This window comes from Nostoc sp. DedQUE05, from assembly GCF_034530955.1.
Classification (GTDB): Bacteria; Cyanobacteriota; Cyanobacteriia; order Cyanobacteriales; family Nostocaceae; genus Nostoc.
Genome location: NZ_JAVRCB010000009.1, coordinates 115,344 through 173,014, shown reverse-complemented (window position 1 = coordinate 173,014; position 57,671 = coordinate 115,344). Strand labels below are relative to the sequence as shown.

The window sequence follows — 57,671 nt, the reverse complement described above, 5'->3', positions numbered from 1 at the left end:
TTTGCCATTTGGATCGAGTACCTGAACGCGGTTGTTATACTGGTCAGCTAGAAAGATATTTCCACTGACTGGGGAAATTCTTATACCTGCTACACCTTGAGTTTCTCCTAGTGCAGTGCCTAAAGTGCCACCAATGACACCAATTTGCTTTCCGTCAGGTGTGAATTTGAGGATTCTTTCGCCGTTAAAATCACCTACGTAAACGTTGCCAGTCTTGTCAAAAGTCACACCAGATGGCCCAAAGAAAATCCGATCGTTTACACGAGGGGTAAAATCTCCGTTTGCAAAGGATCTAATAAAGTTACCCTGAGGATCGAATTGATTAATGCGGTTGTTGTAAACATCACCTGCATACAAATCCCCTGTTACGGGATTAAAGTCTACAGTTGTTGGCTCGTCAAACTGTCCGGGCCCTGTGCCGCCGGAACCAATTGCTCCAATATACTGACCGGTGGGACTAAATTTTTCAATTTTGTTACCGAGGTTGTAGTTAGGAGTACCATCTGGGTTAACACCGCGTCCGTTAGCTATGAGGGTATTCCCCGAATCATCTACCGTTATCCCTTGGGGAACAAAAAGCTGCCCTGGCCCGAAGCCAGGACTGCCGATACTTCTGTCGTAAGTTAATGTTACAGCTTTGGCTTGGGCTGCTGTTGCCAACACCATCAATCCAGTACCGAGAATGCCAATTGACAAATTTTTGACTAATCCCATGAGTTTTAAGTCCTGGTTGTATAAGGTATACTCTTTCCTAGACTAATTTTGTTCCCCGTCCTAGTTTGGGAACTCTGAAATTTGGGCTGCTGCCTCTTGTTGGAAATGCAACTTTCTCTTTTGGGCAGCAGCCTATTCTGTAAGCTTTACCTGGTGTCAGGTAAAGAGGGATTTAGACAGTCTCTGCTTCGGTTAGCAACTCTTCACCCAATTTGTGTTGGCGTTTGCGCTTGGCGTAAGCAGCAGTTGCGCCTACACTAGCAAGTGCTAGTAAGCCGACTACTGAACCAGGTTCGGGGACTTTTTCAACAACGACACCATCCACCCGAACAACTTCCCCGCGTTCTGGGCCGACACCGCGATTGGTAATATAAATCTTGCCATCAGGGCCAATATCAATTCCATCAGCCGAATCTAGCCCTTGACCTGCTGCAACAAGCGTTGTACGAGTGCCGTCAGGAGCAACTTGGATGAGAGATCCAGGTAGATTTGTGATGTCACCCCCCAACTGGGACTTGTCGCTGAACTGTAAAACCAGCAAATCACCTTTCTCATCAAAGGTTAGGTCGGTGATGTGCGTAAAGCCATCGAGAAAAACTTCTGGTTTTTGATCTTCGCCAATGCGGAAGATCCGCGATTTACCATCTGGATAAGGAAAACCCGTATATTCACCAACATATAAAGCTCCATCGGGGCCAATTGCGCCACCTGTGGGTACTGATTGAATTGCTATTTTTCCTCCTGGAAGTTCCTCTAATAGCCCAGGAGGTAATTGTAATCCTGGTGGCAAATCTGACTTACTAATAATATTTTTAGGAATTGCGATCGCTTGTGACTTACTTCCGTCAAGCTTGATTTTGTAAGCAGTGTTCCCGCCCCCATCAACGACATAAGCATTATCGCCACTAATAGCCAGATCGTAGGGATTGGTAACTACATCCCCCTTGTCTGGATTTTGGGTGATTTCATTTTTAGCAAAGTCAAAAATACTATTGAGAGATCCGGTGTTCAAGTCAACTTGGTACAGTTGTGCTAGAAGCGGCGTATTCAAAACTTTATCGGGTGTTGATGGCGGGAAAGTAGCAAGTTGCTGTGGTGGGAGTGGGGATTTAGAACCAAGGTTAAGTGTTGCTAGATCGCGGTTTCCTGGATAACCGGCAAACCCTGTCAGCAGATAAGCATTCCCTTTAGAATCGAATTGTATGTCTTCAATACCAGCGCCTTGGTTGCCGGTGGGTTGCTCTGCTAAAGACTGAAAGTTATTAAGTAGACGCTGTTTTGTGCCGTTTGGTGAAACTTTGACCAGTGAACTAGTATTACCAGCACAGATAGGCTGAAACAACGTACTCGGAGATGGTTGGCAATTTCCGTTTCCGCCGATACCTGGCTCTGCTACGTAAAGACTGCCGTCAGGGCCAAAGCTAACACCCCGTGCATTACTAACTCCATCGACAACTGTCGTTAGCGTTGCAGCTTGTGCAGATAGTGTTCCACAAATAGCAGTAAAACAAAATGTAACAGATGTAAGAGCAAATGACTTGAGTTTCATACCTTTGGAGATTGAGAGTTAAATAATTTGTTTGGGGAAACTTTTATGGTTTTAAAGACAACGAATTGCAGTCTTTGAGGAACGCAAGATTGGTTTGAAACTCTTTATTCGAGCGCCACGACTCTATTTATGGGAGGTTTGGTAGCTCTTTCTTCTTGTGCAACCAACCAACGCCCAAGGCAGCGATCGCTAACACACCTAAAGCAGAATCAGGTTCAGGAATAGACTTGGTATTTTCAATTTTGAGAACTTGTCCAAGTCCTGGGCGATCGCCTCGGTTGGTAACGTATACTGCACCATCAGCACCAATAGTCAGGGCACTAGGCGACTCTAATCCATTGCCACTCAGAAGAGTTGTACGTGTGCCATCGGGAGCTATTTTGATCACAGAACCATCAAAATCACCCTTCCAAGCTGACTGATTGGCGTACTGCAAAGCATACAAATTGCCCGCAGGATCGAATTGCAAGTCTGTAAGTTGGGTAAAACCATCGGCGAAGACTGATGATTTCCCATCAGCACCGACTCGATAGATTTTTGCGCCGCCTTCTGGGAAAGGGAAACCAGTAAATTGGCTGATGTAATAAGCACCATCAGGCCCTTTTGCTACACCCGAAGGTACTGGTTGAGTGGCAAACTGCGATGGGCCTCGCACCGCTTCCCCTTGAGATGGAACCTGTGCCGGTTCATTGGATGGGGTATCAGAAGGTGGAAAGACGGGATTAGTTAATATGTCTTGGGGAAAGGTAGTAAGAGCTTGCAAGTTACTACCACTAGTATTAACACTGAGTAAGTCGTTTGCACCTGCATCAGCTACAACTAACTTATTGCCATCTATTACAAAACCCAAGGGATTGCTACCGACATCACCACCATCGGGATTATTGGCGAGTTCATAGTTAGCTAAATCAGCAACACTCGTCCAGGAATTGGTCTTAAAGTCGGGAGCAATGATTTTACCGAGGTCAGTGTCACCTAAATTGCGATCGCGAAAGGTTGGATTCGCCCCATACCCAATCAGAACATAAGGTTTACCTGTAGCATCAAATTGGATGTTACGAGGGCCACCGGCTCCAGTACCATCTGGTAATGCTATAGAAGGAAGTCCTGTAAGTATGCGCTCGGTTTTACCATTCTCAATTTTGGTAACTGCCCCACTTGTGCCATAGCATAGAGAATCGCCTTGACCGCTTGCTGGTGGCACACAACCGCCACTTCCCCCGATGCCCGCCTCTGTAACATAGAGATCGCCATCAGGGCCAAAGCTTAGTCCTCCGGCATTATATAGACCGTCGGCGATTACTGAAAAGGATGCAGCTGAGGCAGCTTTCATTCCCGAAAAAGCGGTAACACAAAAAGTTAGGAAGGTAATAGTAAGTTGTTTCTGTTTCATATTTCGTCATTTGTCATTTGTCATTTGTCCTTTGTTCTTTGTCCTTTGTCCTTTTTTCTGTTAGTTGACCAATGACCAATGACCAATGACTAATGACTATTAACTAGTGGCTCTGGAGCTTTTGGTAGATAGCTCATTCCTCGATCAAATGATTTGAGGTTGCCAGCTTTGGCTTCGAGTAAACGTTTGATGTTCATGCTCTCAGCGCCATAGTCTTCAATTTGAAGTTTGCCGTGGGTTACAGTTCCATCTGTTTTCCAAAATGTGATTCGATGCAGGATAAAACCAGAGGCTTCTGGGTCAGCGAAAGCGTAAGCGGTTGGAATGAGTAACGCTACAGAACGCTGATAATATTCGTAATCTGGATAATAATATTCTTGCTCAAGCAAGTAGTATTTACTCAGACTATGAACGCGCACAGAAACTTTTACCTTCTGGTCATATTCATCTTTGAATTCACCTGAATCAGAAGTAATATCGCCATTCGGTCGCAGTAGATGTGCCCACTCATCTATGTTTTGTAAATCCTTTAAGTATTCAATACCAATTTCAACTGGGGCATCAACATAAATGGTGTCTGTATCAATAAAGTGGCTTCCTTTAGCTGCTGAGGTCAGACCAGCTTTACGTTCCAAATTCCCTTTGAGAGAGCGACATTCAGAAGTATGTACTGTGTGAATTCCTTGCATGATCATCTGAGTCTGCCGTTTGGGATCGACAAAGCTCAACCAGTGAAAGTACACACCTTTTTCATCTGTTCCCGGCTCGATATAATCAGTGGGAAATAGCAAAACAGGGTAAACCTGAAAATATTTCTGATACTCTAATCCACAGTGCCACTCAATGCCGTAGAAAAGTGGATTTTCTAATTTTTTAACATGATAATAGAGATTTTTGTGATAACCAGACGCAGTTCCCAGCCAGGTATCTTCGTCAATTTGCTCTTTCATCCGGCTATAAAGCGTCCATTCATCTAAGTTTTTTAAACTACAAAGATACTCAAAAGCGCTTTCTGGGGAAGTAGCAATATATGCTGATGTAGCAAAGGTATTTTTTTCCATTTTTCACTCCTGAAGATAATAATAATTAAGCTGCGATCGCTGTAGTTTTACTTCGCTTAATCTTGTCGATCCGGTCTTCTGCTAATCGTCTGGCAGCATCGTTGGTAGTAACTCCTTGCTCTTTAGCAATCTCAAAAATTGCTAATAGCGTGTCATAAATGTTATGCACTTGCTTGAAAGCTTTTTCTTCGTCATAACCAATCATTTCGTTATAAACATTAATTAATCCTCCAGCATTAATTACATAATCGGGACTGTAAAGTATCCCTTTTTTGGCAAGCATTTGACTATGTAATTGCTCATTATCCAATTGATTATTAGCTGCACCAGCAATAATCGAAGCTTGCAGAAAAGGAATTGTATGACTATTAAGAATTCCTCCTAAAGCACAAGGAGAAAAGATATCTACATCAAGTGAGTAAATTTCAGATGGTTCTACAATAGTTGCGCCAAAAAGCCGTTTCACTTCTTCTGCTTTGACTGGATCTACATCGCTAACAAAAAGCTGGACATCATGCTCATGTAAGTGACGACAGAGATTTTTACCAACATTTCCTAAGCCTTGAACTGCAACTTTCATCCCATCAAGTCTTTTGCTCTGCCAACGAGATTCTACAGCAGCTTTAATTCCCAGAAAAACTCCTAGTGAAGTTATGGGAGCAGGCCCGCCAGATTTTTCTGATACCCCAACAACATATTTCGTTTCTTGACTAATTGTCCGCACATCATCAGGAGTAATATTGACATCTTGTCCGGTAATAAAACGTCCATTCAGGCTATCAACAAAACGTCCATAAGCTCTTAACAAATCATCTGTTTTATTTTCAGGATTAGCTATAATAACTGCTTTTCCCCCACCCGCCGGAATGTTGGCACAGGCAGCTTTATATGTCATTCCACGACTCAGACGAAGTGCGTCTTTTAAAGCAGCTTCTTCGTTGACATAAGGCAAGATTCTTGTAGCTCCCATCGCTGGGCCCAAGGTTGTGTCATGGATGGCAATAATTGCCTTAATTTCTGGATTTTTACCATGACAAAACAGAACTTGTTCGTGACCCATTTCTCTAACAGTTTCAAATAGCAGCATCTTGTCCTCTCGATATTGGTTGGAATTGTTTAGAGAAAGTAATGAACATTACAAAATATAAAGATATAGACATAAAAACACTCTTGAATATTAAGATTAGATGAAGTTAAGAAAAGACTTAGGGTTTAAAAAAGAAGTTTTAGATTCCAGCTTTTTGAGTGGAGTTTCTGACTAAAAGAAAACTTTTGTCGCTTCTAAACTCATCCTTTCTCTTTTACTGAATTAACTAATCAAAACTGCGTTGTAAATTCAGCTTGATTGCAGTGTTTTAGTGTCTATAACAATTGAATGAGATTGCAAACTTTTAAAATCAAACCATTGGAAATGAAACCTGCTTGGCTGGATTTTTAGCGGCATTTGATTTAATTCCTTGTGCTGCCAAACTCTTATTACGTCCGCCAGAAGGTGCTGGGCGGTCGGCATCAATCACTACATCAATGAGAAAAGGGACATTTGATGCGATCGCTTGTTGTAATGCAGCTTCAATATCCGACTCTCTGACGACAACGATCGCTTCTGCTCCCATCCCACGAGCAATCATCGCAAAGTTTGTTGGTGGCATTGTTGCATCTGCGCCCTTTAATCCCAAGATTTTCATTCCTTGATGGCACATGTTGTAACGCGCATCGTTGAGTACAATCCAGATTGCCGGAATTTTGTATTTCACGGCTGTGCTGATTTCGTTATTCATCAGCATTGCTCCATCGCCGACAATCCCTACAGCCTTGCTTTTGCTCGCCAGTGCTGCACCCAATACTCCGGTGACGGCGTGACCCATTGCTCCGACTCCGGTACTGACTCGGTAACGATTGGCTTCGGAAAATTGGAGTAGATGCGTTGACCAAGTAAACGAGTTACCACACTCCGCCATGACTACGGCATCGCTATCTTCAACAATTATCTTTTGAATTGCTGCCATCAATACTTCTGGCCGCACTGGATAATCTACCTCTGTAGCAGGTTCAATTTCTTTGTGTTCTGGACGAGGCAGCGACATTGTAGAATCAGGAGCATCCGGCAATTGCTGCAACAACTCTTTCACAAAAGCTTTGATATCAGAGCGAACTGGGAAAGTTTCAACGTGGGGATAGGCTACACCTGGCACTTCTGGGTCAATATCAACATGGACAAAACCTCCTTTTGGAACTAGCGCCGAACTCCAGAAAGAAGTCGGTTCGCCAAGACGGGTTCCTAATACGAGTGTGCGTAGTGGAGGTTGCTGTTCCATATAAGTTAAGACGGAAGCATGACCGCCTAAACCTGTAACACCCACAAATTGGGGATGATCTTCAGGGAAAATACCTTTAGCACGGGGCGAACACATAACGGCGGCTCCGGTTTTTTCAGCCAGTTCCAGAATTTCCTCTGCTGCGTCACGCGCACCGAAACCAACCCAGATAGCAAAGGGGCCAGATGATAATAACTCTACAGATTTAGCGATCGCTTCTTTGGAAGCAGTCATCGGAAACGGAGAAATATCTAGCTGGGGTAAAGCTATATTCTCAACTAAACTTGTTTGCACACTGGTGGGAATGCTCAAATGGGCAACAAATCCGCCTGGTTGCGCCATCGCTAATGCAAGTTTACGGAAAATCTGCGGTAGTTGAGCCGCAGATTCAATCGTGACTGCATAGTTGAATAACGCTCCTGGGGTAAAAATTCCTCCACTGGGCAATGTGTAAGTGCTGGTTTCTTGAATAGCCCAACGTCCACGCTGCGGTGCTGAGGTACAAGCCGACAACAAAATCACCTTTGCACCTTCACCACGAGCCGCAAATAACCCGGTGAGGGCGTTAGTGATCCCCGGCCCTGCTGTGGTAAAAACTACAGTCGGGCGATTATTCGCAAAGTAAGCCTCGGTGGCTGCAAATGCTGCTCCTGCTTCATGGCGGAAGTTCAATACCTCTATGCTGCTATTGGATAGCGCACCCCAAAGGCTGGCCATCGCACCACCTGCGACACCAAAAGCGTAGCTTACTCCCAAATTTTCCAACATTTGAGCGATCGCATCGGCAACTGAGAGCGTTGGGGCTGTTTCATCGTTTAAAAAAGCCTGAATTCCCCCATTATTCTCCGATTCATCAAGCTGACGGGAGTCAGACACAGATTCTACATATCTGTTTGCGGGAAGTTCCTTGTATGGCTCAGTGGTGATGAGAGGATTTGAACCAGTATAGTTTTGACTCATTGGTTTCACGTAATTTCAGAAAGTTATACAAAGGCTTTTTAGTTTACAATCACAGCGCTAGAAATATTTATTACAAACAACTCTGTTGTTTCTTGCAGCGATGACCTAGCTTGGTCAAGAGTAGAAATGGCGAATCGCTGCTGATTGATGCTTGTGAGCGCAGTACCAAAAAATTTTTACCAAAAGCATACAACAGTTGAGGCTGTGCTTCTTGCCACCAGAATAAAGGAGATGAAGACTGTTGTACAATCAAAAATCTTTTGATAAGGATGTCAAATTTTTCGCTTCTATGTGATGACTACAGTATTTAAGTAGATCGGCGGTAGTTCGGTGGGAAAAAACTAAGATTGTGTAAAGGTGTAGAAACTGGTAATTAACCGAAGTTAAGCGTGTCTCAGAATGTTTACAAAACTTAATATAGTTAGCTTTAATAGCACCGATCTAATTAAGAAACGCTTGGTAAGTTTCTTGACCGCTACAATAAAAACCTAATTTACAATGAAAAATCTTTTGATGTATGTGTCAATTTTTTTGCTTTTTTCGTGATTGTCACATTTGCAACTTAGCCACCTGAAAGATTGATATTCTGCAATCGCAGAACCGACACATTACCAAATTTGCAATAGGAAATCTTTTGATCTGGGTGTCAATTCTTTTGCTTTAGAACTTACACAATTTTTTATCCGAATTTAAGCATGAGGCGATTTAGCGGTCTTTATATTGCCACCAAAAACTCTTTGAGTCAATTATTTGTAACGATAAATACATCATTTTTTAACTTTCTATAGTTCCTTTGAGAGATGACAAAACATTCAGGGCATGAATATCTTTAAAAAAGTGTTTTTGATAATGCATAAATCAACAGTATATACCTAATATACGAATACGGACTTCGTTTCTGAAAGAAAACATACAATAAAACACATAATTTTTACGTATATCAGTAATACAAATGTACTTCTTACGACAGATGACTAAGCATATTCTTCTATAGTTAAATTCCTGAGAAGGTAGGTTAAGATAAATTAAGAAAATAAGTTGATAAGTTGAAGTTTATTCATTTAAGCCAGACCCACTACCGCAAATTCATTTATGTTGAAAATCAAAGGACTCTACACAACTAGTTTGCCAAAATTCTTGCTAAGGAAAAGGCTAAAGGAGAAAAATTTTTATTCTTTAACCTTTCCCCAGTGGAAATCCCAGGAATTTTAGATTGGTGAACTCTTATAAAGAGGTAGCACTGCTACATCTTTACAAGGGTTATTGCTAATGCGTAGTTAATTTCTAAAGATGTCTATTAGTTAGTTGTCATACAGGGCTAGGTTAAATTTAAAATATTTTTTTTACTTATAGATTAAGAGCGTTGAACTTTTATCTAACAGGGCTGATTGACCGCTCTAAATTTTGTATATAAAAACTTGTTTAAGTCAATAATTAAAAAAATATTTACTTTAGTTTTTTAGAAAAATTTGGTTTAATAATTCACCTTTTCCTGGTATGATAAGTTTTATTAAGAATAATTAGTAATATTTTTTAATATACTAATTATTTTGACTATTTTTATTTTTTAACAGCCAAACAGTACACCAAAGATTTTGGGAATTTATGACTATTAACTCTTTAATGGGAATGGTGCTGATTGATTACCAGGAGGAAGTATGAACATGAATTCTGGCGAATATACACTAGCTAGATCGAACAATCAATGGGCACTGCAACCAGAAATAGAGATGAAGTTTGCTCACTTCCTAATAAATCACGCTGTAGATGCTGCCTTTTGTTTAGGAGCAAACGGGCAGTTTCTTTACGTCAACGATGCCACTTGCCTGATGACTGAGTATTCCCGTGAGGAATTACTTTCTATGAGGCTGCATGATATAGATGTAGATTTTTCGCAGCATAATTGGTCAGATATTAGCTCACAGGGTTCCCTTACCTTTAAATCTCGCTATCGGGCAAAAGGAGGTCGGATATTTCTGGTAGAAATATCGATGAACTATGTAAAACACCAAGATATGGAATTTGGCTGTGCCTTTGCTCGTGAGAAAACGGATGAAATAGTAGAATTGAGCGTCCAAAAGTGGACCGATGAATTAAAAGATGCCAAAGACAATTTGCAACAAGAATTTTCTCAACTCAAGGACAAAGAAGTAGAACTAGAAACATCTCTTTCTTTACTTCGCTCTACTCTTGAGTCTACTGCTATTGGTATTGTTGCAGTTAACTTTGAGGGAGATATTCTGAGCTTGAATCAGAAATTTGTGGATATGTGGCAGATCCCAGAGTCCCTAATACTATCTAAGAAATGTCCTCGATGCAAATCCTTTTTTGAGAGCCAACTAAAAGATCCACAAGCCTTTAGTCGGCTGATTTGGGAAGTATCTAGCCAATCTGATTTCGAGAGTTACGACATTCTAGAGTTGAAAGATGGGAGAGTTTTCGCGCACTATTCTAAACCTCAATTGCTTGAGGGTAAAATTATTGGGAGAGTGTGGAGTATTTGGGACATTACTGAATCGAAACAGACTGAAGAAGCATTACGACTGAACGCAACTAGATTTCGGACTTTAGCAGAAACGACAGATGCCGGTACTTTTCTGATTCAAGGTACGCGGCTTTGCTACATAAATCCGGCAGTAGAGCAACTCACTGGCTACACAAAAGAGGAACTACTAACAGGTTTCGATCTTCGCCGACTGATTAAGAGCAAAAAACGCAGGCAAGTACGTAAGCAGGATGAAGCCGCTGATTTTGAATACCAGGAGATGAATATTTTAACAAAAAACGGTACGGAGCGCTGGCTAGCTTGTGCAGTTGCCAAGCTTGACGGAGTGCTGGATTTTGGGGGAAACCCAGTCGAATTAATTGCAGGTATCGATATTACCGATTACAAATATGCAGAATTAGGTCTTAACCAAGCTTTAGAACAAGCCAAACAACTTAGCGAACTTAGAGCGCGTTTTCTTGCTATGGTTTGCCATCAATTCCGAACTCCACTGAATATTGTTTCATTTTCTAATAGTTTACTTAAAGAAGAAGTAGACAAACGTACACAGAAGAAAATCCAACCATTACTCGATCACATTCAAAAAGCCACCGAACAATTGAGCCTGATGTTGGATGATATTTTGTTCTTCTCGAAAGCAGAATCAGCAAAATTAAACTTTGAACCCAAACCGCTTGAGTTAGTTCAGTTTTGTGAGGATTTAGTTGCACAAATGCAGATGATTGTTAGCCAAAAAACAATCAATTTTGTCAGTCAAGATAAAACTCTAACAGCATATATAGATAAAAAATTGCTAGAGCCGATTTTGAAGAATTTGCTTGATAACGCAATTAAGTATTCTATCTCGAATCTGGCAATTAATTTAGAACTATCTTGCCAAAATGAAAAAATAATTTTCCAAGTGAAAGATAGGGGGATCGGTATTTCAGTAGTAGACCAACAACGAATATTTGAGCCATTTTACCGTGGTAGTAATATCGATCATATACCTGGCACTGGACTAGGACTATCGATTCTTAAAACCCTTGTGGATTTACATCACGGTCAAGTTTCTGTAGAAAGTGAAGTTGATGTCGGCTCTACGTTTACTGTAATGCTGCCATTAATCAAATCAGAGTTGACCTGTTTCGAGTTATGAGTGTTGAAATGAAGATAGTTATTAACTAAAAATTTAACAATCATAACTCTCGGAACGAGTCTATTTAGATATTCAGCAAATAGTCTAGTAATTAGCTTCTGCAAAAAGAAAATTATGTCCGAATCGTCAAAGAAAATTCTCGTTATTGAAGATGATAACGTTACTCGCAATCTTTATTTAAAGGGTCTTGAGGGTAAAGGTTTTGATACAATAGGTGCTGACAACGGTCTTGCTGGCATCCACCAAGCACAAAAGCGTATACCCGACTTAGTGATTTGCGATATCACGATGCCCGATATGGATGGTTATAACGTTTTAACTACACTACGCCAAGATCCTCAGACAGCAATTATTCCTTTCATTTTTCTGACTGGCAGTAGTACTAGAGCAGATGTTCGCAAAGCTATGGAATTGGGAGCAGATGACTATCTTAGCAAACCCTCGACACTAGACGAATTGCTCAGAGCGATCGCTACTCGCTTGGAAAAACAAGCTAATCTTCAATACTGGTGTTCTAGGAAATTAGAGAAAGCTCCAAAATCATCAGCATTTACAGATGATACTACAGCGATCGCTGTCGGTGTTGCCATCGCCTCTGAGAAAGAAGCAAACATTCCTCCTAAGTCAATCTTTCCCAACATTCCGCAATTAAAAGAAGTTTTCGACTTTATCGAGGCCCATTATCATGAAGGAATTACTTTGTGTGATGTGGCTGTTGCTGTTGGTTACTCATCGGCTTACTTAACTAACCGAGTAAAGGAGACAAGTGGAGAGACTGTAAACTGCTGGATTGTCAAACGCCGGATGGCGGAAGCTTGTTTTTTACTCCAAAATAATAATCACACAGTCGAGAAGATAGCGAAAGCATTAGGCTATCAGGATGTGTCTCATTTCTCCCGTCAGTTTCGCCAACATCACGGTTTACCTCCCCAAGCTTGGCGCAAAGAGCATCAGCTTGTATCGCAAAAACAGGTAAAATTGTGGTGAAAGTAGATTTTATACAAATAGTTGTGTAAATTCATATATTAAATCCACCCTACCTTTACGTAACATGGCTGGATCTAATCTTTCAGTAGTATTACAAGTCATCAAGACAACTAACCGTTGCTGCATCTGAATACCAGAATCATCAATTACACTCTGATACAAAGTGCCATCTAGCAAACTTAGAATGTGTTCGGTTTTGTTATTGTATTGCGCTACCTCCGAAGCACGATTTTGCGCTAGATTATCAGCTTCGTTAATAACAATACAAATACGTTCTATGTAAGTTGGTGGGACAAAATTAGCGATCGCATCATGATCTAAAATAAAAATTACATACCCTAAAGGTACAAGAATTTCTTTTGCTACTGCCTGTGTCCAGACTGTTTTACCAGTACCTGGTTGTCCATGTACAACAACCGCTAACTGGTTTTGATTTAAAATCGCTTGCTGTACAGAATCAGTAAAGTTTTGGATATCTGCGGGAAATGTCCGAATGTTAAATTGACTATGAACTTTGCCTACACGACTTTGATATCCACTCAGCATCACTGCTAAGTCGTAAGTTGCTTTGTTAATTAGTGGCGCGAGATTTTTCGCCATTAAAGTATATTGTCGTCGGCCGCGATCGTAAGGATCGATTTGCAACCAAATGTCATACTTAGACCAGTAAGCGTAAACAGTATTAATAACGTCTAAGCGTTCCCAGCTAACAAATTTATCTATCGGAAAGTAAAAATCTCTTTCTGAGTGATACTGAGTAATAATATCAGGATTACCCAATACACCTAAAACTCGCAGTACAGTAATTTCTTGCAGTCGATTCAGAACATAATCAATAGGAATACTACTACGACTGACAAATTGGACAATAGGTGTTTCCGTACTCAAAACATCTTTGTAGCGATGATCTGGTGATTGCGGATCTGGCGTGATGTAATTCCAAAACTTTTCAACTTCGTAGCGGGTATTATCAGATACAACACTTAATAAATTAGCCCACCAAGCATAATTATTTCGTCCTAAAACATCAGCAATATTACTCGCCAAATTCAAACTTTTTTGACTTAATTCGCGGGAGTCACTGTACAATAGTTGCCATAAAAATCCCCAGTCTAATTCTCGATTAAACGGTCGCCAACCGCAAGCAAGTAAGCTTTGCCGAGTATTATTTGTAGGACTGCCTTCATTGCTTCTAAAATAGTCAAAATCCATATTTATCGGTTATGCAGCGTTAATTAAGTTATTTTGTGTTAAGTAGAAAGTTTTGAAAATTTTTTCTCGTAATATCAACTAATTGCGTGCAAATGGTAATTTTATTTCCACTGTACTGGCGAAGAAGTCTTTTTAATTTAACTCATTACTATTGTAGTACACTGCATTACAAAAAACTACTTATGTCAACTTTTTTGACAAACCAATTGGTAAGTGACTGCTTACTTTTAGCGATTGATGTACCTGCACTACTTATCCGTCTGTAGATGAGGACTTACAGCATATTTCAAGTTGATGAAGTACACAAGCTAGCCTGAAGGTACAAAGCTTGTTTTACTTCTGTTAGCGCAGTGGGGCATAGCCCATTCTGATTCCTGAATTCTGACTCTTGAATTCTGCTGTATATCATGTCCGTGGATATTTTTCAGAAGGTTTTATTTGCTATTTACCTAGCCAGTCTCGAAAGCTGGAATGATACAGACTGTAATGGGTTTCTGAGGCGATTTGTTTTTGCTGTAAGAACTCTAGCCAATTTTCTAGGACTTCTTCAACTTCATACTCATCAGTATCAATGATTTGTGCGATGCCTGCGGCGGGTTGCGCCAACGCTTCCACCGATATTGCTTTTTGCTGCTGGATTAAAACATCTAACACATCTGTGCTATGTTTCGTCTTTTGTTCGGATGGAAACATTTTGTGTAAATGCTGCTGATAATATGCCTCTAAACCAGGCGTGAGTTGATTGTACTGGAAAGGTATTAGGTAGAAATTTTCTGCAATCGCACTTATTACCTGACTGAGATACATAAAATTATTTTCGCTCAAAGCGGTGAGGCGATCGCAGAATTCTTGCTGATTAATCTGGTGATTACTCAGCCAAAATTTAAGATCCCCCCTAATTCCCGTTAACAAGGGGGGAATATTGCCTTCCTTTTCAAGGGGGGTTGGGGGGATCTCTTCATCGGGGGTTAGGTAATTTTGAATATATGCTTGAATATCTCGCCGATTTTGTTCTGGATAATCTGCTAAATCAAGACTTTGGGACGGCGTTTCAATTAATAAACCCGACTTCTCCCGCAAGAAAGGTCTACGAGTGAGGAGGAAATAGACCCCATCCGGGAGATAGCGGGGGAGATAAAACAGATTTGTACCAGGTGGTTGGCTGTTACGGTCAATGCAATTTAATCCATCAATGGCAATTATCAGTTTTTGATCGGGTTCTAACTCATCACTGATTTGCTGGAGAAGACTAGAGAAAAACCAACTTCCCTCTGTGGCGTTATCAGGCAGGGAGGTGTAATTAAGCGAGTATTGATTAATGAGTTGCGTGCAGATATTTATGAGAAATTCGTCAGCACGATTTTTACCCTCAAGTTCGGCATTGTAATAAATAACTTGAGGATTGTTTGTCACATATTTGGCGAGGATGGCACTTTTACCGCTACCGGGTGCGCCAATGATAGTGAAGTAACCCTGGTGATGGCGGTGGAGAAAGTTGTTAATAGCAATGAAAACAAATTCACGACCGACAAAGTTTTGGCTTTTTTCTTGAATGATTTGCTCAAACTCCGTGGGATGTCCTCTGGAATTGATTGCAGTGGGTGGTTTGGGTGGTGAATTCATGATTTTGGAGAATAATTAAAAGATGAGGCAACAGTGGAGGTGGCGATGTCTATACAATTGCTAAGACGGAAATTCACAGTTGAGCAATATCATAAGATGGTTGAGTCGGGGATTCTCACAGAGGATGACCGAGTGGAATTGATTCGGGGAGAGATTATTGAGATGTCGCCGATTGGGACAAAACACGCTGCTTGTGTAAATCGACTAGTTAATCTGTTGGTGCAGCTGTTGGGTAAACGGGTTATACTTGCTGCTCAAAATCCGATCGCGTTGAACGATAACTCAGAACCTCAGCCAGATGTGGCATTACTTAAACCCCGTAATGATTTCTACGCCACAGCACACCCCCAACCCCAGGATATTTTTTTATTAATTGAAGTATCTGATTCGACTGTGATGTATGACCGGGAAGAGAAAATTCCTTTATATGCGGAAGCAAACATAATTGAAGTTTGGTTAGTAGATATTAACGAGCAAATTGTGGAAGTTTATCAACAACCAACAGCCGCAGGATATCAGCTGATGCAAAAGTTCACTAGCGGTCAAACTTTATCAATTCAAGCCTTCCCTGACGTTAATATTACCGTCAAAGAAATCTTTGGCAGATAAAATTATTTCTTTCCTCATTCCTCTATCTTGTCTCAAGACGCAAAAAATGCACCCTACCTGATGCTTCACCTGCCACAATTGTCATGCCATCTGATGCAACAGCACAGCAGGTTAATGCACTTTCCCCTGTAAAACTGGCTATTACATTCTGACTTTCCAAATCCAAGACTTGGATAGAGTTGTCGTATGAAATATGATAAATCAAATGCTTACTATCTGGCGTAACTGTAACAGTATTTACTTGATTGCCGTTGCCTGTAATACTAAAAATTTCTTGCCCTGTTTTCAAATTCCAAACTTTGAGAGTATTGTCTATTGAGCTAGAAATCACCTGTTTACCATTAGGTGTCAAAGCTACGGCTTGTACAGAGTCAGTATGACCTATTAATGTGTAAAGCTCTGTTCCTGTTTCCAAATCCCAAATTTTGATCGTTTTGTCATTTGAACCAGAAATCAGGAGTTTATCGTCAGGCGTCACTACTATTGTATTTATCTTGTCAGTATGTCCTGTAAAAGAGGAAATTTCCTTGCCTATTTCTAGATCCCATACTTTTAGCGTTTTATCGTTTGAACCAGAAATTATGTATTTACCGTTGGAAGTAACGGTAATAGCATCTACTGAACTGCTATGACCAGTGAGCGTGCGTAGCAAAGTTCGACCAGGGGGATCTAAACTAGGTATCAGTGGGCGAAACCAAGGTTGAGGTTGAGATTGTGATTGCTTGACCATCATCAAAAAAGCTTTAATCTCTGGTAATTCAAAAGATAGTAAACGCCCCCATAATTGAGGTAATAACTCTATCTGGTTTTTGTTCAAAATATGTGCTGATAGCCGTAATGTTCCTTCAATTAATTTCAGAACATGAATTTTATTTTGGTTATACTCTGGGTTTTTTAATACCTCTGAATCCTTAATCAAATCATAATCTTCAATTAGCGGCTGCACTCCAAACTCAGGATGGTTAATCTTTGCCACCATAAAATCAAAATTAGTTAGGGTTTGGTAATACTTCTCTAATTTGCCTGACTTCACCAAGTTTGGCGCTAAACTACCCAAGTAAGCACGTTGAAAAGCGGGACTTTGTGCCGCTAATTTGTCAGCGAATTCTCCCATCTCACGCCATCTTTTGTACAAGATATTCCGCAATGCGTTGATTAACCTCTTGAAATAGCTTCCGTTTAGAATCCAGAACCCGTTTATATTTCAAAAAGTCTAAAAAACTAGCGTGATAGATGCTGTAGCAGTATTCTCCCTCTATATTCAACAGCTTCAAATACTCAACCCACTCATCTAAAACTAATTGCACATTATATTCATCCTGTTCAGCAATAGCTGCTATTATCTCACAAGGAATTGGTGTACCAATCTCCACTAAAATAAATAAGATAAATACCTTTACTTCCTGGGGTTTTTCATCCATCCCCATCCGCCGCCAATGATCTTGATAATATTCTTGCAAACCATCGGGTAATTGCTTTAAAATCAGGTCTTTATAGTCACCTTTAGTAATTCCTGGCAAAACATAGCGCAGGTACATGAAATTATTTTCACTTTTAGTTGCTACCTGCTCAACAAAATCGTTATCATAAATATTGCGGTCTTGCATCCATTGTCTAAGTGCATTTTTATAGTCTTGATCAACATTTAAAAAGAACCGAATATACTCCTTGATATCTTCACGACTTAAATTAATATACTGACTTCCCCTTAAATCTAGTTCCTCTACGGGGACATCTGGTGCAGACAAGCGTTTTTTATCTATAGTATAAGGTCGTCTAGTCAGCAGAAAATAAACACGCTCAGGAAGCGACGGTGGTAAATCTAAAAGATTACCCCCTGCTTCTTGTTCCACTTCATCCAGAGCATCAATTACAATTACAACATGTTCGCCAGCAGTCAGTTTTTTGCTAACCTGTTCTAGTAAATCTGCTAAATTAGCTTTTTCGGCATTCTGCAACTGGTAACGCTTAATTAATTGTTTGCGAATACTGTCAAGAAATAGCTCCGCTCGATTACGACCGTCTGAGCGAATATTAAAATAGCATGGTGATTTATTGTCCCAAATATATTTAGCAGCGATGGTACTCTTCCCCATCCCCGCATCACCCATTACAGTGAAGTAACCACTGCGATTTTTGGTGATAAATTGGTTAAATGTCTCAAAAACGAACTTACGGCCGCAAAACGAGCGAATTTTCTCTCTAATTAACGACTTAAATTCTGCTGGATACTCGTCTAAATTCCAATCAGGGAAAGGCTCAAACTCTTTGGATTTGCTTTTTTTGGCAATCTGAATAAATATTTCCCCAAATTCCTCTAACTGCGATCGCAGTTTAATTCTCAATAATCGGATATCATATTCTAAATCCTTACCCTGCAAAAACTTTTCTACTTCCTTGCAGAAACCCAAGGGATTATTTGCAGTATAAGCACTCCAAAAAGCATTTTTAATCTTGTTTTCTCTAAAAAGATTCAGAATTGCTTCTGGCTTACCCACACCATACTCAATTAAAGAGTAAACATAAACACCATCAACATCTTTAGGTGGTTGTACTGGGTCAAAATTGAATTGTTTTCTTAAGGTTCTAACAACACTTTCATTGTGTTGAGCTTGATTGATAACTAGAGAAGCCGCAGGTTTAGCAATATTCTTAAGTGCATTAACTACAAGGTCAATACTCATCTTCGCTAACGGTAGAGATAATTTTTACACCTGCAACCTATCCTAACCACACATGGTAAAATTTACCCCAGCCACCGCCATATAATAGCGATACTTTCAGTAAGATTTGTTAACGCTCTCTCTTCCTTCTTCCTCTGTGTCCTCTGCACCTCGCAGTTCGATTCTCACACTCATTTGGCAAAGTGCGTAGGCGTAGCTCGTCGTAGACATCACTCACACATACCTAAAATAAACTGAAACATAGTGCGTAGGCGTGGCCCATCGTAGACATCGCATAGCCATTTTCAGTACCAAACCCCAAACTTGAGCTTTTAAACCGCAAGTTTCACCCTCAAAGGCTCAACGTTCACCCTCAAAGGCTTAACGTTCATCTTCAGAGGCTCAACATTCACCCTCAGAAGCTCAACGTTCACCTTCAGAGGCTCAACGTTCACCTTCAGAGGCTCAACGTTCGACCTCAAAGGCTCAACGTTCACCTTCAGAGGCTCAACTGTGGCAATATTAACTTTGCAACCATATCAACAAGTAGAAACTCCATAAATGCTTGGACACTAAAGGTAGCCATCTATGGTATAGAAATGTATAGAATCTTGTAAAGATATAAAATATAGTCGTTAAATGCACACATTTCTCGCTTCTTCCTCAATGCAGCTGTCTCTACCACCAAATCACTTTCAGCCTATGAAGATTGTCGCACTGGGGGACAGCTTAATTTATGGATTCGGCGACCCGGAAAAAGGAGGCTGGATTGAGCAACTAAGGCGATGGTGGATGTTGCCGGATAGTGCCGGTCATATTCTTTATAATTTAGGGGTAAGAGGCGATCGCACCCAACAAGTAGCTCAAAGATTGGAAGTTGAATTTCGCCACCGGGGTGAACTGCGAAATCGTGTTCCTGATTTGATTATTTTATCAGTAGGCGTGAATGACTCAGCCCGGTTGGCGCGTCCCGATGGTCGAAGTTACACAGATTTTACATTGTTTGAAAAGGAAATTGCATCTCTGCTAGATTTAGCACAGCAACTTTGCCCTGTATTATTTGTGGGCATGGTGCCAGTAGATGAAGCCAAAATGCCATTTTTAGATTGTTTTTACTACAATCATGCCGACCAATACCGCTACAAAGAAGCAACTCGAATTGCTTGCAGCAAACGGCAGATTCCCTATTTGGATATTTTTGAGCAATGGATGGAACGCGGTGAAAGTTGGCGACTCAAACGCTTGAGTGAAGATGGACTTCATCCTAATACACTAGGTTATCAAGCTTTGTTAGAAGATGTAATCAATTGGGATGCCATACCTTCAATGAGCTTTGCCAATGCAGCTTACCATTCTAAATTTGATTATCACCTTAAACCATCCTAATAATTATAGATGTGTTGGTGCTTTGGGGCTAGCTGATATTCTCGTATTTGCCATCCTCGCAAAAAGCACCAAAATCTATTTATAAAAACTCTAATTTTTCTATATTATTCATTACTCCTAACTTTTAACTCCTAACTCAGCACTCAGCATTCAGCACTCCTATGACACCAACTTTATTTGGTCGCTGGCAAACTCGATTATTATTACTGATAACTGTCGGCGTACTCGTATCTTTGCCATTTGCAATGGGTTGGATTGGCCCTGGTGCTAACTCGGTTTATTTTTGGATACTTGCTTATGTCGCTATTTTTGGCTTAGGTTGGGATGTACTTTATGACTATCTCCAAAAATTCCGTTGGGATAGAGATTGGCCAGCAGTTTATCAACTCTTAGCTGGGATATGGGAATTGATATTTATATTTTGTGGAGTCAAATTATTTGGCTTTTTACCAATACCTTTACCGAAAGAAGAACTTTCACCAGGAGCTTTTTTATTGCACTATAGTATGGTATGGCTAGCAGTTTTTATTAGTTCCCAAAGCCTGATGCGAATTATCTTCCTTCGTTGGCGTTTTCGGGGTGGGGAGTGGTTGTAAAATTTCAAATTATCGAAACTAATTTAATCAAAAATTCTAGCAATTTTCAGGTAATTCAACCGTAGGGTAGGGACGCACAAATGTACGTCCCTACAGTTGATTGTGCCTCAAATAGATAAAAAAGGCTATAAATCAATACGCTTGGGTTAGCGCCAAAAACCTTAAGTTGTGTAGGCTGGGGAACCACTGCACCCTTGCAGTTTCCCGACTTGTACCCCTTCGGGGAAGCAAGCTACGCGCAGCGTCTCTCTTTGGGAGAAGCAAGTGGCATTTGAGGAACGTAGACCCGAAGCGGCTTCTCGTTCGCGTAGCGTCTCCGACAGGAGAAGAGTAACCCAACATTTTCATAGCTTTGTTGGGTTGCGCTTTGCTTTACCCAACCTACAATTTTTTACAAAGCCAAGCGTATTGGGCTATAAATCGCAAATTAACAAATCATAAAAAATCATATATGGCGATTTTAGTTTGGATGCAATATGTTGTATTGACGTACAGTTATGTGCGTTATTAAGAACAAGATGACTTTAGAAACCAAAGGAACACATTTATTGTTGTATCTCATCAAATTACAAACAGCTATCTTATGTTTACAAAATTGGCATTTGTGCTGATGTGGTAGTTATATATGAGTAAAACAAGAAAACTTTAAACTCTAGGGAAATTCTTGAATGCAGAGACATCAATCAAGGAAGTACAATGTCAAATTTTGATCTGGTTATTCGGCTATTTCTACAACTTACAGTTATTTTAACCACTTGTCGCATTGTCACGATTTTAGGACGCCGCTATCTTGGTCAAACTGATGTTGTTTGCGAAATGATCGCAGGTGTAATGCTAGGGCCATCACTTTTAGGATTGATTGCACCAGATTTTCAGCAATGGCTATTTCCTAAGCTTCCCATCATCACTGCTGTCGGACTCAAGATACCCAATCCATCGATGTCAATTTTATATGCTATCAGCCAGATTGGATTGGTAATTTATATGTTTTTGATTGGTTTAGACTTTAATACCAAACTTTTAAAACATCATATTAAAAGTGCAAGTTTGCTATCTGCGGCTGGGATTATCACTCCTTTTATTTTAGGAGCGATCGCATCTTTTTGGTTTTATCACAATGGCGATTTCTTTCAACCAAAAGTTATGCCTTGGTCAGCTGCTTTGTATTTGGGTGCATCGATGACAATTACGGCTTTTCCAATGTTAGCTCGTATTCTTTACGAACGCGGTCTTACACAAACCCGCTTCGGTACATTGGCTTTAGGTGCAGCATCGGTAGATGATGCAGTTGCTTGGTGTTTGCTGGCGATTGTGCTTGCTAGCGTGAAAAATTCTCTGAGCATAGCCATATTAGCAATTGGTGGTGGAATTTGCTATGTGCTATTTGCGATTTTTCTCGGACAACCTCTACTGAAAGCGTTCACACGCATGACAAAACGCGAAGGTGTGAACAGACAAACCCTGACTTTAATGTTGATAGTTTTGATGTTTTGTGCATGGTTTACCGATGTTACAGGTATCTATGCAATATTCGGTGCTTTTGTGTTGGGAGCAGTGACACCACGCGGAGAATTCGCCCAACAAATTCGCCAGTATACGGAGTTTTTAACTACTTCTTTTTTGTTACCGATTTTTTTTGTTTTCTCTGGATTAAATACTCAAATTGGATTGGTAAACACACTTACTTTGTGGGGAGTGACGTTGTTAATTATTGCGATCGCAATTCTCGGTAAAGGTGTTGCTTGTATGTTGGCTGCAAAATTGGCGGGGGAAAATTGGCGCGAATCTGCAACAATCGGCGCTCTGATGAATGCTCGTGGTTTGATGGAGTTAATCATCCTCAATATTGGTCTAGAACAAGGTATAATTACCCCAACTTTATTCACTATAATGGTTATTATGGCAGTTATTACAACTCTTATGGCATCACCACTGATTGCCTTTTTATTGCACGGTACAAGCTATGAGAAATCTTTGAATTAAGCAAAATTAAATATTAGATTAATTAAGTATTTAGTACAATATCTAAGCTAGTTTTGAGGGTTTTTAGTAAGCGCTTTAGTGCTGAGAAAATTAAGGACTAAAGTCCTTACTACAAACTTGATTACCCATAACGGCTACAACGGCATCGTAACAATAATTAATATAACAACGAAGCACAAATTACTCTTGGGTGTATCTAACAAGCTTGACATTTTCTAGTATTTTAAAGAATTATCTTAGGGAAACCAGATAGTTAATTTTGAGGAAACCATGCACATCGTTATTCTCGTTCTGGTTGAGGTGCTGATTGTTATTGGGCTTTCACGGCTAGTAGGGCTAGCATTTCGTTCTATTAAGCAACCGCTAGTAATTGGTGAAATTGTCGCCGGAATTATGCTCGGCCCATCTTTATTTGGGTTAGTTGCTCCCCATCTAGCAGTTAGCTTGTTTCCACCAGAAACTTTTCCTTTTCTGAATGTTTTGTCTCAGGTGGGACTAATATTTTTCATGTTTCTGATTGGGCTAGAACTAAATCCCAAATACCTCGGAGGGCAATTAGAAGTAGCAGTTTTAACTTCTCATGTCAGCATTTTGGTGCCGTTTTCTCTAGGAACATTGCTAGCGGTAGTACTTTATCCCCTAGTTTCCAATGCAAGTGTATCGTTCACCGCCTTTGCTTTATTTTTGGGGGCGGCGATGTCGATTACTGCCTTTCCAGTGTTGGCGCGAATCATTACTGAAAACAATTTACAAGGAACGCGTTTAGGAACGTTGGCGTTAACTTGTGCAGCAGTGGATGATGTGACAGCTTGGTGTCTCTTGGCAGTTGCGATCGCAGTTGCGCGAACTGGTGACTTTGCTGGTGCTGTACCCACAATTATCGCCAGCATAGTTTACATCGGCTTGATGTTGACAGCAGGTCGTTGGTTCCTACAACGCCTTGCCAAACACTACCTCCGTGCGGGAAGACTCAGCCAATTACTGCTAGCTGGGATTTATATGGCAGTGGTTGCATCGGCGCTAATCACTGAACTAATTGGGATTCACTTAATTTTTGGAGCATTTTTGCTGGGAGCAGCCATGCCCAAAAATGAAGATTTAGTCCGAGAATTGGCAATAAAAACAGAAGATTTTGTCCTAATTTTCTTGCTGCCAATATTTTTTGCCTACAGTGGTTTAAAAACGCAGATTGGCTTGCTCAACCGTCCCGAATTGTGGCTTTTGTGTGCGTTGGTTTTAGCTGTGGCGATCGCAGGCAAATATGTTGGTACTTATGTAGCAGCGCGTGTCAGTGGCATTAGTAAACGGGAAGCCTCGGCACTCGGTTGGTTAATGAATACTCGCGGCTTGACTGAGTTGATCGTGCTAAACATTGGTTTAGAGTTAAAGGTAATTTCTCCCTTAATATTTACCATGCTGGTAATTATGGCATTGGTAACTACATTCATGACCTCGCCACTGCTGGAATGGACATATCCGAAAAAGCTGATCAGGCTAGATGTGGTGGAACCGGAGTTGGAAGCAAAAACAAGTATAGACACCTCTGCTGAGAGCGAAACTTCCCCTCATCCTTTCCGAATTTTGGTGCCAGTGGCTAATCCAAATACCCAAAAAGGTTTAGTACAGTTGGCAGTAGCGTTGGCGCAGCCCGCCGTAGGTATCGCTCTCAATTACCCCTATCCTGCAATTGTTAACCCTCTTAGCCTAATTGAATTTCAAGAAGATTATGCCTTTGAAAGCACCCCAGTTGAAGCAGACCGATTAATCGCCCAGCGTCGCCAGCAGTTAGAAGAATTGATTAATACTCTCGAACCGCCAGAAACACGTTCCTGTGTGCATCCGATCGTTCGCATATCTAGCAACGTTGCCCGCGAAACAGCACAGATCGCCACATTAGAACAAGCTGATTTAATTCTCGTTGGCTGGCATCGACCAGCTTTTAGTAGTAATCGTTTAGGTGGACGAGTCGGACAAATGCTTACTACTGCCCCAGTGGATGTAGCAGTGTTTGTAGATAAAGGCAAAGAGCAATTAGAAAGTTTATTAGTACCTTATTCAGCCAATATCCATGATGATTTAGCACTAATACTAGCTTTGAGACTGCTAATCAATCGTGAGACTTGTGTGTTGCAGATATTACAGATAGTAGCAAATCACGCCAAGGAAGAATTGAATTACGAACTAAATACGATGATGGAACAATTGCCCGCCAGTGTACGCGATCGCATTGAAATCAAAATTGTCCAAGCTTCAGATCCAATCCAAGCTGTAGTCGAAGCCTCAAAAAATGTAGACCTAACAATTGCAGGCACCAGCCGCGCTTGGGGTATCGAGCGTCAAACCTTGGGAAGATATACAGATCAACTAGCCATTCAATGTTGCTCCTCCCTGCTGATTACCCGCCGTTACAGTCAAGTCACCGCTCATCTGGCTTCCATGCTTCCTGATGTTAGCAGTCAAGAGCCAACATTGAGGAACTGAGAACATGAATCATTTCAACTTCAAATCTTTAAGTTTTTACGGAGTAGCAATAATTTCAGTGCTACTGTTGTTTAAAACTGTCACTGTTTACGGAGAAAACAAACTCAAGGCTCCTCCGTCAGTTAACGGTCGCTATCGTCTAACCCTAGCGGAGAATTTGCCTAACTGTGAAAAATCGGATACTCTGACGTTAAACATTGAGCAGTCAGGTATTTACTTAAATGCCTCTGTATTACCGGCAAGCGCTAACGCCGACACTGACGAAAAGCACTCTCTGGCAGGTATCTTCAAAAATCAACAATTAAATTTATCTGGAAAAGTTAGTAAATCAATCCTTTGTAATATTCCTCGCCCCCAAAACGATCCTCTAAACTCAGTCACAATTCAAATGCAACTTGTGGATAAAGGTAATATGACAGGTCAATTAACCGTAAATGGTATTCCACAAACTCTGAAATTTACTTCTGTGCCTCAAAAAGCTAATTGAATTGGGGGTGGGTAGAGACGCGATTCATCGCGTCTACGGGATTGCAAGCGCGAAGTAAACAGCAATGTAAGTGCATTGTATGGGTTTTATGGAGCAAATAAACAGAATGAATCGGGAACTAAAAACTAGGCAATCTTACCAATGGGGCAAGCAAATATTTAGCATCAGTATATTAAGTTTTTATGCAGCGATCGCCCTCGAAACTTTTACTAATGCTGGTACACCAGGGGCAAAGCTAAATAATTGGCGTTTTTCTCCCAAGACACAGCAACTCGAAATTACTCTCTCAGCAGGCACAACCCCTCGTTATTTCTACTTAGCCCAACCCTCTCGTCTGGTTGTAGATTTACCGAATACTAAGTTGGGCAAAGTTACCACACAACAAAATTATTCTGGAGCAATTAAAAGCATTCGCATTTCTCAGCTAAACGCAAACGATACACGTATTGTCCTAGATTTAGCAGCAGGGACTGTTTTTAATCCCAAAAAGGTACAACTGCAACCAGTTTCCCGAAAAAACTCCACTCGCTGGGTATTACGTCCGGTTATTTCTGGTAAAACTGCTGCCGTAAAATCAGGAAATTCCCCTCCTTCAGCCAAGAAACAACCTCAAACACTCCAAAAGCCGCCTAGTAAACAACCTGTAACCGCTACTAATCAACAATCCCCCTTACTCACAGTTCCGCCTCCATCCAATCAACTGCCCTCAACAACTACTACTAACTCAGGGCAGCCTTTTGTCACCGTACCTGCTTTAAATCAAAATACATCCTCTCAACAACCTGCTTCGAGTCTTCCCCCTCCTTCTTTCCCAAATCAACCCAGTAATTTAAATAACATTCCTCCTTTAGGGGTGTCGGAATTTCCAATTCCAACAATCCCCAACGATCCCGAACCCCAGGTAATCGAGTTTGGTCAACCTTTACCTAAAACTAAATAAAAATTGGGAATTGGGTATGGGGCATTGGGCATTGGGTATGCAGAAGAGACAAAGGTAGACAAGGAAGAGGGGGAAGACTTGGGAGAGATTTGTTCAATAATTCCTCCTTGTCCCCCTGCTCCAACTCATTACTCGTTACTCATTACCCATTACTTTCCTGCTTCCCTGCTATGCCCTATGCCCTAATAAATGAATTATTTTTTTCCAATTAACTCCTTCACCTTGTTGATGATGCCGACTGGATCGATACCTTGATATGGGTACTGTTCCCACAAACCGCCGCAACCTTCTTTATAAGTTCCAAGATGGGCATATTTGGGAGTCAACCCCCGCTCTAGCAGCCAGGAACCGAAACGACTACCTAAGCCAGTGCGACGGTTGAAAGGTTCTACTACAAGCACAAAAGGAGCTTTACCAACTTTGGTAATTATTTCTTCATCAATGGTGTTTAAAGTTGCTTTGTTAATCAAACCAACGTCTAGCCCTTCTTGCTTCAGGCGTTCTACAGCATCAACGGCACGGTAGAGAGCATCGCCAAAACTGATAATGTAGCCTTGTGTCCCTTCTCGTATAACCTCATCTTTACCGGGAACAAATTTGTAGCCACTTCCAAAGAAGTCATTGCCATTGCTGTCCTGAATATTGGGCACTTTGGAACGGGTGGAGAAAATAAACCGCAGTCCAGGCTCATGGAATACAGCTTCTACACAAGCTGTCATTTGATTATTATCTGCTGGGAAGTACAATTGTGTTGGGTAGCCATCATCCAAGCCATTGTCGGCAAACATATTATTTATACCAAAGTGGCAGCTGTTATCTGCCATGTCATCTATACCCGCATGGGAAAAATGACACAGAACATTGGAATAGTTTAGCCGTGCCATCGTGATTTCTGAGATACACATTTCTAAGAAGGCGCTGAAGGTCGCAAAAATACCTTGCTTGCCCTCGTCCATCCCGAATCCAGCCGCAGCAGAGAAGTTGCTCCGTTCCATGATGCCGGAGGAAATAAATATTTCTGGGTATGTTTCATGAATTTTCTTCAAACCGCAGGAGCCTTCTAGATCGCTATCAATGACCTTAACTTTTTCTTTACGCTCCACTTCACTCATGCGACTGAGGACACCCACCACGGCTTCACCAAATACACTACGGTTAGCGCCCCATTTATCGCCAGAACCTAGAAATGTATATGTTTGTTTGGGTTTATCAATACTTTTAAGGTATTCGACAGCCGCAGTTTGTCCGCGAGATTCTAGATATTTAACTGCTAAATCTACAGAAATGACATCATGACCATGAATGGAACCTTCTAAACCTTCAATACCAGGACACATCGGGCGTTTATTGATAATAGCGATCGCTCCAGGAGTATTCACAGCTTCGCAAATACGATGGTATAAATCGTCTAAGTCTTCCCCGTCTCCCTGAAGTACTTTCAAACCGTGACCTTCTAAGGTTTTGGCGACATTAAAACCAGGTAAATATTTAGAAGGATGTCCAGCGATCGTTACATCATTGTCATCAATGAGCAGCTTGACGTTGAGATGTTGAGCAACAGCCAACCGAGCAGCTTCGGCATCGTTGCCTTCTTGCTGCGATCCATCAGAACCGAGACAGAAAACAGCCTTGCCTGGATTCGCCATTGCCACACCATTGATGTAAGGCCAAATATGGCCCAAGCGCCCAGAACTAAATTTCACACCAGGAGTTAGTTTTAGTTCGGGGTGTCCCGGTAAATTGGAATGTGCTTGCCGATAATGTAAAAGTTGCTCGGCAGGTAAATCACCATGCAACGTTGCCATCAGATATTGAGTGGCAACTCGATGTCCTGCCTCATCAAAGAAAATCGGTACAAATTGCTCTGATGCTCCCCGGAAAAAGGCATCGAGAATCATTACCTCCGGCACTGTATCGTATGGGCCGCCAGTATGACCGCCGACTCCACTAGCCGCGCCAGTCGCCGTAAAAAAGACGATCGCATCTCGGCAAAGTTGAATATTCGCTTTGAGAGTCTCTCGCTGTTCATCTGTCAGGCTCGAATTTGCCGGATTGAGCGCTAAAGGTTTGTATGCACCGAGATCGATTGGAAATTGGGTATTAATAGTAGTCATGGTTTATTGATTGAATAAAAAACAATTTGAACAGATTGGAATGCAATATGGTTCGGATAAGATCCCCCCGCCTATGGCGACCCCCTTAAAAAGGGGGTAAAAGAGGGTCAGAAGCCCCCCTTTTTAAGGGGGGTTGGGGGGATCTTCGAGGAATAAGCACATTAACCGAACCGTATTGAGATGGGATGCGCGATCGCATTACAAAAAAATTGTTAAAACCCTCATTGGGCAACAATTATCCAAACTCAAGTCAACCACTCAGAACCTTTGTGGAACCGTGTGATTTCATCAAATGCCAAAATCAATACATGCAATTGTGCATGAATGTGCTTGAATTCAATTGAAGTTACGGATTACCGTACAAGAACTTGCATATCAATAAGTATAAACTCACAAACGTGCAATTTCAAGTTCAAAAACGCATTTTCAGGAAAATTAATTATGCTAACTGCTGAACGACGACAATTCATCTTAGAAATTCTGCGTCGTGATAAAAAGGTACTTTCGACAGAACTTAGTGCTGTTCTCAAGGTTTCTGAGGATACGATTCGCCGGGATTTGCGCGAACTGGCACAAACCGGACTATTGCAACGCGTTCATGGGGGAGCACTCCTCAAATCTCCAGCCACAGCTAGTTATGCCGATCGCCAAAAGCAAGCGCCAAAAGAAAAGGAAGCGATCGCTCGGACAGCAGCAAAATTAGTTTGTACGGGACAAGTGGTGATTTTAGATGGAGGTACAACAACTCTCCAAGTAACTCGTCATTTGCCTTTAGATTTGCACGCAACAGTGATCACAAATAGTCCGCCAATAGCAGTTGCTTTAGCAGAACATCCCCATATAGAAGTTGTGATGTTAGGTGGACAACTCTACAAAAAAGCCTTGGTGAACGTGGGTACTGTCACGATTGAGACATTACGGATGATTCGTGCAGATTTGTGCATGTTGGGAGTTTGCAGTTTGCATCCAGAAGTTGGGATTAGTGTACCTAACTTAGACGAAGCCCATGTCAAACGAGCAATGATTGCTGGATCGGCTGAGGTAGTCGGATTAGTCACAGCAGAAAAACTAGACACGGCTGCTCCTTATCTCGTGGAGTCCATTCATGCCCTGACTTACCTAGTAACAGCACCGACAGTATCTAATAATATGCTGAGTGCCTACAAAGCTTTAGGTTTAACAATTATACGTGACGAGTACGAGTGAGCTGATGAAGGCAGATGCGATCGCAGGGGACTGGGGATTGGGGAGACAAGGAAGACAAGGAAAATAATTCCTCACTTCTAACTCCTAACTCAGCACTCAGAACTGTTTTACCCAATGCCCAATGCCCCATGCCCAATGCCCAATGCCCAAATCTAAAATCTATCCGTTTCCTGAGGTGTTCCAACTGCTCCCGGTTGAGCGTTGAAGAAGTTTTGAGCCGCTTCATTCTGATATATACATCTAATATCAGGTTTGTCACTGTCCAAGTTACCTGTAAAGCCAAAGGTGTTCAGGCGATTTTTGCAATCTCTTACCTGATCGGATGTCACTAACTTACGTTGCTCTAAAAGCGCCCAGTTATTTTGTCGGAGAACGCATCCAGGACGCATAGTGGGCTGGGAAACATAGACATTAAAGGGGCTGAGAGTAACGAACAATCTAGCGTCCATTACCATTGCACTGGCTCCATACTGCACACAAATTTCAGGGTTTGGTGCTTTGGTGTCAATGAAGTCACGGGAAGCCACATTTGCTGGGGACAATGTGGCTGTAGAACTAAAAGCAATGCCAATCCCAATTCCCAAAATCAACACCCCTCCCATAATTGCGATGGTGGTGAAGTTAAATAGAGGGGATTGGAAAATAGAGGGTTTAGAAGTAGTAGCCGATCTACCAGTAGATTTACGTTTCATTGTTGCTTAATCACCTTCACGCCGATTTGGGAGGGAGTAGTCTAAAGTTTTTTCTCCCTCTTTCAGTATGCCTATTCTTGACTGTAATTGCCTGTGATTTTCTCTGCGATATTCTTGTTAAATGAGAAAAATACTAGTTTATCTAGATATTGGAACAAAATTTTAATACTTTTAATTGTTATCAGATATAGCTATTTACTTTCACAATTGATCTAGTCATAATGCCTAAACTATCTAACTGTTGTTGTTAATTATTCAATTTTTCGGATGAGATATTTTTGTTTACCCTAATAGTACGCCAAGGGAACTTGGCGGGGTAAAGGTTAAAGGGGAAGTGCGAAAGGGTTTAAATCCCTTACCCGTTTTCCCTTTCCCCTTTCCCCAGTCCTCACAAGCGCATTTTTGGGTTCGCAGACTACTAGTAATTGATGTGTAAAACAATGTAAATTAAGATTTAATGAAATTTTAATAACTAATTGAAAGCAAGTGACATCTCAAAGAGCACTACCTTCGGGCAAGAGGTTCAATTCGCAACTTCAAATCTTCCTGGCTGATAGTCTGACTATTTTTTGGGGAGATTGGCTAGATTTACGCGTGAGAATTTTACCAGTTGCTGCATCAGGTTTAATATCGCCACTGATATATATTTTAGCTTTTGGCTTGGGTTTAGGTAGTTCCATCAAACCCGGTTCGGGAATTAGTGGTAACTATGACAACTATTTGGAATTTATATTACCGGGAATGGTGGCGCTGTCGTCGATGACAGTTAGCTTTGCTGGAACAACATTTTCAATTTGTGGAGACAGATTATTTACCAAAACCTTTGAAGAATTGTTGTTAACTCCCATAAATCCCTTAGCGCTGTACATCGGTAAAATGCTGGCGGGAGTCGTGCGGGGTTTGATGACTTCCGGTTCCGTGATTTTGGTAGCGTTGCTCATAAGTGGAAACTGGAATTTTGTCAACCCACTGTTTTTACTGTTAGTGGTGCTCAATTGTGCGGTATTTGCTGGATTAGGAGTGATTGTAGGGTTGAGTGTGCGATCGCTCGAATCAGTTGGACTCTACAATAACTTTATCATTATCCCCATGTCATTCTTAGGGGCAACCTTCTTTGACCCTGGTACATTACCGGCAGCCCTTAAAGTCGTAGTTTACCTGTTACCGTTAACCTACGCCAGCATCGGACTGCGTGCAGCTGCCCATTTACCCTTGTCTCAGTTTCCTTGGTACAGCATACCGATTTTGTTGGTGGTTGCGATCGCTCTTTCTTTCTGGGGTGGTTATAAGTTTGCTCATCAGCAAGATTAAAGTAATTCGTAATTCGTAATTCGTAAAAGCATTGATTACAACCTGTGCTTTAACTGTTGAATTTTCTGTAAAACTTTTTCCCGATGCTGCGTTAGCTTGATCCATCGGGGTAGGCGACTGGCAAGACTGCCATTGTGCCAGCCTAATGACTCATCTGGCAAGCGTTCTCGCAACCTTGATTGAACATAGCTTTCCAGGAAGTTCAAATGAGCTTCATTATATGCCCATAGCAACTGACCGCAACAAGAGATTTGTAGCCACAAGGGCAAGCCAAAAAAATGGTCTAATATTCCATAGCGAGAATTTCTTTTATGCCTGTAATTGTTCTGCAACAATAGCAGTGCAGATTTTCGTTTAGCAGCATTTGACTGTTGTTTTGTATAGCTACAGTGCTGACAGGTAATTCTTTTCATGGAACTGAGACTTGATTGCTCAGAGTTTACAGTCAATACCTTGGCAATGCGATTGCATTGGGGACAACATACTAAAATTTCTTGCTCAAAATCAGAAAGCCGTTTGCCATAGTCTCTAAATCTTATAACCATTTCATCTCAAACCTGCTATGTTGTAGCGTCCCGTTAAGACAGCAATGAACCACAGTTCATCAAAAGTCAGGATAATTACTTATGCTTCACATCTTGTCTAATCTGTCAATGCATAAGTTCTAATTTGGATTTTTTATAAAGATTGCGTGAAATTACTAGTTATCATGATAAAGCATTACAAGAATTGCTTTATAAATCAACCTATGAGTAAATATCAACTCAGGAAGCAAGCATACATTAACCACTATTTATCTAGCTGATAGGTAGCGGTTGAAAAATGAGTTTTTGCTGTTTGATTTAAACCATGCCGTGTAGCATTCTGCGAATCAATATCAAAAGGACACAAATATGACTAGAATTGCCACAAAAATAGCCTTGTCTGTTCTAGGAACAGCAGGAATTAGTTTTTTGTCTTCGACACCAGCAAGAGCCGTCATTTTTGTAGAACCCATTGTGACGACTAAAAATCAAGCCATACTCGATATCAAAAAACCAAGAACCCTTACAGGGTTTCTACCAGGGGAAGTAATAGAATATGGTGTTCCAGATGTAGCTAATAACTTTGTAAATGCCACTGGTTACGATATAAATAGCTTGGTCTTTGATTTAAAAACGCTGTCCTATAGTAATCCGAATTCTACTCCACCATTTGATAATGAACCAGTCGAGTGGGGAGATGTTAATGGAGATGGGAAGATTGGTTCCTCTGTTAACCCCGATCTTAAGGATGTTTTTAAAGACATTACTATCAAGGGTAGTACTGTCACTTTTAGTGGTGGCGTAATCCCTAATGGAAGCCTATTTTACAATCCATTCGCTAGCCTACCTAATCTAGCGCCAGGTGCTGGAATCATTCCACCAATTCCAGCAGATCAAGAAGATAAAGACGGGCCCATCAGAGTGGCTTCTTATTACACCGCTGTTCCTGAATCAACTAACGTTTTGGGCGTACTAGTTTTTGGCGCTTTAGGCCTAGCTTTCAAATTAAAGCGATCGCTCTGTTAAGAGGACTGGGGGGAGCAGGGAGCAGGGGAGCACAGGGGCAGGGGAGCAGAGGAAGCAGGGGAAGCAGGGGCAGAAGAATTATTGATTATTACCCAATGCCCAATGCCCAATGCCCAATGCCCCTGCCCTCATTCTGTAATTAACTCACGATACACTGTCATTGTTTCCTGATGGACGCGGGCAACACTCAGCCTATCTAAGTTTTTCTTTGCCCGCTGTTTCCACTCTTGCAGCATCTCGGCATTACTCAGTAATTGCACTAAAACCCCAGCTAAAGCATGACTATCTTTTGCTGGCACTAAAAGACCTGCTCGCCCGTTGTCTAAAGCTTCAGGAATCCCGTCTACCTGAGTGCCGACGATCGCAGTTCCAGTTTCTCTAGCTTCCGAAAGCACCAAAGGGCAAGGGTCGCGGTGGGAAGCTAGCACAAATATGTCACAAGATATTAGATAACGTTGAGGTTCCGGTTGGAAACCTTCAAAATGAATGCGTTCTTTTACAGAAGTTGCTTGTGCCTGTGCCTCAAATAGCTGTTTATCAGGGCCGTTTCCTACCAAATAAAGATGGGCTTGGGGAAAATCTGAGGCAATTTGTTCAAAGGCAGCAATTAACTCAGCAATTCCCTTACGTTGATACATCCCGGCAACAGTGGCGATCGCTGGATGCTGTAATGGTAAAGGTTGATAATCTTGTATTTGTCGGGTGCGAGGACTGCCTAAAGTGCCATTACATACCACTCGCAACTTGTTTTCTGGAATACCACGCCTAATCATAGAATCACATACAGCCTGACTGACAGCAATTACTCTGTCAGCTAAACCCATCAGCAAGCTAGCACGCTGAAATTCATTGTGGACTGTAGAAACTAAAGCATATTTGCGTCCCTTAAAAATGCGTGCTAATATTACCCCTGTCATCATGTGAGCATGAACAATATCCGGCTGAAATTCAGCTGCGATCGCTCGGTAACGCATAGCTGCTTTAATCGTATTTAGCAATTTCCTGCTTTGGTCTAAGTGGTAATGTTTGACACCACAAATATCTAGTAAAGCCTCGTATTCTCCACCAGCAGAAACAACCGCGACTTCATAACCAGATTTTGCCTGTAGACAAGCCAGATCCACAGCCACATTCACAATACCGTTACCTATTTCTTGAACGTGGTTCAAAATATGTATGATTCGCATAATCTTTGAGACGTGTATAAAAAATAAAGATAAGTAACTGAATAGAAATCAACATAATTATTGAGGTCTTCAGCGACAACTAAAAAGTAGTCAGTAGTGCGTAAAATTGACCACTTTCTACTGATTAAGAGCGCTTCTAACCAGTTACTTAGCTTAAAGACTTATTCAGTAACGGCTCAATAAATCGGGGTAAAACTCCAAAATTCTGAAGGCTGAATCTGCTATTTAAAGTTGCTATAACCTTATTTTCTATTTCTTAATACTCTGGTATCGAACTCTAGTACACCACAGCAGATTATATAAATTCCATTTCACACAGCAGTCAAAACAGAGAATAAAAAACTGGCAGCAATCCCGTAAGTGATGGCTACCTACTATTTGCCCAATCGGGTACTTCTACACAAGTTAATTATAATTACGGTAAGAGTGATTACACTACCACATTGGCAACTTTGAAGAATTTCACAGCTACCGATCTGTTAATTGGTAGTAACGTCCTCATCTAGTACTGAGAGTTCGACTGGGCGCTCATGGGCAAGTCCACCAGTGGCACAGAATCTAATTCTAAATTTTGAAGACTGGCGCTTTTATTCTGGGCATTTTGCCAGACATCATAGTACAACTCAATCAATACAAGTTTACGAACCTGAGAATTGTTTCCCTGAGAGCGGCGTGATGAAATAGCAGTTAGCAAAAACTTCCAAGACCGAGGAGAAAGTATAGATGGATCTATCATGGAAAGAAAACTCTTGAGATTTTTTTGCTTCAGTGCAACTAAAATCCAATGGAGTCTTAGGTAATTTTTTATATCCTGAAAGACAGGAATCTTTGAGCGATGTTGCTCATTTACCAAGGCGTAAATTTTTTCCTTCATTAAAATATTTGTCGCCAACCGCCGAGACAAAGAAAACTTCTGATTATACGCACCCGGCCAAATAGTGCGGTAAGCAAGACACTGATTGAAGAAAATAGCATCGCCAAACTGAGCAATCCGAATCCAGGAATCGATGTCATCACAGTTAGCATCGAGTGTGGAGTCCCAACCGCCACTTTGTAGGAAAGCATCACGTCGACAAGCTACTTGTACAGGTGTGCCAAAAGGTACAAGCTCTAAAAGCATCCCATAGTGAATATCGGCTTGGGGGATATAAAAAGCTAAACCGGGGCCAACTTGGGGGGTGCGAGAGAGTTCAACTTGATTGCCATCCACCTGAGCCGCCACACAAGAGCAGATTACAGCATCAAGACGAAGTGCGATCGCCTTTGCCATCTCTTCTATGCAGTTGGGCGCTAAATAGTCATCATCATCTAAAAACTTAATCCAGTCGCCGCTAGCTTTGGCAACTCCAGCATTTACCGTTGCTGCATGACCAAGGTTCACTTCGTTACGATGGTAAACAACCTTATCCCCTAAGCTTTTGAGATAGGTTTGGGTGTCATCATCAGAACAATCGTCAGCAACAACTACCTCGCACTCAATTGTTTGGTTACGAGCCGAATCAATTGCTCTTTTCAGCAAATTCAAGCGATTATAGGTACTGATGACGATACTAAATTTCATAAATTTTTCCTTTGTAGTACGGCATTCTGCAATATAGCTTCGATCTTTAAGCTGTTGTATCAGTACAATTATCAATCCTAACAAGTAGACTGAAATAGGATTATCGATTTATCATTGATGATCGTGAGTTTTTTTAAGCAGACAGAAAGACTATGAACGCTCAAGAGATTATCCGCTCCATTGAAGCGGAACAGATAAAATCGAATGTGCCCGACATTTATGTGGGCGACACTGTAAAAGTGGGAGTGAAAATCAAGGAAGGCGAAAAATACCGCGTGCAACCCTATGAGGGAGTTGTGATTGCCAAGCGCAACGGCGGCATCAACGAAACTATTACAGTTCGTAAGGTTTTTCAAGGCGTGGGCGTTGAGCGGGTATTTCTGTTGCATTCTCCCCGGATTGACAGCATTAAGGTGTTACGTCGCGGTAAAGTCCGCCGTGCTAAACTGTATTATCTCCGCGATCGCGTAGGTAAGGCAACCCGAATCAAGCAACGGTTTGACCGCCCTTTGTGATTCGGACTGCAAAAGAAAAAGAATGGGAGAAATCTCAAGCTGCAAGCGGCATCTGCCGCTGACTTGTTTTAAGGGCAAAATTAAGGTATGATATAAATCGCATATTGCGTTAAACTGAAATTTAGTTCAGCGCAATCACTGAATAAAAAACAGCTTGTGCGCTCTTAGTTCAGTTGGTAGAACGCAGGTCTCCAAAACCTGATGTCGGGGGTTCAAGTCCTCCAGGGCGCGCTCAAGAGCAAAAAAACAAAGCCCGAAATAATTACGCAACTGCTAATATAGCAGTTAGCGCTAATAATTTCGGGTAAACTTATTGTATTTGCAGTTGTTTTACTGACAGTAAGTGAAATAGAGTCGAAACTGCAAAACCTAGATGACAATTAAACAGGATCTAGTATAAGAAACGGGGGATAAACGGTCGTGGCCAAAAAAAGTGAAGCAGAATTGCCAGAAACCGCAAATGGGTTTAGCTTTGGCAACTTCATACAGGGAACCAAAGAAGAGCTTGAAAAAGTAGTTTGGCCCAGTCGGAAACAGATAGTGAGCGAATCCGCCGCTGTGTTGTTAATGGTGGCACTCTCCGCATCTTTGATATACTTGGTCGATGGATTGTTTGCTTGGGCAGCAAAACAGGTGTTCTAATGAGTTTTGCAACAGATGAACCACGCAACTCAATGTTGCAGTCAGAAGAAACAGCAGAAGCAGAAGCAGCAGAAGCAGCGTCAAAAGAAGCACGCTGGTATGCAGTACAAGTAGCTTCAGGCTGTGAGAAGCGTGTAAAGACTAACTTAGAGCAACGCATTCAAACTTTTGATGTCGCTGACAAAATTATCCAAGTAGAAATTCCGCAGACGCCAGCGGTGAAAATCCGCAAAGATGGCAGTCGCCAGCATACAGAAGAAAAAGTTTTCCCTGGCTATGTGCTGGTGCGGATGATGATGGATGATGATACTTGGCAGGTGGTACGCAACACCTCTCATGTAATTAACTTTGTCGGTTCAGAACAAAAACGTGGTAGCAGCAAGGGTCGCGGTCATGTCAACCCCATACCACTGAGTTCTTCAGAAGTTGAACGTATATTCAAACAAACCAGCGAACAAGAAGCTGTTGTCAAAATTGACATGGCTACTGGTGATAAGATAATGGTGCTTTCTGGTCCATTTAAAGATTTTGAAGGCGAGGTGATTGAAGTCTCTCCAGAACGGAGTAAACTTAAAGCCTTGCTCTCAATTTTCGGCAGGGATACACCAGTAGAATTGGAATTTAATCAGGTAGAGAAACAGAGTTAAATACAAATGGCGAAGAAAGTAGTGGCGGTCATTAAACTGGCCCTGAATGCTGGAAAAGCCAACCCAGCACCGCCAGTTGGTCCCGCCTTGGGTCAACATGGTGTCAACATCATGATGTTTTGTAAAGAGTACAACGCCAAAACAGCAGACCAAGCTGGAATGGTGATACCTGTAGAAATTTCGGTTTTTGAAGACCGGAGTTTTACATTCGTACTCAAAACGCCACCCGCATCAGTACTGATTCGGAAGGCGGCGAAAGTTGAAAAAGGCTCAAATGAACCCAACAAAAAGAAAGTTGGGTCAATAACCAAAGCACAATTGCAAGAGATAGCCCAAACCAAACTCCCCGACCTCAATGCCAACGATATCGACGCGGCAATGAAGATTGTAGCAGGAACGGCTAAAAATATGGGTGTAACAGTTACGGATTAGTCATTGGTCATTGGTCATTAGTCATTAGAAAAAATCAACAAATCACAAATGACAAAGGACAAATGACAAAGGACAAATAACTAAAAATTATCGGGGGAGAGGCGAGGCTTCGGAATTACCCCAGGAGAACAAATGCCAAAAATATCGCGTCGTTTGCAGGGTCTGCAAGCAAAAGTAGAAGAAAAAGATTATCAACCCCTAGAGGCTTTAGCCCTTCTTAAAGACACAGCAACAGCTAAATTTACCGAAGCTGCTGAAGCGCATATCCGGTTGGGAATTGACCCCAAGTATACAGACCAACAGTTGCGGACAACGGTAGCACTGCCTAAAGGTACAGGACAAATCGTCCGCGTGGCGGTGATAGCCAGAGGAGAAAAGGTCAACGAAGCAAGCAACGCTGGTGCTGATATAGTTGGATCGGAAGAACTGATTGACGAAATCCAGAAAGGTAGAATGGATTTTGACAAGCTGATTGCCACGCCCGATGTGATGCCACAGGTGGCAAAGCTGGGTAAGTTGCTTGGGCCGCGTGGTTTGATGCCATCGCCCAAGGGTGGAACCGTAACATTTGATATCGGAAGTGCGATCGCAGAATTCAAAGCAGGTAAATTAGAATTCCGGGCCGATCGAACTGGTATTGTCCATGTTATGTTTGGTAAGACAACCTTCTCGCCTGAAGATTTGTTAGTCAACCTGAAGGCATTGCAGGAGACAATTGACCGTAACCGTCCTTCAGGAGCTAAAGGCCGTTATTGGCGCACATTTTATGTGTCAGCCACAATGGGGCCATCAATTAAAGTTGATATCAGTGCCCTAAGAGATTTGAAACTGAGCCAAGCAAGTTAATTTTTAGTCATTAGTCGTTTGTAAAGGCAAAGGACAAATGACAAAGGACAAATGACAAAATTAAATAAGCAAAGCCGGAGACAGCAGGTGCTAACAGCTTAAATATCCTGCCGAGGTTAAAACTCTAATTGTCAGAATTACCACCCATAAAGGTGTGATAACTATGGCATCACGAGTCTTACTACTCAACCCCGGCTAAGTTAGCCGGGGTTTGTTGTTTGGATTCAGGTTGAGAAAAAACACACAACTAGGGCACTTCCCCGATTGTTTTAAGGAGGTGAGATTGGAATGGGTAGAACAGTAGAAGATAAAAAAGAAATAGTTGCTGACCTCAAAGAAACTTTGAGTGAGTCAACTCTGGCACTGGTAATTGACTATCAGGGGCTAACAGTTTCGGAAATCACAGACTTACGGCGGCGGTTACGTCCCAGTGGCACTGTTTGTAAGGTGACGAAAAACACTTTAATGGGCATTGCTATCAAAGACGATGAAAAATGGCAGCCTTTATCGGAATTGCTCAATGGTTCTTCCGCCTTTTTGCTGGTAAAAGATGATTTTTCATCCGCAATTAAGGCGTACCAAGAATTCCAAAAAGTCACCAAGAAGACAGAACTTCGCGGTGGTGTACTGGAAGGTCGCCTACTCAAAGAACCTGATGTCAAGGTACTAGGAGACTTGCCATCTAAGGAACAACTCATCGCCCAAATTGCTGGGGCTATCAACGCTTTGGCTACCAAGATTGCTGTGGGTATCAACGAAGTTCCTGGTTCGCTGGCTCGTGCTTTGCAGGCTGTGGCTGACCAAGAGCAAAGTGGTGGTAGTACCGAAACTGCTGCTGTCCAAGATAGCGGCACCGAAAGCACTGCTGAAGGTGATAGTAGCACTGAAACTGCTGCTGAATAGACTTCGTGGTTCATCAGTCGAAAGTCAAAAGTCTTCTATAGTCAAAGACCAATGACCCATGACAAATAAATAATCAAAATTACAGGAGTTATATCAATGTCTGCTGCAACCGATAACATTTTAGAACAACTAAAAACTCTTTCTTTGCTGGAAGCTTCTGAATTAGTCAAGCAAATTGAAGAAGCTTTTGGTGTAAGTGCTGCTGCACCTGTTGGCGTAGCGTTTGCAGGCCCTGGTGCTGCTGCTGCTCCTGCTGAAGAAGCTGTTGAGCAAACTGAGTTTGAAGTCATTCTCGAATCAGTCCCAGCTGATAAGAAGATTGCCGTACTGAAGATTGTCCGCGAATTGACCGGTTTGGGTCTGAAAGAAGCTAAAGACTTGGTGGAAGCTGCGCCCAAGGCAGTTAAAGAAGGTGTTGCTAAGGATGCCGCTGAAGATGCTAAGAAGCGCATCGAAGAAGCTGGCGGTAAGGTGACTGTTAAGTAGTCACAATTCTATTACCAGTTTTTTAATTAAGGAGCCTAACTTAGGCTCCTTTTTTTATCGTATAATCTTATATTGCAGATAAAAATAGTATTAAGTATTACAACGCTAATTTGTTGTTAAAAAAGCAAGGGTTAGATTAAGTTGGGTTGATTTGCTTTCTTACCCATTGACGAAATGCCCTAAGCGTTGGGCTTCTACCTAAAGTTCGGCTTTGTTCGACAAACCGGGGAATTTCTTCAACAGTGGGCAAGTTGGGAAAAATAGAACTAATTTCAGACTCAATGTATTTGCCATCCTGAAGAATATTAATTTGTAGCTTGCCATTTTCATATCGCCACAGTTCAGGAAATCGCAATGCTTCGTAAGCATCTAGTTGAGTTTTAGAAGTAACATCAACTTCAATTGCTAAGTCAGGTGGCGGGTCAACCCTCAAGTCTATTCGCTCTTTACCAATCATTTGAGCATGATTTTGAATGTAGAAAGAGTCATCAGGCTCTACACTAAAAGCCATATCTTCACGCTTGAAAGTGGTTGAGCCAAATGTTTCACAGTCAATTTCTAACTCTTCCAAAAGAATTTTTACCAAATCTCCAATGATGATTTTGGCTTTCTCATGCTTTGGTAATGGCATTCTCATCTCCAAAGTTCCCTGGCTGTAAGCTAATCGAGTAGCTCGATGGTCGCCAAGTTCTGCTAAAATCGCCTCAAATTCTTGCCAGCTAATATCCTGGAGTATTACTCTATGTCCTGGCGGAACACTTAATTGTTGTAATTGAAGTGTTACCATTGTTCTTCACCTAATCGTATTTGTATTTTACCTTCATCACATATTTAGTATTACCTTTACACCCAATTGTTACGTCAACACCTTCTAGACCGTTTATACTCACTCCTGTAGCAACATCACGACTCATTTCGATCTCCATTTCTGAAACTTTTTGTTTACGACCTTCCTCAATGATTTTTCTGATATTTTCACTATCATCTTGTGAAAGATTACCTGGTGAATTTATTTTATCTACTAAGTTATTAAATAAGTTTATCAAAAAATAATTTGGCCAATTAAAAATATTGATTGCTATATCTAAGGCTCTAATTCCTGATTTAATCTCTATTATTTCAAGTTTTTTATTCTTGTCGTTGTAAAACACAAACATAATAAGTATATGGAAATTTCCATCGCAAGATGTATATTATAGTTTACCCAAACTATAATATACATCTTGCACTCTTCTTTACGTCTTTGCGACCACAGTCGCTAATAAGAAAATCCATAAAACCCCACTCCCTCAGCTTTGCGTAAGATAAATCTGTGCTCGCAATACTATTACAAAACAATGCATAATATAATGCATTTATGCTAAATGCCAGTATTTGTACTGTTTACTAGCATGATTTTTTTAAATATGAATAGTAACATCAATCTCTATTTTGGTATTTATGAGTGTTCTTATGAAAAATAAACAGTTTTTTATTCTCTATGATTTGATAGACACAGAAAACCGTAGTGAAGATTATAAGCAAATTGAACAAGAGTTAATCAGGGCTGATGCTGGTGCTGAGAAAGTTTTGAAAAATGTATGGTGGATTAGTATGTCAGAAGATGAAGATGTTGAAAGTCTCCATAGGCAATTTAAAGAATTTTTTACTTGTGACGATAAGCTTCTTATCGTAGAGTCCTCTGCTGCCTATGGAAATACTATTAAGAATCCCAGTGCTCATTTGTTGAAGCGTATATATTTTTTAAGCGATGTCTCGCAACGCTGAGTTAGCAATCGCAATATTACTATAAATTAATACACAATTTAAATTGTACATCATGTAACATTTAAATTGTGTCGAGCAAAATTCGTAAGCAGATTTATATTGAACCACGTCAAGAATATCTGCGAGAAGCGATCGCCTAACAAGCGGGTGTAAGTGAAGCAAAGATTATTTGCCAAGCCATTAACCTGAGAAAAAAATTTTAGGGCTTTGAGGTTCCTGTTTCTGGCTGGATCATAATAGGTACACTGCCTTTTTCAGAACCAATAATTACCAGCTTAGAATTATTGGATTGAGCTAGCTTTTCTGTAGCTTCAATCGCTCGTAATTGCAGCACTTGGTTGCTAAGTCCACCTGAGATAATTTTTTGGGAATCAGCTATACCTCGCGCTTCAATCAGCTTTCGTTCTGCCTCTTGACGCTCTTTCTCTAAAACAAATTTCATCTGCTGATTTTCTTGCTCTGTCTTCAGTTTGTTTTGAATTGCAGCTTGTAGAGTATCAGGCATTTTGATGTTTCGTAAAAGAGCTTCCTCAACGATGAAACCCAAAGCTGGTAGCTCTTGGGTAAGTTGTTGGTCAATTTTTTGGGCGATTTCTTGGCGTTTGGTAGAGTAAATAGCATTGGCTGGGTAGTTTGCCGTGATGGCGCGGACAGTAGAGCGGAATCTGGAAATCACCAGTTGTGTTTCATCAGTTCCAATTGTTTTATATACTGTAGCTGCCTTTTGTGGATCGAGCTTGTACTGAAGACTGACATCAAGATTTAGGCTCAAACCTTCTTGGGATGTTGCATCTACATTTTCCTTTATATCCTTAAGGCGAGTAGAAAAATTCAGCACCTTGCTAAAGGGGTTAAGCAAGTGGACACCAGGATTAAGAGTAGTTTCGGAAACGTCACCAAAGAAATTGACGACACCGACATTACCAGGTGGGACGATCGCCAAAAGCCTAGAAAAAGAATTCAGTACTGCAATACTGCCAATTAATATCATAATTGTGCGTATTGCTAAACGTGACCTTTCACTAGATATTTTATCTGTATTGAGATAGACGAGAATTGCAATTAGGCTAGTTACAAGAGAGACTATAAAGCCCATGAGTTTTTTCTGTGTAGTTAAGACGAATATGCTTAATCACATAATTCCCAAATGCTTTTATGAAATTCATATCATTTCACACAAGTTAGAGGTTTATGAATTCTTTTATAGATTGAAAAAGATTCCCGACTTTTCTCAGAAATCAGGAATCTTAGCTTTGAAGCGATGCCTGCGGCGGGCATACGCTACTTTACAATTAATTCAAAATCAAAAATTATACCAATTCAATTAATGATTGCAACACATCTTTGGGTAAAGACGGGATGAATCGCGTCTCTACAAATGGTCTATTTGTCGCATTATTTTTTCAAATTGGTATTACTTGCCGTTGCCGTTAACACCATTGCCATTGCTGTGAATGACACGTTCGGCAAGCTTTTCGGGTACTTCTTGGAGATGGTCATATTCCCAGTGGAAGGAACCAACGCCAAGAGTGAGCGATCGCAGCTCTACAATAAAATTCTGCATCTCTGCTTGTGGTAAGTATGCAGAGACATTATCCCAGCCTTGCCAATCGTTTCTCCCCTCATAGCCTAAAATTTGCCCCCGTCTACCACTCAACAGTTGCAGCACTTTGGAGGTAAATTCGCTCGGTGTGGTAACATCCACTCGCAGAATTGGTTCTAATAGGGTAGGTTCCGCTTGGGGTATTCCCGTTTGCATTGCCAATCGCGCAGCTTGCTTAAAGGCTTGTTCGGAACTATCAACGTTGTGGTATGAACCATTAGTCAAAGTTACCGCCAAATCTACTAGCGGGAAGCCCAAAGGCCCGTGTGTCAAAAATTCTCGCACGCCCATTTCTACGCCGGGGATGTACTGTTTAGGAACTACGCCACCGACAATAGTTTCATTAAAGTTAAAACCTGTACCGCGTGGTAGGGGTTTGATGTCGAGAAAAACGTCACCAAACTGTCCGTGACCACCGCTTTGGTGCTTGTAGCGTCCATGAACTGAAGCCACCGTTTTACGGATGGTTTCTTTGTAAGGCACTTGCGGTAAGTGGGTTGTCATTGGCAAGTTATATTTGCGGCGCAGTCTATCTAGGGCGACTTGTAAATGAATCTCGCCTTGTCCCCACAAGATAACTTCGTGGGTATCGCCATGTTGTTCCCAAGCAAGTGAGCAGTCTTCTTCTAATAACTTGGTGATGGCACTGCTGAGTTTAACTTCATCGTTGCGCTTTTCTGGTGTAATAGCCAGAGCATACACTGGTTCCAACTCTACAGCTTTGGGTAATTTGATTGCCGACTGCTGTTCTGTGGAGATTGTATCGCCTGTTTTGATTCCTTCTAAACGGCTCAATGCAACAATTTCACCAGCACTAACTTGGTTAACTGACTGCTGTTGCTGTCCCATGAGGCGGTAAATTCCACCAGTGCGAATGCCATTGAGGACGATGCCATCAGTTAATTTGCCGCGCCAAACACGCACCAGAGAAAGTTTGCCACCTTGGGGAGTGTAATAAGTTTTTAATACCTGCGCTAAAGCTGCATCACCTTTGATGTTTTTTAAACGACGTTCTGCTGTAGTTTCTGGTTCGGGGGCTTCCCGTAACAAGGCTTCTAATAGAGGTCTAACACCATAATCTTGTTCTGCTACACCAAAGAAAACGGGCACTACTAAATCTGCCCCTAATTCCATTTTTAAATCTTTGAGGATTTCCTCTTGAGGAGGTTCGATATCTTCTAAAAGTTCTTCGAGTAAATGGTCGTCAAAATTTGCTAAGGCTTCGAGCATTTCTGCCCGTGCTGTATGTTCTTCTTCTTTTAAACTTTCAGGGAAGGGAATGGGATCGGCAGGTGCGCCGGGATGATATTGATATGCCTGTTCGCTCACCATATCAATAAAGCCGGTGAGTTCTTCCCCATTCATGATTGGAAATTGATGTGCTACCAGGGGACGGCTAGATACTGCTTTTAGGGCGTGCAACGTTTCTAGGACATGAATATTTGCCCGATCCATTTTGTTGACGAAGACGAGGTGGGGAATTTCCCAATCGTCCAGGAATTTAAATAAAGGGGCGAGGGTAAGGACTCGTTCGCGGATGGGTTCGCAAACTACAATTGCCGCATCAACTCCCATTAAAGCATTGTACGTTTCTTGGGCAAATTCTACACTTCCCGGACAGTCAATAAAAGTGAAGCGAATGCCGTTATACTCAGTGCTAGCGGCGCTGACTTCTACACTCATGTGGCGATCGCGCGACTCGGCTGCACTATCTCCTACTGTATTGCTGTCCTTAACACTGCCTTTGCGGGAAATTGCCCCTGTGACAAATAACAAGCTTTCTAGTAAAGTGGTTTTTCCACTTAAATAAGGCCCAACAATTGCAACGTTCCGCGAACCCGATTTTACTTTTTCGTTCATAAAACCCCCCTTGCGGTTTTTTTATAACCGCATGATTCTGTATATATCAAGGGTTAAAGAAGAATCCAGCTATTCTGAATTCAGGATTCATAAATCTTGACAGTAGCAAGTCCGCGAGGGTCTTAAACCGATTTATTTCTTTGCCAGTCGTACAGAATTCCCAGCTGAATTCTGGCTCCTGACTCCTGAATTCTATTTGAACAAAATGGTTCTCTGGAGTCAAAATTACCCCTTCTTTAATTCGTTATTATCCTCCCTTTAATCGAAAGTTAAAAAAATTGTAGCCTGTCGTAAGATTTAGCTTAAGAAAAGTTAAATATCACAAATTTTTATCCCAAATCAAAAACTTTTGTAAAAAACTTTTTATGAAGTAAATTTAACTGAAAGTGTTGTGAGTCAGAAAATCAATGAGATTATCATTCTTTAAATATCGCATAGCAGGGTTAGTAAGTTTGATGCTGGTTATGAGTATTTCCTTGCCCTCTCTTGCTCTATCTCCTCCTGTCGCCTTCAAGTTGGCACAATCTAATCCTAAAACTGCCGTAGACTGGTTAAACCAAGGCTTACAAGCAATTCAGGCGGGAAAGGTACAAGATGCGATCGCCGCCTTTAAACAAGCAGCTAAATTAGATCCAGCATTGGCACCAGCGCACTATAATTTAGGGTTAGCATTCCGACAAACGGGACAATTACAACCCTCTGCGGATGCATTTTATCGAGCGACGCAAGCCGATCCGAAATTTGCTCCAGCTTTTGCTAATTTAGGCGGAGCGTTGTTAGAAGGGAATAATTTCAAGTTAGCTAACGATTACTTGCAACACGCTTTAAAACTCGATCCCAAACTCGGATTTGCCCACTATAACTTGGGGTTAGTACGAGAACAGCAACGAGATTGCGAGAAAGCGATCGCATCTTTTAAAAAAGCCATAGAATATAGCAAAAATGCACCAGAACCTCCTTACCATATAGGGATGTGTTATCTCCAGCAAGGTAAACTCGACCAAGCTAGAAGTGCATTTTATCAAGCATTAAAAATTAATCCCAAGTATCCAGAAGCTTACTACAATCTCGGATCGATTTTTTTTCAACAAAGTAAATTACAAGAGGCATTAGAGGCTTTTAGAAAATCAGCTGAAGCTAACTCTAACTATCCCAACGCTTATTATGGTGCTGGGTTAGTTTTTATCCAGTTACAGCAATATGGCGATGCAGTACAAGTATTACAATTTGCTAGAGATTTATACAATGCTCAAAAAAATCCCCAGTGGGCGAAAAATGCCGAGCAATTGTTACAACAAGCACAAAATTTCAATTACCAACCTCGCTGAGGCAGAAAAACTTAATATTGCATAAGATAAAACTATTGGGTTGACTCGCTGGTGTTGTCTGAACTAGTCCCGATTGGAAAAATGTACATGCAAAAGCGCCTGAAGAGTCGATTTTTATTTAGCGATCGCTGGCTCGATCGGCAATCAATTGTTCGCAACATGGAAGCCTTTCAAGACTTAATTGTGATTGTTTTGTGTTTGGGTTTGTTCGCCGTCATGCTAATCCAATTGTGGGGGATAGCGATCGCCCTCATGCAGCCACTAGACTATAAACATGTGACTGCAAAAATACTATTTGTGTTGATTTTAGTCGAGTTATTTCGACTATTAATGGTCTATTTGCAAGAACATAGTATCTCTGTAGGAGTGGCAGTTGAGGTAACAATAGTATCTTTACTGCGTGAGGTAGTCGTTCACGGAGCGCTGGAAATTTCTTGGGTTAATACGCTTGCAATTTGTGGTTTGTTATTTGTTTTGGGTGGACTACTCGTGGTGTGCGCTAAGACACCACACATGGATTGTATGAGCGCTAACACTAAGTTTTGTCCGGTTGTGTATAGGGGAGGTAGAGAACGACAAAACGACTTGGAATTACAGTATTCACGTCAATGTGATGAGAATCAACCCCTTGGATAAATTGTTATGAAAATGGGGAGTGGGAGAGATGCGATTAATCACGTCTGTACCGGGGAGTGGGTAAAAGTATTTTCCCACTCCCCACTCCTTTGTATGAGGCTGTATCAGGAAATTATTTTTGCAAGTTACTTCCGACGTATTGAAATATACTCTTTTTGGAAGATGAATCGCTCTTTAAGGGTGAATATAACGTTAATTAGAAATTCTAAAAGAGGTTCAAGCTATGACTACAAATACAGGTAACGGACAGTCTCAAACAGCGATTAGCGACTTGGAGTATGATTTTGTCACCGTTTTGCACAACAAGGCTGAAGCTGTTAAAGCTTACGATACCTACATCAAAGATGCAGAACAAGTAGGTTCTCAACCTTGTGTAGAGTTGTTCCAAAAATTGCGGCAATCTGATATTGAACACGCACAAGAGATTCGCCAACATCTACAACAAGTGCTGGAACACGGTAAGATGTAACCCAGGTTTTGAGTTCGTAGGTGTAAACCCGTCGTAGACATCGCTTCTGGTTTAGCTAAAACAAAAAGAGGCGATGTTTAAAACAGGCTATTGACCGTTACACTTGCTGATTAAATTAGAGGCAAGCACTGCCCAGTATAAGATAAACTAATTCTGGGCTGCTTGCTCTACTTGCGCCACCGTTAAATCGAGAGCCACCGCCACTTGTTCTACACTCAATCCCAATGCCAACAATCGGGGAATAGCTTCTAACTTAGCTTCCTGGCGACCTTCCTGGCGACCTTCTTCTAAGCCGTCTTCCTTGATTGATTGATACATCCGTGTTTTTTTGAATTCGTCGTCTATACCCAACATTTCTGCTAACTCCTCTCGGCTTAACTGGGTAAATTTGTATAACAGAATAGTCTCTATCAATTCTACAATTTGCTTGCTGGTAGATTCATCTGCCAGTTGTTGCCTTGCTTGTAAAATCAATTCTCTACCTTTGTCAAGGGCTGTCTCTTCTCTTTCAATAATTAATTTAACGATCGCAACTTGAAGTGAGTTCTCCCTCGTATCTAATTCATCTAGATAAATTCGTTGCACTTGTGAACTGTCTAGCAGCAGCTGATACGGTAGCCGATCGTTTGGATCTAAACTTCGTTGCGGATAGATGACAACTGCACGCCAAAAATTGACTGATTCGTTTTGACGCAAGTAAAGGAAGATTTCGGCAAAGAAGCGTCTATAAAAATTTGCGTCTAATTGAAACTGAACTTCAACGAAGTAAAGTGGTTGGTTTGTAGTTTCACTTGTGGGGATGAATACCCCATCAATCCTGAAAGCAGTTTCTTTTAGCTCGACTGAAACAAATTGATATGCGTTGATATTGGCAGTTGTGTCGCCAATTATGGCAAAAAATATGCTAGGAAAAGCTTGAAATAAGCTATAAAATATTTTGTCAGTTTGCACCTAAATTTAGTCAAGGGAACATTGAATATTAAAAGTCTACCAAAAATAGTGTAACCGCGTCTGTTTCAACACAAAAAAAGCAGATAGAAATAACCATCTGCTTTAATAAAAGATTCATTGTCTAATTTACATAGATACCAATTGATTCACTGGAGCAATCCCAGCCAAATCTAAAATTGGCGCGATCGCATCTTCACGCTTCACCGCCATCATGTGAACTCCTTGACATAATTGCCGCGCTATCTGCACTTGCTCGGCGGCAATTTTTATGCCTTCCTCAAAAGGGTCTTTGGCTTTTGCCAATCTATCAATAATATGTTGGGGAATATTTACACCCGGAACACATCTATTAATAAACTGGGCATTTTTGGCTGATTTCAACAGAAATATTCCTGCCAAAATTGGTTTTTTATAACCAGCAGCAATCGTATCCATAAACTTTTCTAGCAGATCAAAATCGGTAATCAATTGACTTTGAAAAAACTGCGCTCCGGCTTCGATTTTGCGTTCAAATCGACTTTGTAAACCCGACCAACTTTTACATTGCGGGTCTACTGCTGCACCAACAAATAAATCTAAGGCTCCATCAGTCAAGGGTTTTTCATTACAATCAACGCCTTGATTCATCTTCCGAATCAGTTGCAGCAATCGCACAGCTTCCAAGTCAAACACTGCTTTGGCATCTGCATGATCGCCTGCTTTTACTGGGTCGCCAGTCAAAGCTAAAATGTTATTTATGCCTAAAGCATGAGCGCCCATCAAATCAGCTTGTAAACCGATACGATTGCGATCGCGGCAAGCAATTTGACAAATCGGCTCTATGCCATTCTGTGATAAAATCACCGATGCCATTAACGAAGACATCCTTAACACGGCGCGGCTACCATCAGTAACATTGACGGCATGAACTCTCCCCTTAAGAGTCGCCGCCATTTGAATCATGTGCGCTGGATCTCCCCCCTTCGGCGGTGCTACCTCGGCAGTAACTAGAAATTTACCTGCTTGTACAGCTCTGCGAAAGTCATTTAAACCTGTGGGGCTGTGGGTGTGATGCATAACATTAAGCTTTTCAATTTCTTAAATGGTATAACAAATCACACCTAAAGGTGAAAACTTATAGAGGAAGAGAATAGCCTAAAGCCGTTTTGACTTGTGATAAAGTTTGATTGGCGATCGCTCTAGCTTTTTCCCCTCCATCCCGCAACACAGATTCCAAATAGCTTTTGTCCGCCGTTATCGAGTGATATTTTTCTTGAATTGGTTTCAGAGACTCAATAATTGTGTCTGTCAACAATGGCTTGAATTGTCCCCAGCCCATATCTTGACACTCAACTGCCACATCTTCCTTTTTCTTTCCTGAAAGCAATGTATAGAGCGTTAACAAATTATTACACTCTGGACGCGCTGGATCGTCAAAAGTCAGCCCCCGAATCGGATCGGTTTTACAACGCTTAATTTTGTATTGAATCTGCTCTGGTGAATCTAGCAAACTGATTCGGCTTAACTCTGAAGGATCGGACTTCGACATTTTGCGTGTACCGTCCGCTAAACTCATCACCCTTGCCCCTTCTTTGCGAATCAAAGGGTCTGGTAACTTCAAAACTGGTTGTTCTGGTTTACCAAATTGGTGATTTAACCGAGCTGCAATATCCCGTGTCAATTCCAAGTGTTGCTTTTGGTCTTCACCCACTGGCACTTTATCGGCTTGGTAAAGCAAAATATCAGATGCCATCAGCACAGGGTAATCCAATAAGCCTGCACTCACATTTTCTCCTTGTTTAACAGCCTTTTCCTTAAACTGGATCATATCTTGCAGCCAGTTTAGAGGCGTAATGCAGTTGAGCAACCAAGTGAGTTCACTGTGGGCCGAAACGTGGGATTGAACAAAAATGGTGGAGTGATTTAAATCAAGACCACAAGCTAGATAAAGAGCAGCAAGAGTGTAGGTATCAGCTGCCAACTGTTTTGGGTCGTGTGGCACTGTAATCGCGTGTAAATCAGCCACAAAAAGGTAATTTTCGTATTCGCTCTGACCTTCTACCCAGTTGCGAATGGCTCCCAAATAGTTACCTAGATGGTAATTGCCGGTTGGTTGAACTCCAGAAAGAACACGTTGCTTGCCCATAAATTTCAACTTAGTTATCTCAAATCCACGCTAGTAAAGTGGCGGTGTGGTGACAATTTGCTTTTCTTCATCTACAAGAGGCTGCATCAACCCAAACTCGCCTACGCAAAACTCATTTAATTTTGACATTTTCCAGGTCAACTGGCCGTTGCAGAATTATAGATTTAGTAATGACAGCAGATTTGATCTGAATTTCAGTAGGACTAATGACAAAGAACAGCCGAACAGCCCTAGCCAATTAGCTTTAATTGTGCTGACCTACTTATACTCTTTTTAGATAATATTTTCAGTTGCTATCGCTTTGCCTCTTAATAGATACTATTCTCAATTGCTTGTTGAGAGTATTATCATGACTATTCGTTTAACCGAGACAGACTTTAATCAATTATGTGACGATGTACAGCTTAATCACTATCAGGGAAAAGTAAAATTTTCTACCTGGTTTGGTCAAGTGAGTAGTCACTGGACTATGCTGCGCGATCGCCTTGAGCTAGTAATTCAAGAAAGCGATTATTCGGAAGCAGTAGTTCTTGAGGGCGAACACGATGATTCGTCTTTTTTGACATCTAAATTTTTTCTGTCTGGTGGAATGAGAACCACTACGCCAAATGTGCCTGGAGTTAGGGACGATTATGAAGAAGTTGCAGGCTATAACTACTTATTTTATTTGCCTGAGATTCGGGAGTTTGAGCATTTTACGGCGAACCAACGCAAGCAGTGTATCAGTATTTATTGGTATCCTGATTTACTTTTTAGTTTTGAGGGTAGCTTCAAGGAATTACCAACTCTGCTCCAGCAGTTGATCGAAAATCCGACAAAAGAGCGTTTTCATCAGCCATTAGGAGCCATCACGCCGGCGATGCGATTGGTGCTGAAGCAAATATTGCAGTGTCCGTTCCGAGAAACACTCAGACAAATGTATTTAGAAGCAAAAGTTTTGGAACTACTGACGCTTCAAATTGCTCAGTGGAGAGAAAATAATCTTTTATTGGAGCGATCGCTATATTTTCGTCCCGATGAAATTGAACGTTTACATCATGCTAAAGCGATTCTCAATCAAAAGCTCCAGCATCCACCTTCTCTACTAAATCTAGCCAGACAAATCGGACTCAATGACTTTAAGCTGAAACGGGGATTTCGAGAAATTTTTGGCACTACGGTGTGTGGGTATGTGCAATCCTTACGGCTAGAGCAAGCACAACAGTTACTACTCGGCACTAATTTAACCATTGCAGAAATTGCTTCTCAAGTGGGATATGAAAGCATAAGTCATTTTGGCTACCTGTTTAAGCGACAATTTGGCGTAACCCCTAGAGATTATCGTCGCTGCAAAGGCTGATAGCAAAAGGTGAATCCCGATTGCGAGAAAAAAAATCCAGTTTCAGATATATGCGATCGCCTAAATTTCCGTATTCTCCTAAATAGAGTTAGATAATAATAATTCTCAAATAATCGGCTCGGTTTTTAGAAATACGGTTGAGTGTGTGGAGTTATGAAGCTGTCGCAATCTTGGTTCATTTGCTGTTTGATTATTGCTGTCGTTATACAACCAACTCAGGCAAAGGAAGTAACTCAAATTCATGGTGGACAAGAGCTAGACGGCTCTGCAAGAACAGTGAAAGAATGGCTGGCTCAGATAGAACAACAAAACCAAACGCCACAAACAGAAGTTGTGCAGGTGACGGGAGTTAAGGCAAATTCTACTAACAAGGGTGTAGAGGTGATTTTACAGACATCTAAAGGCGAACAGTTGCAGATCGCAAATCGCAGTGCTGGTAATAACTTCATTGCTGATATTCCCAATGCACAGCTGCGTTTACCTAGTGGTGAGGCTTTTACATTCCGCTCGGATAAACCAATTGCGGGTGTTACTGAAATAACTGTTACCAACTTTGATGCCAATACTATTCGAGTAACAGTGATGGGCAAAGCGAGTGTACCAGTTGTCGAGTTGTTTGACAGTCCAGACGAGGGTCTAATATTTTCTGTGGCTAATGCTGCAACTCCTGCGCTATCGCAGCAGCAACCTCAAACGCAACCAAGTCCTGCAAGTCAGCCAGAAACTCAGACACAGCCAACACCATCAGCAGAAGGTGATGAACCGATTGAACTAGTAGTGACGGGCGAACAGGATGGATATAACGTACCTGATGCCTCAACTGCGACTAGAACTGATACTCCTACGCGCGATATACCTCAGTCAATTCAAGTCATTCCTCAACAAGTCATCAAGGATCAGCAAATTACGCGGATTGGTGATGCAACACGTAATGTTAGTGGCGTAACTCAGCAAGGGGGCTATGCTGGGTCTACAGATAATTACAACATTCGGGGATTCACAACTTATAACAACTTGAGAAACGGTTTTGCTGTTCAAGACGACCTTGTGAATCCGACAAACATTGAGCGGATTGAAGTTCTCAAGGGGCCAGCTTCAGTGCTATACGGACAGTTTGAGCCGGGAGGTGTGGTGAATTATATTACCAAACAACCGCTCAGTGAGCCTTACTACTCTGCTGAATTTACAGCTGGGAATTTTAGCACTTATCGTCCCTCCATTGATATTTCTGGGCCGCTGAACTCAGACAGAACGTTGCTGTACCGCCTGAATGCTGCATACGAGAACTTTGGTAGTTTTATTGATTTTAATCATCAGGAAACATTTGCGATCGCACCAGCATTAACCTACAAAATTGGTGATGCGACAACATTGACACTGGAGTATGAATACCTGAAAGTCGATCGCACCTATTATGATGGTCTTCCGCCCGATCCAAATATTTTTAATGCTCCGATCAATCGTTTCTTAGGGGAGCCAGACGATTATTTCTCCAAAGAGACAAACTCTGTATTTCTTAACGTCAATCATCGCTTTAGTAAAAACATCCAGTTCCGCAGTGGCTTTTCCGTTACGGTTAATAATTCTGAAGAATCAGCGTTTCGCCCAAATAGCATCGTAGATGGTCTTACCGTGCTGCGAAGGTTTGCCGCTGGTCCTGCTTATTACCAAAACTATTCTCTGCAAAACGATTTAATCACTAATTTCAGCACGGGTTCCATCCAACATCAAGTTCTTGTGGGGTTGGAGTGGAATAAAAACATCCGTGGCTACGATTATCTGCGAAGTTCTGTTTCACTGACTCCCAGTATTGATTTATTCAATCCTGTGTATGGCGCTTCCCAGCCACCAGAGTTTGATGAAGCAGCAGAACGCGATCGTTTCGATCGCAATACCATCGCCGTTTATCTGCAAGATCAAGTAACATTGCTGCCAAATTTGAAGCTATTAGTAGGCGGCAGGTATGACTTTATTCACCGCAAAAATCGCGCGCAACTGCTGGATTCTTTGGGTAGAGATCCAATTGATGATGCCACTGTCGATCGGTTGTATAATGAAGCCTTTTCACCTCGCGTTGGCATTGTTTATCAGCCGATTAAACCAATTTCAATTTACGCCAGCTACAGCCGCTCGTTTAATCCCAGCGACTCGCGGACAGTAGATGGAACTCAACTACCACCGGAGCGCGGCACTCAATATGAAGTAGGAGTCAAAGCCGAACTGATTAAAGACAGGCTATCTGCGACCTTTGCCGCCTATGATATCACCAAAGAAAATGTTGCTACAACCGATCCCACTCCAGGTAACTCTGACTATTACATCCCTATAGGAGAGGTGAAAAGTCGCGGTTTAGAATTTGACCTTTCTGGACAGATTCTACCAGGCTGGAATCTGATTGCATCCTACTTTGTCAACGACGCATTTGTAAGTGTAGGTGACCAATATAATCCTGTAGGTGACACACTTGTAAATGCTCCCGGTGCTGGAGGTAGTCTCTGGACGACTTATGAAATTCAAGACGGTGGTATGAGAGGATTAGGATTTGGTGGAGGATTATTTTATACTGGCGATCGCGAAGCCACACTCCCCAACACGTTCAAAATACCTTCCTATGTACGTGCAGATGCCACGATTTTCTACAAACGCGATAACTGGAGGGTTGGGCTGAACTTTAAGAATCTTTTTGATACTCGCTATTACGATTCTCAAGGCTATTATCTGCTTCCTGGTGCGCCTTTAACAGTCCTGGGAACGTTTTCTGTACAGTTTTGATTCCTGCAATTTTTGAACTGATTAAGTCCTGTTTACTATCACACAGCTTCTACCATGAACTCTAAAAAAATACGCGATTTAGCATTTACTTTGCACCGCTATCTTGGTTTAACAGTAGGACTGGTACTAGTTATCGTTGGCTTGACAGGTAGCTTGTTGGTGTTCGAGCAAGATTTTGACCATTTTGCCATCGCTCAACAATATGGACACATTACGCCCCAAAAAGAGCAGTTATCCCCAGAGTCCGCGATCGATACAATTCAGGCTAGGTATGCTGCACGAACTGACTTGAAGCTTTTTCGGATTTATTTGCCAGATACCTCAGATACTCCCTATATAGGACAATTGGCATCAACTGATGGTCAAAGAACAGAGGTTTTTGTCAACCCTTATACAGGGAAAATTATGGGTCAACGTCTATGGGATCAAACCCTGATTGGGATAATGCTTAATTTGCACTATACCTTGATGGCAGGTCAAACCGGAATTATTATCGTTGGTATTACTGCCTTGCTAATGTGTATTCTTAGTATCACAGGTTTGGTTCTTTGGCCTGGTTGGCGCAGATTGATTGCAGGCTTCAAAATCAAGTTTGATGCTCATCCTAAACGTGCGAACTTTGACATTCACAAAGTGGCTGGCATTATCACTGTGGTTTTTTTATTGTTTACTGGCTTTACTGGCTTTTGCTGGAACTTCTACGATTTGACTGAGCCGATTATTTACGCTGTTACATTCACCTCGAAACTATCCGAACCAGTATCCAAACCAATTCCTGGTCAATCGACTTTAAAACTAACGCAACAACTCAAAATTGCTAATGCTGCTTTGCCAAATGCTGTTATCAAAAGCATTTACTTCCCCGAACGACCAGAAAATGCTTTACAAATTCGTATGAAACTGCCCCAGGAAAATATAGAGTATGGGAATAGTAATGTTTATCTCGATCAATACAGTGGTAAGGTTTTGCGTGTTGATAATGGTTTGAAGTTATCATTGGGCGATCGCGTCCTCAACTCCTTCGTTCCTCTCCACTATGGTACCTTTTGGGGGCTTCCATCCCGTATCCTTTATGTATTTGTCGGGGTTGCACCTTTAATTTTATTTATCACTGGCTTTGTGATGTGGCGGTATCGTTATCAAGCTAAAACTAAAAAACGCGATCGCTCAATAGAACTGTCAGATTTACGTCGCAATTAGGGATTTCCTTCCGTTGCTCTGAACCCTAAAGTTCCAGCCTAAAAAATCAAAGCCGTCTGTTGTCGCATTAATTTTGCTCACAAAAACCAAACTCTTAAATTTGATTTACCTCTTTGCTAAACTTACCTGTCCTCCAATTAACCCTAGAAATCCAGTTCCAAAGTGTTGAATATCCAAAAAGCTTGCTTGCTCCGGTGAGGTTTTGTAAATCCGAAATGTCTTCATAATTCCCAAGGTGGCAGCACTTTCTAGAGGCCCAACAAAACTAATATCCCGGTCAAGGAAATAAGTTTGATTAGCCCAGTGAGCCATCTGATTTGCATTCAAAAAATAGCAGCCTGCATGAGGATTGAGGGCACGACAAAAGGTAATTGGTGCATTCATAATTGTACCCTTGAGTTCTGGTTGCTCCTGCACATTTTGAAAAGGAGCAGTTACTCGCAAAGCCAAATCTCCATCAATGTAAGCTTTATGAACCAAACCGTAAGGGGAGATTTCATAACGATTTGGCTGGAGCAAATTTAAATCACCTGCTTGTTGAGTAAACCAATTTAATTTTATAAAAAACCAGGGATCGTGGATAATTAAGTCATCTTCTAAGAAGCAGTAATAATCATATTGACCGAGACAACTTTGCAGAACAGCTTGGCACTCAAAACCCAAAAGCAGAGGTTCTATATTAGTAGAATGATGCTTATATAAATGGGATGGTAAGGGAAGCTGGTTTAAAATATGATTATCTTGGGTTGTACAAATAACAATATCTAGTTCATGCGATTGCGGCTGGTTAGCAGGAAAAGCTATTCGTTGAGCAATGTTAATAATACTTTGAGATTTACCAAATAATTGGTGTAAGGCGGTAAGGCTATTAGTTAACGCCTGCAAGCGGGGTTGCGGGTCTTTGCGTTGGGAAGCATGACGACCCT

49 protein-coding genes, 1 tRNA gene and 1 other annotated feature (2 of these 51 cut by a window edge) are annotated in these 57,671 nt (G+C 41.5%); of the genes, 27 read left to right on the top strand and 23 right to left on the bottom strand.

Annotated elements, in window-relative coordinates; all coding sequences use genetic code 11:
• The 6 genes from scyF to scyA form a co-directional block, all read right to left on the bottom strand.
• Positions 1-714 carry the 5' portion of a scytonemin biosynthesis PEP-CTERM protein ScyF gene (gene scyF / locus RMZ42_RS09060; protein WP_322671104.1) on the bottom strand. Its footprint begins 483 nt before the window's first position, so only the first 714 of its 1,197 coding nucleotides appear in the window; the start codon lies at positions 712-714; its stop codon lies beyond the left edge, outside the window.
• 172 nt (positions 715-886) lie between these two features.
• Positions 887-2,263 carry a ScyD/ScyE family protein gene (locus RMZ42_RS09055; protein ID WP_322671103.1) on the bottom strand — a complete coding sequence of 459 codons (1,377 nt, stop codon included), beginning with the start codon at positions 2,261-2,263 and terminating at the stop codon, positions 887-889.
• Positions 2,264-2,390: 127 nt separating this feature from the next.
• Positions 2,391-3,656 (bottom strand): ScyD/ScyE family protein, encoded by a 1,266-nt coding sequence (locus RMZ42_RS09050; protein WP_322671102.1) that lies wholly within the window; start codon positions 3,654-3,656, stop codon positions 2,391-2,393.
• An 89-nt stretch (positions 3,657-3,745) separates the two neighbouring features.
• Positions 3,746-4,717: a scytonemin biosynthesis cyclase/decarboxylase ScyC gene (scyC, locus tag RMZ42_RS09045; protein ID WP_322671101.1), complete on the bottom strand. Its 972-nt coding sequence runs from the start codon at positions 4,715-4,717 to the stop codon at positions 3,746-3,748.
• 25 nt (positions 4,718-4,742) lie between these two features.
• Positions 4,743-5,804 carry a tryptophan dehydrogenase ScyB gene (scyB, locus tag RMZ42_RS09040; RefSeq protein ID WP_322671100.1) on the bottom strand — a complete coding sequence of 354 codons (1,062 nt, stop codon included), beginning with the start codon at positions 5,802-5,804 and terminating at the stop codon, positions 4,743-4,745.
• A gap of 310 nt (positions 5,805-6,114) precedes the next feature.
• Positions 6,115-7,992 (bottom strand): scytonemin biosynthesis protein ScyA, encoded by a 1,878-nt coding sequence (gene scyA / locus RMZ42_RS09035; RefSeq protein ID WP_322671099.1) that lies wholly within the window; start codon positions 7,990-7,992, stop codon positions 6,115-6,117.
• Between the two features lie 1,664 nt (positions 7,993-9,656).
• Between scyA and RMZ42_RS09030 the strand changes: the two genes are divergently transcribed.
• Together RMZ42_RS09030 and RMZ42_RS09025 are read left to right on the top strand one after the other, a co-directional pair.
• Positions 9,657-11,636: a scytonemin biosynthesis sensor histidine kinase gene (locus RMZ42_RS09030; RefSeq protein ID WP_322671124.1), complete on the top strand. Its 1,980-nt coding sequence runs from the start codon at positions 9,657-9,659 to the stop codon at positions 11,634-11,636.
• A 114-nt stretch (positions 11,637-11,750) separates the two neighbouring features.
• On the top strand, positions 11,751-12,623 hold the full coding sequence (locus tag RMZ42_RS09025) for a response regulator transcription factor (RefSeq protein WP_322671098.1): 873 nt from the start codon (positions 11,751-11,753) through the stop codon (positions 12,621-12,623).
• Between the two features lie 9 nt (positions 12,624-12,632).
• Here RMZ42_RS09025 and RMZ42_RS09020 read toward each other — a convergent pair whose 3' ends face one another.
• The gene (locus RMZ42_RS09020) at positions 12,633-13,835 is read right to left on the bottom strand and encodes an AAA family ATPase (protein WP_322671097.1); all 1,203 of its coding nucleotides are present in this window, start codon (positions 13,833-13,835) and stop codon (positions 12,633-12,635) included.
• Between the two features lie 441 nt (positions 13,836-14,276).
• Positions 14,277-15,458 carry an ATP-binding protein gene (locus RMZ42_RS09015; protein WP_322671096.1) on the bottom strand — a complete coding sequence of 394 codons (1,182 nt, stop codon included), beginning with the start codon at positions 15,456-15,458 and terminating at the stop codon, positions 14,277-14,279.
• A gap of 45 nt (positions 15,459-15,503) precedes the next feature.
• Between RMZ42_RS09015 and RMZ42_RS09010 the strand changes: the two genes are divergently transcribed.
• Complete coding sequence (locus RMZ42_RS09010; protein WP_322671095.1) at positions 15,504-16,067, top strand: Uma2 family endonuclease; 564 nt, start codon at positions 15,504-15,506, stop codon at positions 16,065-16,067.
• A gap of 22 nt (positions 16,068-16,089) precedes the next feature.
• Here the strand turns inward: RMZ42_RS09010 and RMZ42_RS09005 are convergent, their stop codons facing one another.
• Entirely contained in the window at positions 16,090-17,181 is a 1,092-nt protein-coding gene (locus RMZ42_RS09005) for a WD40 repeat domain-containing protein (RefSeq protein ID WP_322671094.1), read from the bottom strand.
• A gap of 1 nt (position 17,182) precedes the next feature.
• Complete coding sequence (locus RMZ42_RS09000) at positions 17,183-18,751, bottom strand: NACHT domain protein (protein ID WP_322671093.1); 1,569 nt, start codon at positions 18,749-18,751, stop codon at positions 17,183-17,185.
• Between the two features lie 618 nt (positions 18,752-19,369).
• Between RMZ42_RS09000 and RMZ42_RS08995 the strand changes: the two genes are divergently transcribed.
• The 6 genes from RMZ42_RS08995 (at position 19,370) to RMZ42_RS08970 (ending at position 26,603) form a co-directional block, all read left to right on the top strand.
• Positions 19,370-20,116: a GDSL-type esterase/lipase family protein gene (locus tag RMZ42_RS08995; RefSeq protein ID WP_322671092.1), complete on the top strand. Its 747-nt coding sequence runs from the start codon at positions 19,370-19,372 to the stop codon at positions 20,114-20,116.
• A gap of 161 nt (positions 20,117-20,277) precedes the next feature.
• Positions 20,278-20,712: a hypothetical protein gene (locus RMZ42_RS08990; RefSeq protein WP_322671091.1), complete on the top strand. Its 435-nt coding sequence runs from the start codon at positions 20,278-20,280 to the stop codon at positions 20,710-20,712.
• A gap of 696 nt (positions 20,713-21,408) precedes the next feature.
• Positions 21,409-22,695, top strand: a complete 1,287-nt coding sequence (locus RMZ42_RS08985; RefSeq protein ID WP_322671090.1) for a cation:proton antiporter — start codon at positions 21,409-21,411, stop codon at positions 22,693-22,695.
• Positions 22,696-22,965: 270 nt separating this feature from the next.
• Positions 22,966-25,176 carry a cation:proton antiporter gene (locus tag RMZ42_RS08980; protein WP_322671089.1) on the top strand — a complete coding sequence of 737 codons (2,211 nt, stop codon included), beginning with the start codon at positions 22,966-22,968 and terminating at the stop codon, positions 25,174-25,176.
• Positions 25,177-25,180: 4 nt separating this feature from the next.
• The gene (locus RMZ42_RS08975) at positions 25,181-25,663 is read left to right on the top strand and encodes a hypothetical protein (protein WP_322671088.1); all 483 of its coding nucleotides are present in this window, start codon (positions 25,181-25,183) and stop codon (positions 25,661-25,663) included.
• A 106-nt stretch (positions 25,664-25,769) separates the two neighbouring features.
• Entirely contained in the window at positions 25,770-26,603 is an 834-nt protein-coding gene (locus RMZ42_RS08970; protein WP_322671087.1) for an AMIN domain-containing protein, read from the top strand.
• A gap of 194 nt (positions 26,604-26,797) precedes the next feature.
• Here RMZ42_RS08970 and RMZ42_RS08965 read toward each other — a convergent pair whose 3' ends face one another.
• Positions 26,798-28,717 carry a transketolase C-terminal domain-containing protein gene (locus RMZ42_RS08965; protein ID WP_322671086.1) on the bottom strand — a complete coding sequence of 640 codons (1,920 nt, stop codon included), beginning with the start codon at positions 28,715-28,717 and terminating at the stop codon, positions 26,798-26,800.
• A 441-nt stretch (positions 28,718-29,158) separates the two neighbouring features.
• Here RMZ42_RS08965 and RMZ42_RS08960 point away from each other — a divergent pair, with 441 nt between their 5' ends.
• The gene (locus RMZ42_RS08960; protein WP_322671085.1) at positions 29,159-29,923 is read left to right on the top strand and encodes a DeoR/GlpR family DNA-binding transcription regulator; all 765 of its coding nucleotides are present in this window, start codon (positions 29,159-29,161) and stop codon (positions 29,921-29,923) included.
• 152 nt (positions 29,924-30,075) lie between these two features.
• Here the strand turns inward: RMZ42_RS08960 and RMZ42_RS08955 are convergent, their stop codons facing one another.
• Positions 30,076-30,615 carry a DUF3172 domain-containing protein gene (locus tag RMZ42_RS08955; protein WP_322671084.1) on the bottom strand — a complete coding sequence of 180 codons (540 nt, stop codon included), beginning with the start codon at positions 30,613-30,615 and terminating at the stop codon, positions 30,076-30,078.
• A gap of 486 nt (positions 30,616-31,101) precedes the next feature.
• On the opposite strand from RMZ42_RS08955, the gene RMZ42_RS08950 reads away from it, so the two are divergent.
• Entirely contained in the window at positions 31,102-31,926 is an 825-nt protein-coding gene (locus RMZ42_RS08950) for an ABC transporter permease (RefSeq protein ID WP_322671083.1), read from the top strand.
• Positions 31,927-31,961: 35 nt separating this feature from the next.
• On the opposite strand, the gene RMZ42_RS08945 is transcribed toward RMZ42_RS08950, so the two are convergent.
• Positions 31,962-32,471 carry a hypothetical protein gene (locus RMZ42_RS08945; protein WP_322671082.1) on the bottom strand — a complete coding sequence of 170 codons (510 nt, stop codon included), beginning with the start codon at positions 32,469-32,471 and terminating at the stop codon, positions 31,962-31,964.
• A gap of 348 nt (positions 32,472-32,819) precedes the next feature.
• Here RMZ42_RS08945 and RMZ42_RS08940 point away from each other — a divergent pair, with 348 nt between their 5' ends.
• Entirely contained in the window at positions 32,820-33,476 is a 657-nt protein-coding gene (locus tag RMZ42_RS08940; protein ID WP_322671081.1) for a hypothetical protein, read from the top strand.
• Positions 33,477-33,604: 128 nt separating this feature from the next.
• On the opposite strand, the gene RMZ42_RS08935 is transcribed toward RMZ42_RS08940, so the two are convergent.
• Positions 33,605-34,663: a glycosyltransferase family 4 protein gene (locus RMZ42_RS08935; RefSeq protein WP_322671080.1), complete on the bottom strand. Its 1,059-nt coding sequence runs from the start codon at positions 34,661-34,663 to the stop codon at positions 33,605-33,607.
• A 502-nt stretch (positions 34,664-35,165) separates the two neighbouring features.
• Positions 35,166-36,224, bottom strand: a complete 1,059-nt coding sequence (locus RMZ42_RS08930; RefSeq protein WP_322671079.1) for a glycosyltransferase family 2 protein — start codon at positions 36,222-36,224, stop codon at positions 35,166-35,168.
• Between the two features lie 152 nt (positions 36,225-36,376).
• Here RMZ42_RS08930 and rplS point away from each other — a divergent pair, with 152 nt between their 5' ends.
• From rplS to rplL, 8 genes are all read left to right on the top strand, one after another.
• Positions 36,377-36,739 (top strand): 50S ribosomal protein L19, encoded by a 363-nt coding sequence (gene rplS / locus RMZ42_RS08925; RefSeq protein ID WP_322671078.1) that lies wholly within the window; start codon positions 36,377-36,379, stop codon positions 36,737-36,739.
• A gap of 158 nt (positions 36,740-36,897) precedes the next feature.
• Positions 36,898-36,970: transfer RNA gene (locus RMZ42_RS08920), tRNA-Trp, on the top strand.
• A 189-nt stretch (positions 36,971-37,159) separates the two neighbouring features.
• On the top strand, positions 37,160-37,381 hold the full coding sequence (secE, locus tag RMZ42_RS08915; RefSeq protein ID WP_322671077.1) for a preprotein translocase subunit SecE: 222 nt from the start codon (positions 37,160-37,162) through the stop codon (positions 37,379-37,381).
• A complete protein-coding gene (nusG, locus tag RMZ42_RS08910) occupies positions 37,381-38,028 on the top strand; it encodes a transcription termination/antitermination protein NusG (protein ID WP_322671076.1) in 648 nt (215 codons plus the stop codon). Before secE ends, nusG begins: the two co-directional genes overlap by 1 nt.
• A 6-nt stretch (positions 38,029-38,034) precedes the next feature.
• Positions 38,035-38,460 carry a 50S ribosomal protein L11 gene (gene rplK, locus RMZ42_RS08905; protein ID WP_094348918.1) on the top strand — a complete coding sequence of 142 codons (426 nt, stop codon included), beginning with the start codon at positions 38,035-38,037 and terminating at the stop codon, positions 38,458-38,460.
• A gap of 132 nt (positions 38,461-38,592) precedes the next feature.
• On the top strand, positions 38,593-39,306 hold the full coding sequence (gene rplA, locus RMZ42_RS08900) for a 50S ribosomal protein L1 (RefSeq protein ID WP_322671075.1): 714 nt from the start codon (positions 38,593-38,595) through the stop codon (positions 39,304-39,306).
• 56 nt (positions 39,307-39,362) lie between these two features.
• Positions 39,363-39,531 (top strand) — a sequence feature (ribosomal protein L10 leader region).
• 63 nt (positions 39,532-39,594) lie between these two features.
• Entirely contained in the window at positions 39,595-40,209 is a 615-nt protein-coding gene (gene rplJ / locus RMZ42_RS08895) for a 50S ribosomal protein L10 (protein WP_322671074.1), read from the top strand.
• Positions 40,210-40,305: 96 nt separating this feature from the next.
• Positions 40,306-40,695 (top strand): 50S ribosomal protein L7/L12, encoded by a 390-nt coding sequence (rplL, locus tag RMZ42_RS08890; RefSeq protein WP_292860700.1) that lies wholly within the window; start codon positions 40,306-40,308, stop codon positions 40,693-40,695.
• 136 nt (positions 40,696-40,831) lie between these two features.
• On the opposite strand, the gene RMZ42_RS08885 is transcribed toward rplL, so the two are convergent.
• Together RMZ42_RS08885 and RMZ42_RS08880 are read right to left on the bottom strand one after the other, a co-directional pair.
• Positions 40,832-41,482 carry a Uma2 family endonuclease gene (locus tag RMZ42_RS08885; RefSeq protein WP_322671073.1) on the bottom strand — a complete coding sequence of 217 codons (651 nt, stop codon included), beginning with the start codon at positions 41,480-41,482 and terminating at the stop codon, positions 40,832-40,834.
• Positions 41,483-41,492: 10 nt separating this feature from the next.
• Entirely contained in the window at positions 41,493-41,852 is a 360-nt protein-coding gene (locus tag RMZ42_RS08880; RefSeq protein ID WP_322671072.1) for a hypothetical protein, read from the bottom strand.
• Positions 41,853-42,147: 295 nt separating this feature from the next.
• On the opposite strand from RMZ42_RS08880, the gene RMZ42_RS08875 reads away from it, so the two are divergent.
• Entirely contained in the window at positions 42,148-42,462 is a 315-nt protein-coding gene (locus RMZ42_RS08875; protein WP_322671071.1) for a hypothetical protein, read from the top strand.
• Between the two features lie 199 nt (positions 42,463-42,661).
• Here RMZ42_RS08875 and RMZ42_RS08870 read toward each other — a convergent pair whose 3' ends face one another.
• Together RMZ42_RS08870 and RMZ42_RS08865 are read right to left on the bottom strand one after the other, a co-directional pair.
• Positions 42,662-43,558, bottom strand: coding sequence for an SPFH domain-containing protein (locus RMZ42_RS08870; RefSeq protein ID WP_322671070.1), 897 nt, complete (start codon positions 43,556-43,558; stop codon positions 42,662-42,664).
• A 318-nt stretch (positions 43,559-43,876) separates the two neighbouring features.
• Positions 43,877-45,925 (bottom strand): elongation factor G, encoded by a 2,049-nt coding sequence (locus tag RMZ42_RS08865; RefSeq protein WP_322671069.1) that lies wholly within the window; start codon positions 45,923-45,925, stop codon positions 43,877-43,879.
• Between the two features lie 407 nt (positions 45,926-46,332).
• On the opposite strand from RMZ42_RS08865, the gene RMZ42_RS08860 reads away from it, so the two are divergent.
• From RMZ42_RS08860 to RMZ42_RS08850, 3 genes are all read left to right on the top strand, one after another.
• On the top strand, positions 46,333-47,253 hold the full coding sequence (locus tag RMZ42_RS08860; RefSeq protein WP_322671068.1) for a tetratricopeptide repeat protein: 921 nt from the start codon (positions 46,333-46,335) through the stop codon (positions 47,251-47,253).
• Positions 47,254-47,334: 81 nt separating this feature from the next.
• The gene (locus RMZ42_RS08855; protein WP_322671067.1) at positions 47,335-47,889 is read left to right on the top strand and encodes a phosphate-starvation-inducible PsiE family protein; all 555 of its coding nucleotides are present in this window, start codon (positions 47,335-47,337) and stop codon (positions 47,887-47,889) included.
• Between the two features lie 223 nt (positions 47,890-48,112).
• Entirely contained in the window at positions 48,113-48,358 is a 246-nt protein-coding gene (locus RMZ42_RS08850) for a hypothetical protein (RefSeq protein WP_322671066.1), read from the top strand.
• A gap of 147 nt (positions 48,359-48,505) precedes the next feature.
• On the opposite strand, the gene RMZ42_RS08845 is transcribed toward RMZ42_RS08850, so the two are convergent.
• The 3 genes from RMZ42_RS08845 to trpS form a co-directional block, all read right to left on the bottom strand.
• Positions 48,506-49,309, bottom strand: a complete 804-nt coding sequence (locus tag RMZ42_RS08845) for an Rpn family recombination-promoting nuclease/putative transposase (protein ID WP_322671065.1) — start codon at positions 49,307-49,309, stop codon at positions 48,506-48,508.
• 126 nt (positions 49,310-49,435) lie between these two features.
• On the bottom strand, positions 49,436-50,365 hold the full coding sequence (locus RMZ42_RS08840) for a methylenetetrahydrofolate reductase (protein WP_322671064.1): 930 nt from the start codon (positions 50,363-50,365) through the stop codon (positions 49,436-49,438).
• A gap of 58 nt (positions 50,366-50,423) precedes the next feature.
• Positions 50,424-51,434, bottom strand: a complete 1,011-nt coding sequence (gene trpS / locus RMZ42_RS08835) for a tryptophan--tRNA ligase (RefSeq protein WP_322671063.1) — start codon at positions 51,432-51,434, stop codon at positions 50,424-50,426.
• A 349-nt stretch (positions 51,435-51,783) separates the two neighbouring features.
• Between trpS and RMZ42_RS08830 the strand changes: the two genes are divergently transcribed.
• The 3 genes from RMZ42_RS08830 (at position 51,784) to RMZ42_RS08820 (ending at position 56,745) form a co-directional block, all read left to right on the top strand.
• A complete protein-coding gene (locus RMZ42_RS08830; protein WP_322671062.1) occupies positions 51,784-52,773 on the top strand; it encodes an AraC family transcriptional regulator in 990 nt (329 codons plus the stop codon).
• A gap of 153 nt (positions 52,774-52,926) precedes the next feature.
• A complete protein-coding gene (locus RMZ42_RS08825) occupies positions 52,927-55,545 on the top strand; it encodes a TonB-dependent siderophore receptor (RefSeq protein ID WP_322671061.1) in 2,619 nt (872 codons plus the stop codon).
• A 54-nt stretch (positions 55,546-55,599) separates the two neighbouring features.
• Positions 55,600-56,745: a PepSY-associated TM helix domain-containing protein gene (locus RMZ42_RS08820; RefSeq protein ID WP_322671060.1), complete on the top strand. Its 1,146-nt coding sequence runs from the start codon at positions 55,600-55,602 to the stop codon at positions 56,743-56,745.
• Between the two features lie 105 nt (positions 56,746-56,850).
• Here the strand turns inward: RMZ42_RS08820 and RMZ42_RS08815 are convergent, their stop codons facing one another.
• On the bottom strand, positions 56,851-57,671 hold the 3' portion of the coding sequence (locus tag RMZ42_RS08815) for a calcium-binding protein (RefSeq protein ID WP_322671059.1). It continues 46 nt past the right edge of the window; 821 of the gene's 867 nt are visible here — the last part of the coding sequence; the start codon falls outside the window, past its right edge; it ends in the stop codon at positions 56,851-56,853.

Excerpts from the sequence above, each read along its gene's own strand:
- RMZ42_RS09005 (WP_322671094.1), bottom strand. The coding sequence starts at position 17,181 with ATGGGAGAATTCGCTGACAAATTAGCGGCACAAAGTCCCGCTTTTCAA.
- RMZ42_RS08885 (WP_322671073.1), bottom strand. The coding sequence starts at position 41,482 with ATGGTAACACTTCAATTACAACAATTAAGTGTTCCGCCAGGACATAGA.
- RMZ42_RS08875 (WP_322671071.1), top strand. The coding sequence starts at position 42,148 with ATGAAAAATAAACAGTTTTTTATTCTCTATGATTTGATAGACACAGAA.
- RMZ42_RS08820 (WP_322671060.1), top strand. The coding sequence starts at position 55,600 with ATGAACTCTAAAAAAATACGCGATTTAGCATTTACTTTGCACCGCTAT.
- RMZ42_RS08935 (WP_322671080.1), bottom strand. The coding sequence starts at position 34,663 with ATGCGAATCATACATATTTTGAACCACGTTCAAGAAATAGGTAACGGT.
- RMZ42_RS08970 (WP_322671087.1), top strand. The coding sequence starts at position 25,770 with ATGAATCGGGAACTAAAAACTAGGCAATCTTACCAATGGGGCAAGCAA.
- RMZ42_RS08855 (WP_322671067.1), top strand. The coding sequence starts at position 47,335 with ATGTACATGCAAAAGCGCCTGAAGAGTCGATTTTTATTTAGCGATCGC.
- scyB (WP_322671100.1), bottom strand. The coding sequence starts at position 5,804 with ATGCTGCTATTTGAAACTGTTAGAGAAATGGGTCACGAACAAGTTCTG.
- RMZ42_RS08985 (WP_322671090.1), top strand. The coding sequence starts at position 21,409 with ATGTCAAATTTTGATCTGGTTATTCGGCTATTTCTACAACTTACAGTT.
- RMZ42_RS08960 (WP_322671085.1), top strand. The coding sequence starts at position 29,159 with ATGCTAACTGCTGAACGACGACAATTCATCTTAGAAATTCTGCGTCGT.
- RMZ42_RS09020 (WP_322671097.1), bottom strand. The coding sequence starts at position 13,835 with ATGGATTTTGACTATTTTAGAAGCAATGAAGGCAGTCCTACAAATAAT.
- rplL (WP_292860700.1), top strand. The coding sequence starts at position 40,306 with ATGTCTGCTGCAACCGATAACATTTTAGAACAACTAAAAACTCTTTCT.
- RMZ42_RS09050 (WP_322671102.1), bottom strand. The coding sequence starts at position 3,656 with ATGAAACAGAAACAACTTACTATTACCTTCCTAACTTTTTGTGTTACC.
- RMZ42_RS08880 (WP_322671072.1), bottom strand. The coding sequence starts at position 41,852 with ATGTTTGTGTTTTACAACGACAAGAATAAAAAACTTGAAATAATAGAG.
- scyA (WP_322671099.1), bottom strand. The coding sequence starts at position 7,992 with ATGAGTCAAAACTATACTGGTTCAAATCCTCTCATCACCACTGAGCCA.
- RMZ42_RS09015 (WP_322671096.1), bottom strand. The coding sequence starts at position 15,458 with ATGAATTCACCACCCAAACCACCCACTGCAATCAATTCCAGAGGACAT.
- RMZ42_RS09030 (WP_322671124.1), top strand. The coding sequence starts at position 9,657 with ATGAATTCTGGCGAATATACACTAGCTAGATCGAACAATCAATGGGCA.
- RMZ42_RS09025 (WP_322671098.1), top strand. The coding sequence starts at position 11,751 with ATGTCCGAATCGTCAAAGAAAATTCTCGTTATTGAAGATGATAACGTT.
- RMZ42_RS09000 (WP_322671093.1), bottom strand. The coding sequence starts at position 18,751 with ATGAGTATTGACCTTGTAGTTAATGCACTTAAGAATATTGCTAAACCT.
- RMZ42_RS09055 (WP_322671103.1), bottom strand. The coding sequence starts at position 2,263 with ATGAAACTCAAGTCATTTGCTCTTACATCTGTTACATTTTGTTTTACT.
- rplK (WP_094348918.1), top strand. The coding sequence starts at position 38,035 with ATGGCGAAGAAAGTAGTGGCGGTCATTAAACTGGCCCTGAATGCTGGA.
- RMZ42_RS08865 (WP_322671069.1), bottom strand. The coding sequence starts at position 45,925 with ATGAACGAAAAAGTAAAATCGGGTTCGCGGAACGTTGCAATTGTTGGG.
- RMZ42_RS08930 (WP_322671079.1), bottom strand. The coding sequence starts at position 36,224 with ATGAAATTTAGTATCGTCATCAGTACCTATAATCGCTTGAATTTGCTG.
- RMZ42_RS08850 (WP_322671066.1), top strand. The coding sequence starts at position 48,113 with ATGACTACAAATACAGGTAACGGACAGTCTCAAACAGCGATTAGCGAC.
- RMZ42_RS08870 (WP_322671070.1), bottom strand. The coding sequence starts at position 43,558 with ATGGGCTTTATAGTCTCTCTTGTAACTAGCCTAATTGCAATTCTCGTC.
- RMZ42_RS08980 (WP_322671089.1), top strand. The coding sequence starts at position 22,966 with ATGCACATCGTTATTCTCGTTCTGGTTGAGGTGCTGATTGTTATTGGG.
- RMZ42_RS08995 (WP_322671092.1), top strand. The coding sequence starts at position 19,370 with ATGCACACATTTCTCGCTTCTTCCTCAATGCAGCTGTCTCTACCACCA.
- RMZ42_RS08825 (WP_322671061.1), top strand. The coding sequence starts at position 52,927 with ATGAAGCTGTCGCAATCTTGGTTCATTTGCTGTTTGATTATTGCTGTC.
- RMZ42_RS08860 (WP_322671068.1), top strand. The coding sequence starts at position 46,333 with ATGAGATTATCATTCTTTAAATATCGCATAGCAGGGTTAGTAAGTTTG.
- scyC (WP_322671101.1), bottom strand. The coding sequence starts at position 4,717 with ATGGAAAAAAATACCTTTGCTACATCAGCATATATTGCTACTTCCCCA.
- RMZ42_RS09010 (WP_322671095.1), top strand. The coding sequence starts at position 15,504 with ATGTCTATACAATTGCTAAGACGGAAATTCACAGTTGAGCAATATCAT.
- RMZ42_RS08840 (WP_322671064.1), bottom strand. The coding sequence starts at position 50,365 with ATGCATCACACCCACAGCCCCACAGGTTTAAATGACTTTCGCAGAGCT.
- rplS (WP_322671078.1), top strand. The coding sequence starts at position 36,377 with ATGAACGCTCAAGAGATTATCCGCTCCATTGAAGCGGAACAGATAAAA.
- trpS (WP_322671063.1), bottom strand. The coding sequence starts at position 51,434 with ATGGGCAAGCAACGTGTTCTTTCTGGAGTTCAACCAACCGGCAATTAC.
- RMZ42_RS08990 (WP_322671091.1), top strand. The coding sequence starts at position 20,278 with ATGACACCAACTTTATTTGGTCGCTGGCAAACTCGATTATTATTACTG.
- RMZ42_RS08975 (WP_322671088.1), top strand. The coding sequence starts at position 25,181 with ATGAATCATTTCAACTTCAAATCTTTAAGTTTTTACGGAGTAGCAATA.
- RMZ42_RS08830 (WP_322671062.1), top strand. The coding sequence starts at position 51,784 with ATGACTATTCGTTTAACCGAGACAGACTTTAATCAATTATGTGACGAT.
- RMZ42_RS08965 (WP_322671086.1), bottom strand. The coding sequence starts at position 28,717 with ATGACTACTATTAATACCCAATTTCCAATCGATCTCGGTGCATACAAA.
- RMZ42_RS08940 (WP_322671081.1), top strand. The coding sequence starts at position 32,820 with ATGACTAGAATTGCCACAAAAATAGCCTTGTCTGTTCTAGGAACAGCA.
- RMZ42_RS08945 (WP_322671082.1), bottom strand. The coding sequence starts at position 32,471 with ATGGTTATAAGATTTAGAGACTATGGCAAACGGCTTTCTGATTTTGAG.
- rplA (WP_322671075.1), top strand. The coding sequence starts at position 38,593 with ATGCCAAAAATATCGCGTCGTTTGCAGGGTCTGCAAGCAAAAGTAGAA.
- RMZ42_RS08955 (WP_322671084.1), bottom strand. The coding sequence starts at position 30,615 with ATGAAACGTAAATCTACTGGTAGATCGGCTACTACTTCTAAACCCTCT.
- rplJ (WP_322671074.1), top strand. The coding sequence starts at position 39,595 with ATGGGTAGAACAGTAGAAGATAAAAAAGAAATAGTTGCTGACCTCAAA.
- nusG (WP_322671076.1), top strand. The coding sequence starts at position 37,381 with ATGAGTTTTGCAACAGATGAACCACGCAACTCAATGTTGCAGTCAGAA.